Annotated in this window: 47 protein-coding genes and 1 pseudogene; 21 read left to right on the top strand and 27 right to left on the bottom strand. The window is 67.1% G+C overall.

Annotation, left to right across the window (positions count from 1 at the left end; genetic code table 11):
- Window positions 1-412, bottom strand: a 412-nt coding sequence (locus AC6EI8_RS04690) for an NAD-binding protein (RefSeq protein WP_498381399.1), incomplete at its 3' end; no start/stop codon positions are given.
- A 9-nt stretch (window positions 413-421) separates the two neighbouring features.
- On the opposite strand from AC6EI8_RS04690, the gene AC6EI8_RS04685 reads away from it, so the two are divergent.
- The 3 genes from AC6EI8_RS04685 to AC6EI8_RS04675 all read left to right on the top strand — a co-directional run bounded on the left by AC6EI8_RS04685 (window position 422) and on the right by AC6EI8_RS04675 (window position 3,723).
- Window positions 422-1,477, top strand: a complete 1,056-nt coding sequence (locus tag AC6EI8_RS04685; protein WP_149316725.1) for a CDP-6-deoxy-delta-3,4-glucoseen reductase — start codon at window positions 422-424, stop codon at window positions 1,475-1,477.
- Window positions 1,478-1,831: 354 nt separating this feature from the next.
- On the top strand, window positions 1,832-3,019 hold the full coding sequence (locus AC6EI8_RS04680; protein ID WP_149316724.1) for an acetylornithine transaminase: 1,188 nt from the start codon (window positions 1,832-1,834) through the stop codon (window positions 3,017-3,019).
- Window positions 3,020-3,297: 278 nt separating this feature from the next.
- On the top strand, window positions 3,298-3,723 hold the full coding sequence (locus tag AC6EI8_RS04675; RefSeq protein WP_498381398.1) for a nuclear transport factor 2 family protein: 426 nt from the start codon (window positions 3,298-3,300) through the stop codon (window positions 3,721-3,723).
- Window positions 3,724-3,809: 86 nt separating this feature from the next.
- Here the strand turns inward: AC6EI8_RS04675 and AC6EI8_RS04670 are convergent, their stop codons facing one another.
- The 7 genes from AC6EI8_RS04670 to AC6EI8_RS04640 form a co-directional block, all read right to left on the bottom strand.
- Window positions 3,810-4,526 (bottom strand): ABC transporter ATP-binding protein, encoded by a 717-nt coding sequence (locus AC6EI8_RS04670; RefSeq protein ID WP_149316722.1) that lies wholly within the window; start codon window positions 4,524-4,526, stop codon window positions 3,810-3,812.
- A 13-nt stretch (window positions 4,527-4,539) separates the two neighbouring features.
- On the bottom strand, window positions 4,540-5,316 hold the full coding sequence (locus AC6EI8_RS04665) for an ABC transporter ATP-binding protein (RefSeq protein WP_149316721.1): 777 nt from the start codon (window positions 5,314-5,316) through the stop codon (window positions 4,540-4,542).
- Window positions 5,317-5,330: 14 nt separating this feature from the next.
- Window positions 5,331-6,488 carry an ABC transporter permease subunit gene (locus tag AC6EI8_RS04660; RefSeq protein ID WP_498381397.1) on the bottom strand — a complete coding sequence of 386 codons (1,158 nt, stop codon included), beginning with the start codon at window positions 6,486-6,488 and terminating at the stop codon, window positions 5,331-5,333.
- 13 nt (window positions 6,489-6,501) lie between these two features.
- Window positions 6,502-7,437 carry a branched-chain amino acid ABC transporter permease gene (locus AC6EI8_RS04655; protein ID WP_149316719.1) on the bottom strand — a complete coding sequence of 312 codons (936 nt, stop codon included), beginning with the start codon at window positions 7,435-7,437 and terminating at the stop codon, window positions 6,502-6,504.
- A gap of 220 nt (window positions 7,438-7,657) precedes the next feature.
- Window positions 7,658-8,854, bottom strand: a complete 1,197-nt coding sequence (locus AC6EI8_RS04650; RefSeq protein WP_149316718.1) for a branched-chain amino acid ABC transporter substrate-binding protein — start codon at window positions 8,852-8,854, stop codon at window positions 7,658-7,660.
- Between the two features lie 599 nt (window positions 8,855-9,453).
- Entirely contained in the window at window positions 9,454-10,413 is a 960-nt protein-coding gene (gene ispH / locus AC6EI8_RS04645) for a 4-hydroxy-3-methylbut-2-enyl diphosphate reductase (RefSeq protein WP_149316717.1), read from the bottom strand.
- Window positions 10,414-10,461: 48 nt separating this feature from the next.
- Window positions 10,462-10,947, bottom strand: coding sequence for an FKBP-type peptidyl-prolyl cis-trans isomerase (locus AC6EI8_RS04640; protein ID WP_006575659.1), 486 nt, complete (start codon window positions 10,945-10,947; stop codon window positions 10,462-10,464).
- A gap of 110 nt (window positions 10,948-11,057) precedes the next feature.
- On the opposite strand from AC6EI8_RS04640, the gene radC reads away from it, so the two are divergent.
- The 4 genes from radC to nadB all read left to right on the top strand — a co-directional run bounded on the left by radC (window position 11,058) and on the right by nadB (window position 14,334).
- Entirely contained in the window at window positions 11,058-11,732 is a 675-nt protein-coding gene (radC, locus tag AC6EI8_RS04635) for a RadC family protein (protein ID WP_149316716.1), read from the top strand.
- Between the two features lie 178 nt (window positions 11,733-11,910).
- Complete coding sequence (rpmB, locus tag AC6EI8_RS04630; protein WP_006575661.1) at window positions 11,911-12,144, top strand: 50S ribosomal protein L28; 234 nt, start codon at window positions 11,911-11,913, stop codon at window positions 12,142-12,144.
- Between the two features lie 13 nt (window positions 12,145-12,157).
- A complete protein-coding gene (gene rpmG, locus AC6EI8_RS04625; RefSeq protein ID WP_006575662.1) occupies window positions 12,158-12,328 on the top strand; it encodes a 50S ribosomal protein L33 in 171 nt (56 codons plus the stop codon).
- Between the two features lie 407 nt (window positions 12,329-12,735).
- The gene (gene nadB / locus AC6EI8_RS04620; RefSeq protein WP_498381400.1) at window positions 12,736-14,334 is read left to right on the top strand and encodes an L-aspartate oxidase; all 1,599 of its coding nucleotides are present in this window, start codon (window positions 12,736-12,738) and stop codon (window positions 14,332-14,334) included.
- 118 nt (window positions 14,335-14,452) lie between these two features.
- Here nadB and nadC read toward each other — a convergent pair whose 3' ends face one another.
- The 6 genes from nadC to purN all read right to left on the bottom strand — a co-directional run bounded on the left by nadC (window position 14,453) and on the right by purN (window position 21,827).
- Window positions 14,453-15,337 (bottom strand): carboxylating nicotinate-nucleotide diphosphorylase, encoded by an 885-nt coding sequence (nadC, locus tag AC6EI8_RS04615; RefSeq protein ID WP_498381396.1) that lies wholly within the window; start codon window positions 15,335-15,337, stop codon window positions 14,453-14,455.
- Entirely contained in the window at window positions 15,334-16,482 is a 1,149-nt protein-coding gene (nadA, locus tag AC6EI8_RS04610) for a quinolinate synthase NadA (RefSeq protein WP_150083361.1), read from the bottom strand. The genes nadC and nadA overlap by 4 nt, the downstream gene beginning before the upstream one ends.
- 177 nt (window positions 16,483-16,659) lie before the next feature.
- Window positions 16,660-17,850 (bottom strand): DesA family fatty acid desaturase, encoded by a 1,191-nt coding sequence (locus AC6EI8_RS04605; protein ID WP_006575665.1) that lies wholly within the window; start codon window positions 17,848-17,850, stop codon window positions 16,660-16,662.
- A 353-nt stretch (window positions 17,851-18,203) separates the two neighbouring features.
- Window positions 18,204-19,577 carry a mechanosensitive ion channel family protein gene (locus AC6EI8_RS04600; RefSeq protein WP_498381395.1) on the bottom strand — a complete coding sequence of 458 codons (1,374 nt, stop codon included), beginning with the start codon at window positions 19,575-19,577 and terminating at the stop codon, window positions 18,204-18,206.
- A 109-nt stretch (window positions 19,578-19,686) separates the two neighbouring features.
- Entirely contained in the window at window positions 19,687-21,090 is a 1,404-nt protein-coding gene (locus tag AC6EI8_RS04595) for an RsmB/NOP family class I SAM-dependent RNA methyltransferase (RefSeq protein ID WP_149316712.1), read from the bottom strand.
- Window positions 21,087-21,827: a phosphoribosylglycinamide formyltransferase gene (purN, locus tag AC6EI8_RS04590; RefSeq protein WP_226107225.1), complete on the bottom strand. Its 741-nt coding sequence runs from the start codon at window positions 21,825-21,827 to the stop codon at window positions 21,087-21,089. The genes AC6EI8_RS04595 and purN overlap by 4 nt, the downstream gene beginning before the upstream one ends.
- Window positions 21,828-22,022: 195 nt before the next feature.
- Between purN and AC6EI8_RS04585 the strand changes: the two genes are divergently transcribed.
- Window positions 22,023-22,682, top strand: a complete 660-nt coding sequence (locus AC6EI8_RS04585; protein WP_149316710.1) for a response regulator — start codon at window positions 22,023-22,025, stop codon at window positions 22,680-22,682.
- Between the two features lie 149 nt (window positions 22,683-22,831).
- On the opposite strand, the gene AC6EI8_RS04580 is transcribed toward AC6EI8_RS04585, so the two are convergent.
- The gene (locus tag AC6EI8_RS04580) at window positions 22,832-24,679 is read right to left on the bottom strand and encodes a hybrid sensor histidine kinase/response regulator (protein WP_498381394.1); all 1,848 of its coding nucleotides are present in this window, start codon (window positions 24,677-24,679) and stop codon (window positions 22,832-22,834) included.
- A gap of 173 nt (window positions 24,680-24,852) precedes the next feature.
- Between AC6EI8_RS04580 and AC6EI8_RS04575 the strand changes: the two genes are divergently transcribed.
- The 5 genes from AC6EI8_RS04575 (at window position 24,853) to dut (ending at window position 31,369) form a co-directional block, all read left to right on the top strand.
- The gene (locus AC6EI8_RS04575) at window positions 24,853-25,869 is read left to right on the top strand and encodes a bifunctional riboflavin kinase/FAD synthetase (RefSeq protein ID WP_149316708.1); all 1,017 of its coding nucleotides are present in this window, start codon (window positions 24,853-24,855) and stop codon (window positions 25,867-25,869) included.
- A 117-nt stretch (window positions 25,870-25,986) separates the two neighbouring features.
- Complete coding sequence (gene ileS / locus AC6EI8_RS04570; RefSeq protein WP_498381393.1) at window positions 25,987-28,905, top strand: isoleucine--tRNA ligase; 2,919 nt, start codon at window positions 25,987-25,989, stop codon at window positions 28,903-28,905.
- Window positions 28,905-29,429 (top strand): signal peptidase II, encoded by a 525-nt coding sequence (gene lspA / locus AC6EI8_RS04565; protein WP_006578057.1) that lies wholly within the window; start codon window positions 28,905-28,907, stop codon window positions 29,427-29,429. Before ileS ends, lspA begins: the two co-directional genes overlap by 1 nt.
- A 92-nt stretch (window positions 29,430-29,521) precedes the next feature.
- Window positions 29,522-30,721: a bifunctional phosphopantothenoylcysteine decarboxylase/phosphopantothenate--cysteine ligase CoaBC gene (gene coaBC / locus AC6EI8_RS04560; protein WP_149316706.1), complete on the top strand. Its 1,200-nt coding sequence runs from the start codon at window positions 29,522-29,524 to the stop codon at window positions 30,719-30,721.
- A gap of 147 nt (window positions 30,722-30,868) precedes the next feature.
- On the top strand, window positions 30,869-31,369 hold the full coding sequence (gene dut, locus AC6EI8_RS04555; RefSeq protein ID WP_149316705.1) for a dUTP diphosphatase: 501 nt from the start codon (window positions 30,869-30,871) through the stop codon (window positions 31,367-31,369).
- 133 nt (window positions 31,370-31,502) lie between these two features.
- On the opposite strand, the gene AC6EI8_RS04550 is transcribed toward dut, so the two are convergent.
- From AC6EI8_RS04550 to clpS, 4 genes are all read right to left on the bottom strand, one after another.
- The gene (locus AC6EI8_RS04550) at window positions 31,503-32,357 is read right to left on the bottom strand and encodes a VOC family protein (RefSeq protein ID WP_150083368.1); all 855 of its coding nucleotides are present in this window, start codon (window positions 32,355-32,357) and stop codon (window positions 31,503-31,505) included.
- Between the two features lie 65 nt (window positions 32,358-32,422).
- A complete protein-coding gene (locus AC6EI8_RS04545) occupies window positions 32,423-33,415 on the bottom strand; it encodes a tripartite tricarboxylate transporter substrate-binding protein (protein WP_498381392.1) in 993 nt (330 codons plus the stop codon).
- Between the two features lie 177 nt (window positions 33,416-33,592).
- Complete coding sequence (gene clpA, locus AC6EI8_RS04540) at window positions 33,593-35,890, bottom strand: ATP-dependent Clp protease ATP-binding subunit ClpA (RefSeq protein WP_149316702.1); 2,298 nt, start codon at window positions 35,888-35,890, stop codon at window positions 33,593-33,595.
- Complete coding sequence (clpS, locus tag AC6EI8_RS04535; protein ID WP_006578051.1) at window positions 35,887-36,213, bottom strand: ATP-dependent Clp protease adapter ClpS; 327 nt, start codon at window positions 36,211-36,213, stop codon at window positions 35,887-35,889. Before clpS ends, clpA begins: the two co-directional genes overlap by 4 nt.
- A gap of 471 nt (window positions 36,214-36,684) precedes the next feature.
- On the opposite strand from clpS, the gene AC6EI8_RS04530 reads away from it, so the two are divergent.
- Complete coding sequence (locus AC6EI8_RS04530; protein ID WP_006578050.1) at window positions 36,685-36,891, top strand: cold-shock protein; 207 nt, start codon at window positions 36,685-36,687, stop codon at window positions 36,889-36,891.
- A 485-nt stretch (window positions 36,892-37,376) separates the two neighbouring features.
- Here the strand turns inward: AC6EI8_RS04530 and icd are convergent, their stop codons facing one another.
- Window positions 37,377-38,627, bottom strand: a complete 1,251-nt coding sequence (gene icd / locus AC6EI8_RS04525) for an NADP-dependent isocitrate dehydrogenase (RefSeq protein ID WP_149316701.1) — start codon at window positions 38,625-38,627, stop codon at window positions 37,377-37,379.
- A 265-nt stretch (window positions 38,628-38,892) separates the two neighbouring features.
- Between icd and AC6EI8_RS04520 the strand changes: the two are divergent.
- Window positions 38,893-39,507, top strand: a pseudogene (locus tag AC6EI8_RS04520) (pseudouridine synthase); the annotation flags it as partial.
- Window positions 39,508-39,782: 275 nt separating this feature from the next.
- Complete coding sequence (locus AC6EI8_RS04515) at window positions 39,783-40,319, top strand: DUF192 domain-containing protein (RefSeq protein WP_223819616.1); 537 nt, start codon at window positions 39,783-39,785, stop codon at window positions 40,317-40,319.
- A 90-nt stretch (window positions 40,320-40,409) separates the two neighbouring features.
- On the opposite strand, the gene AC6EI8_RS04510 is transcribed toward AC6EI8_RS04515, so the two are convergent.
- Window positions 40,410-40,895, bottom strand: a complete 486-nt coding sequence (locus tag AC6EI8_RS04510) for a YajQ family cyclic di-GMP-binding protein (RefSeq protein ID WP_149316699.1) — start codon at window positions 40,893-40,895, stop codon at window positions 40,410-40,412.
- Window positions 40,896-41,062: 167 nt separating this feature from the next.
- Here AC6EI8_RS04510 and murB point away from each other — a divergent pair, with 167 nt between their 5' ends.
- On the top strand, window positions 41,063-42,073 hold the full coding sequence (murB, locus tag AC6EI8_RS04505) for a UDP-N-acetylmuramate dehydrogenase (protein WP_498381391.1): 1,011 nt from the start codon (window positions 41,063-41,065) through the stop codon (window positions 42,071-42,073).
- 169 nt (window positions 42,074-42,242) lie between these two features.
- Here the strand turns inward: murB and AC6EI8_RS04500 are convergent, their stop codons facing one another.
- The 4 genes from AC6EI8_RS04500 to argF form a co-directional block, all read right to left on the bottom strand.
- The gene (locus AC6EI8_RS04500; RefSeq protein WP_150083371.1) at window positions 42,243-43,283 is read right to left on the bottom strand and encodes a patatin-like phospholipase family protein; all 1,041 of its coding nucleotides are present in this window, start codon (window positions 43,281-43,283) and stop codon (window positions 42,243-42,245) included.
- An 88-nt stretch (window positions 43,284-43,371) separates the two neighbouring features.
- Window positions 43,372-43,683, bottom strand: a complete 312-nt coding sequence (gene ppnP / locus AC6EI8_RS04495) for a pyrimidine/purine nucleoside phosphorylase (protein WP_149316696.1) — start codon at window positions 43,681-43,683, stop codon at window positions 43,372-43,374.
- Between the two features lie 169 nt (window positions 43,684-43,852).
- The gene (locus AC6EI8_RS04490; RefSeq protein WP_144829900.1) at window positions 43,853-45,082 is read right to left on the bottom strand and encodes an argininosuccinate synthase; all 1,230 of its coding nucleotides are present in this window, start codon (window positions 45,080-45,082) and stop codon (window positions 43,853-43,855) included.
- 176 nt (window positions 45,083-45,258) lie between these two features.
- Window positions 45,259-46,182: an ornithine carbamoyltransferase gene (gene argF, locus AC6EI8_RS04485; RefSeq protein WP_498381390.1), complete on the bottom strand. Its 924-nt coding sequence runs from the start codon at window positions 46,180-46,182 to the stop codon at window positions 45,259-45,261.
- A 393-nt stretch (window positions 46,183-46,575) separates the two neighbouring features.
- Here argF and AC6EI8_RS04480 point away from each other — a divergent pair, with 393 nt between their 5' ends.
- Window positions 46,576-46,875 carry a DUF3579 domain-containing protein gene (locus AC6EI8_RS04480; protein ID WP_006579060.1) on the top strand — a complete coding sequence of 100 codons (300 nt, stop codon included), beginning with the start codon at window positions 46,576-46,578 and terminating at the stop codon, window positions 46,873-46,875.
- A 188-nt stretch (window positions 46,876-47,063) separates the two neighbouring features.
- Here AC6EI8_RS04480 and rpsT read toward each other — a convergent pair whose 3' ends face one another.
- Window positions 47,064-47,330: a 30S ribosomal protein S20 gene (gene rpsT, locus AC6EI8_RS04475; protein ID WP_006579059.1), complete on the bottom strand. Its 267-nt coding sequence runs from the start codon at window positions 47,328-47,330 to the stop codon at window positions 47,064-47,066.
- A gap of 327 nt (window positions 47,331-47,657) precedes the next feature.
- Here rpsT and murJ point away from each other — a divergent pair, with 327 nt between their 5' ends.
- The gene (gene murJ, locus AC6EI8_RS04470; RefSeq protein WP_149316694.1) at window positions 47,658-49,208 is read left to right on the top strand and encodes a murein biosynthesis integral membrane protein MurJ; all 1,551 of its coding nucleotides are present in this window, start codon (window positions 47,658-47,660) and stop codon (window positions 49,206-49,208) included.
- A gap of 32 nt (window positions 49,209-49,240) precedes the next feature.
- Window positions 49,241-50,089 carry a SirB1 family protein gene (locus AC6EI8_RS04465; protein WP_023263957.1) on the top strand — a complete coding sequence of 283 codons (849 nt, stop codon included), beginning with the start codon at window positions 49,241-49,243 and terminating at the stop codon, window positions 50,087-50,089.
- Between the two features lie 105 nt (window positions 50,090-50,194).
- On the opposite strand, the gene AC6EI8_RS04460 is transcribed toward AC6EI8_RS04465, so the two are convergent.
- Window positions 50,195-50,842 carry a VTT domain-containing protein gene (locus tag AC6EI8_RS04460; RefSeq protein WP_187829116.1) on the bottom strand — a complete coding sequence of 216 codons (648 nt, stop codon included), beginning with the start codon at window positions 50,840-50,842 and terminating at the stop codon, window positions 50,195-50,197.
- A gap of 218 nt (window positions 50,843-51,060) precedes the next feature.
- Here AC6EI8_RS04460 and mutL point away from each other — a divergent pair.
- A partial coding sequence (gene mutL, locus AC6EI8_RS04455; RefSeq protein ID WP_498381389.1) for a DNA mismatch repair endonuclease MutL occupies window positions 51,061-52,243 on the top strand: 1,183 nt, incomplete at its 3' end.

Here is a 52,243-nt window from a genome sequence, read left to right as displayed (position 1 = left end):
CGTAGACCAGCGCCGGCGCGCCGCCGCGAGTGGCCACGCCGGTCCCCCGTCCGGGCCGCTCGGGTAGAATGCGGGGTTCCCGCGCGGGGCGGCGCCATGCGCTGCGCCGCAGCGCCCGCAACAGGGCAACGGTACGTGGATCGTCTTCGCCGCGCGCCGGCGGCGGCGCCAGGTGCAACACGCGATCGGCCAGGCCGCCCAGGCGCTTCAGTGTCGCCGGCTCGTCCAGATTGGCTACCAACGGCACCGCGCCGGCCGCCCGCAAGGCCGCCACGCGGCCGGGCTGCGAGGTCACGGCGAACACGCGCCAGCGCGGGGCAAGCATTTGCAGGCAACGCATGCCTACGTCCCCACAGCCCACGATCAGCAAGCGCGGGCGGGCCAGACGGGGTGGCGACAGATCTTTGCTCATCGAGAGATTATGGCTTATCAAGTAACCGTGCTGCCGAGCGGCCGCCAATTCGAGGCGGAAGCGAACGAAACCATCCTGTCGGCGGCGCTGCGTCAAGGCATTGGCCTGCCTTATGGCTGCAAGAACGGCGCCTGCGGTTCGTGCAAGGGCCGCGTCACCGCCGGCGACATCGTCCAGGGCGACCATGCCGCCTCCGCGCTGACCGCGCAGGAAAAGACCGAGGGCCGCGCGCTGTTCTGCTGCGCCAATGCGGCCTCGGACGTGACCATCGAATGCCGCGAGGTCCATGGCGCCGGCGATATCCCGATCAAGAAGGTGCCGTGCCGCGTGCAATCGCTGGAACGCGTGGCCGAGGACGTCATCGTGGCGAAGCTGCAGTTGCCGGCCACCGAGCGCCTGCAATACCTGGCCGGCCAGTACGTCGAATTCCTGCTGCGGGACGGCAAGCGCCGCAGCTATTCGATCGCCACGCCGCCGCACGAGGAAGGCCCGATCGAACTGCATTTCCGCCATATGCCGGGCGGCGCCTTCACCGACTATGTGTTCGGCGCGCGCGAGGGCCAGCCGGCAATGAAGGAGCGCGACATCCTGCGCTTCGAGGGTCCGCTGGGCAGCTTCTTCCTGCGCGAGGACTCGGACAAGCCGATCATCCTGCTGGCCTCGGGCACCGGCTTCGCGCCGATCAAGGCCATCGTCGAGCACGCCGCCTACACCGGCATCACGCGGCCGATGACGCTGTACTGGGGCGGCCGCCGTCCGCGCGATCTCTACATGCACGCGCTGTGCGAGCAGTGGGCGCGCGAGCTGCCGAACTTCCGCTACGTGCCGGTGGTCTCGGACGCGCTGGCCGAGGACGAGTGGGACGGCCGCACCGGCTTCGTCCACCAGGCCGTGATGGCGGACTACCCGGATCTGTCGGGCCACGAGGTCTATGCCTGCGGCGCCCCGGTGATGGTCGAATCGGCGCGGCGCGACTTCACCGCCCAGTGCGCGCTGCACGAGGATGCGTTCTTCGCCGACTCGTTCACCTCCGAGGCCGACCTGCACCCGGCCGGCGTGGCCTGAACCCGGGCTCGCGGCGCGGCCCGGCTGGCCCTGCTGGCCCGGATCGCGCCCTGCCCGGCCCGCGCCGCTTGCCGTGCCACGCCCGCACACGACCGCACCATCGTTTCGCGAGAACAACAATGACGATCCGGACCGCCACCGTCGTCTTTGACACTGGGGCGACTGCGTCTTATAGTTGGCCGCATGAACCACGCCAACATCCGACGCAGCTTCCGTACGTCGCATCCCGCCAGGGTGCCACGCGGCTGACCGTCGACAGCGTCTGTTCAGGTCATCAAGCCACGGGCAACCCCCGTGGCTTTTTTGTTTTGCCGCCCTTCCCTTTTCCTTGTTTGCCGATCTCTGGAGTCCGCCATGGCATTTGCTGAGTATCCCGTCCAATCGCTGATGTACATCACCAACCGGCCCGAGCTCGTCTTCACCGAGGGCAAGGGCTCGTGGCTGACGGACCATCAGGGCAAGCGCTATCTGGACTTCGTGCAGGGCTGGGCCGTCAACTGCCTGGGCCACTCGAACGAGGGCATGATCGCGGCGCTGAACGAGCAGGCCCGCAAGCTGATCAATCCGAGCCCGGCCTTCTACAACGAGCCGATGCTGCGGCTGGCCAAGACGCTGACCGACAACAGCTGCTTCGACAAGGTGTTCTTCGCCAACAGCGGCGCGGAGGCCAACGAGGGCGCGATCAAGCTGGCGCGCAAATGGGGGCGCAAGCACAAGAACGGCGCCTACGAGATCATCACGATGGACCACAGCTTCCATGGCCGCACGCTGGCGACCATGAGCGCGTCGGGCAAGGCCGGCTGGGACACGATCTTCGCGCCGCAGGTGCCGGGCTTTCCGAAGGCCCAGCTCAATGACCTGGCTTCGGTCGAGGCGCTGATCAACGACAAGACGGTCGGCATCATGCTCGAGCCGGTGCAGGGCGAGAGCGGCGTGGTGCCCGCCACGCGCGAATTCATGCAAGGCCTGCGCGCGCTGGCGGACAAGCACAAGCTGCTGTTCATCGTCGACGAGGTGCAGGCCGGCTGCGCCCGCTGCGGCACGCTGTTCGCCTACGAGCTGTCGAACGTCGAGCCGGACATCATGACGCTGGGCAAGGGCATCGGCGGCGGCGTGCCGCTGTCGGCCCTGCTGTGCAAGGCCGAGGTGGCGAGCTTCGAAGCCGGCGACCAGGGCGGCACCTACAACGGCAACCCGCTGATGTGCGCGGTGGGCAGCGCGGTGTTCGAGCAGCTGCTGGCGCCGGGCTTCCTGCAGCAGGTGCAGGAGAAGGGCGCGTATCTGCGCGAACAGCTGCTGGCGCTGTCGAACGAGTTCGGCCTGGCCGGCGAACGGGGCGAGGGCCTGCTGCGCGCGCTGATGCTCGGCAAGGACATCGGCCCGCAGCTGGTCGAGCAGGCGCGCGAGATGCAGCCGGAGGGCCTGCTGCTCAATTCGCCGCGGCCGAACCTGCTGCGCTTCATGCCGGCGCTGAACGTGACCCGCGAGGAAATCGACCAGATGATCGGCATGCTGCGGACGCTGCTGAAGTCGCTCGCCTGACCTTGGGGCGCCGGCCGTCTGCCGTCGTCCACGGCGCGATGGTCCGTGATGGTCGGCGATGATCGCCCGTGGTTCGGAAACGGGCCGCCCTGCTGCGATGGCACGGCGGCCTTTTTCTTTGGCACCTCTCCGTAGCCTCCCTTCGTTCACCGCCACCCGCCGCGCGTGGGGACGACGGTAATATTCGCTTGCCTATACTGATGCCATCCAGGACCGGGAGAACAACAATGGGCGGTCGCCTCCATCCCCACAGGCGCGGGCTGGCTACCACGCTTGCCGTGGCCGCCCTGGCGCTCGGCACCCTGGCTGCCACACCGGCCGCGGCCGACGAGGCCGCCGACCACGCCGCCATCCTCAAGGCCGAGCAGGACTGGCTGACCGCCACCGAGTCCGGCGATCGCGCGGCGCTGGAACGCCTGCTCCATCCGACCTTCGTCAACATCTCGCCGCTGGGTGGGATGCGCAACCGCGCCGAATCGCTGTCCGCCGGCCCCCCACCGCCGGGCTCCAGCCAGACGCTGACCGAACTGAAGGTACGCACGTTTCGCGACAGCGCGGTGGTCACAGGCGTCAACCGTTATCGGCCCAATGCGAAGGCCAAGCCGACGGACGTCGTCTTCACCGATGTGTTCGTACGCACGCCGCATGGGTGGCAGGTGGTGTCGTCGCACAATTCGATCCGGCCTGCGCCGGCGGAACGATAAAAAAAGCCCCGTCCATGCAGGCATGGCGGGGCTGGCGACTGCACAGCGGCCCTTCGGCCGCCGTTTTCTTTCCTATCGCGACAGGCTCATTCCCCCAGATACGCGGCGCGTACCTTCGGGTCGTCGAGCATGTCGGCGGCGTTGCCGCTCATCGTGATCAGGCCGGACTCCATCACATAGCCGCGGTTGGCGGCCTGCAGCGCGAGGCGGGCGTTCTGCTCGACCAGCAGCACGGTGACGCCCTGGCCGGAGATATCGCGCACGACCTCGAAGATCTTCTCGACCATGATCGGCGACAGGCCCATCGACGGTTCGTCCAGCAGCAGCAGGCGCGGCTGGCTCATCAGCGCGCGCGCCATGGCCAGCATCTGCTGCTCGCCGCCGGACATGGTGCCGGCCAGCTGGTTGGCGCGTTCCTTCAGCCGCGGGAAGATGCCGAACATGCGGTCGATGTCGTCCTTGATGCCGGCCTCGTCCTTGCGCGTGAAGGCGCCCATCAGCAGGTTCTCGGTGATGGTCATGCGCGCGAACACGCCGCGGCCTTCCGGCACCATCGCCAGGCCCTGCTTCAGCAGCTCGTAGCTCGGCACGCCCTTGATCGAGCGGCCCAGGTATTCGACCTCGCCGCCGGCCCAGGGCTGCAGGCCGGTGATCGCCTTCATCGTGGTGGTCTTGCCGGCGCCATTGGCGCCGATCAGCGTCACGAGTTCGCCGTCGCGGATTTCCAGGTCGATGCCCTTGACGGCCTGGATGCCGCCGTACGCGACCTTCAGGCCGGCGATCTTCAGTAGTGTGTCTTTCATTTGCGGCTCCCCGTCAGTGGGCCGAAGTGCCGAGGTAGGCCTCGATCACCGCCGGGTTGTTCTGGACATCGTACGGCAGGCCCTGCGCGATGACCTTGCCGTAGTCGAGCACGGTCATGCGGTCGCACAGGCCCATCACGAGCTTCACGTCGTGCTCGATCAGCAGGATGGTCCGGCCATCGCTGCGGATCTTGTCGAGCAGGCCGCGCAGCTCGACCTTCTCGGTCGCGTTCATGCCGGCAGCGGGCTCGTCGAGCGCCAGCAGCTTGGGCTCGGTCGCCAGCGCGCGGGCGATCTCGAGGCGGCGCTGGTGGCCGTACGACAGATTGCGCGAGGTGAAGTTGGCGTACTTGCCGATGCCGACGTACTCGAGCAGGTCATGCGCCATGTCCTCGACGCCCTCTTCTTCCTTGCGCACCGCCGGCGGACGGAAGATCGCGCCGATCACGCCGGCCTTGGTCCGCACGTGGCGGCCGACCATCACGTTCTCGAGCGCCGTCATGTCGCCGAACAGGCGGATGTTCTGGAAGGTGCGGGCGATGCCGGCCTTGGCCACTTCATGCACCGCGGTCGGCTGATAGGGCTTGCCGTCCAGCACGAACTCGCCGGAATCGGGGGTGTAGAGCCCGGTGATCACGTTGAAGAAGGTGGTCTTGCCGGCGCCGTTCGGGCCGATCAGGCCGTAGATCTCGCCGGACCGGATCTCCAGGCCCACATCCGACAGCGCCTGCAGGCCGCCGAAGCGCTTGTTCACTCCCTTGACGGACAGGAGGATGTTTTCGTTGCTCATCAGGTCCTCCCGCTTCACAGACGTCCAACGCTACCGGGGCGGCGAATCACCGGCCGGTCTTCCTTGCGCGGCGACGGCCACAGGCCCGCCGGGCGATACAGCATCACGCCGACCAGCGCCAGGCCGAACAGCAGCTGGCGCAGCACCTCGGCGTCGACGATCACATGGCCGAACAGCATGTTCTGCACCGGCTCGGCCACCACGCGCAGCAGCTCCTGAAAGCCGATCAGCAGGATGCCGCCCAGGATCACGCCCGGGATATGGCCCATGCCGCCAAGCACCACGATCGCCAGCACATAGATCGATTCCCACAGCGTGAACGATTCGGGCGAGACGAAGCCCTGGAAGGCGCCGAACACCGCGCCCGAGACACCGCCGAACGACGCGCCCATGGCGAAGGCCAGCAGCTTGATGTTGCGGGTGTTGATGCCCATCGCCTTGGCCGCGATCTCGTCCTCGCGGATCGCCACCCAGGCGCGGCCGATGCGCGAGTTCTGCAGCCGCAGCGAGACGAACACGATCGCCACGACCAGCAGGATCAGCAGGTAGTAGTACATGAACACCGGCGTGAATTTCAGGCCGAAGAACTCGTGCGTCTTGGAGAAGTTGAAGCCGAAGATCGTGATTGGATCGACCGCGGTGATGCCCTTGGGACCGTTGGTGATGTTGACCGGCCGGTCCAGGTTGTTCATGAAGATGCGGATGATCTCGCCGAAGCCGAGCGTGACGATCGCCAGATAGTCGCCGCGCAGCTTCAGCGTCGGCGCACCGAGCAGCACGCCGAAGATGCCCGCCACCAATGCCGCCAATGGCAGCACCCACCAGACGCTGACATGGAAGCCGTTGGGGAACAGCTGCGCGATGGTCTCGAACTGGTTGGCCAGATGCGGCGAGCCGAGCAGCGCCATCAGATAGGCGCCCACCGCATAGAAGGCGATGTAGCCCAGGTCCAGCAGGCCGGCGAAGCCGACCACGATGTTCAGGCCCAGCGCCAGCATGATGTACAGCAGCGCGAAGTCGAGCACGCGCACCCAGTAGTTGCCGCCCATGAACTGCACGGCGAACGGCGCGCACAGGCCGATCACCAGGAAGGCCGCCAGCGCGAACATGGTCTTGGCCGGCGTCTTGGTCAGCGGCGCGGCCTGCGCCGTCGTAGAAATCGGAGTGTTCATCGTTGCGATCCCCTTACGCCCGGTCGGCCACACGTTCGCCCATGATGCCGGACGGACGGAACACCAGCACGGTGATCAGCACGATGAAGGCAAACACGTCCTGGTAGTTCGAGCCGAACACGCCGTTGGTCAGGTCGCCGATATAGCCGGCGCCCAGCGCCTCGATCAGGCCCAGCAGCATGCCGCCGACCATCGCGCCGGCGAGGTTGCCGATGCCGCCGAGCACGGCCGCGGTAAACGCCTTCAGGCCGGGGATGAAGCCCATGTAGAAGTGCGCGTTGCCATAGTTCGTCGCCATCATCACGCCGGCCAGCGCAGCCAGGGTCGCGCCGATCATGAAGGTGGCCGAGATCACGAAGTTCGGGTTCACGCCCATCAGGCCCGCCACGCGCTGATTCTCGGCGGTGGCGCGCATCGCGCGGCCGAGCTTGGTGCGGTTGACCAGCGTCAGCAGCCCGGCCATCACCATCACGGCCATGCCGATGATGACCATCTCCTTGCCGGTGATCGTGGCCCCGGTGTTGCCGATATCGATCGGGCTCGAGGGCAGCAGCTGCGGGAAGGTCAGCGGATTGCGCGACCAGATCATCATCGCGATGGTCTGCAGCATGATGGAGACGCCGATCGCGGTGATCAGCGGAGCCAGCCGGGGCGCGTTGCGCAGCGGCCGGTAGGCAATCCGTTCGATCGAATAGGACAGCATCGCGCAGACCGGCATCGCGATCAGCGTGGCGATCACGAGCGTCAGCCATTCCGGCAGGCCGGGGGCGAATTGCTGGAGTGCGAGAATCGCCGACAGTGCGGTCAGCGCGCCGATCATCAGCACATCGCCGTGGGCGAAGTTGATGATCCCGAGAATGCCGTAGACCATGGTGTAGCCGAGTGCAATCAGCGCATAGATGCTGCCGAGCACCAGACCATTCACGATCTGCTGGATAAGGATATCCATGAATACTCCTGGCTTGCCGCCCGCACTTCCGGCATGGATGGATGCCGACCGGGCAGCGGGGTGTGAGTGGTTTGGTAAGTGGTTATGTGCTGGTAAGCGGGTAAAGCAACGGCCTGCCGCGTTCCACCCATGGTAAGGGCGCTGTCACAAAAGGCGAGGCTAAAAAGAACGGCACCGCAAAGTACTCACGGTGCCGTTCGGAGGACCGGGTAGGTCCGAATTACATCTTCACGACGTCAAGCACGGACTTCTTCTTGTCCTTGTAGTCGTACAGCGTGATGGTGCCTTCCTTCATGTCGCCCTTCTCGTCGAAGGCGATGTTGCCGATCACGCCCTGGTAGTTGGTCTTGGGCATCTCCGCCAGGATCGCCGCGGGCTCGGTCGAGCCGGCGCGCTTCATCGCATCGACGATCACCATCACGGCGTCGTAGGTGAACGGAGCGTAGATCTGCACCGGTGCGTTGAAACGTTCCTGGTAGCGCTTCTGGAACTCGGCGCCCTTCTCCATCTTGGACAACGCCAGGCCGGCCTCGGAGCAGATGATGTTGCTGACCGCATCGCCCGCCAGTTCCGCGACCTTGTCGGTACAGACGCCGTCGCCGCCGACGATCTTGGCCGGGATGCCGAGTTCCTTGGCCTGCTTGGCGAACGGGCCGCCGGTGGCGTCCATGCCGCCGTACATGATGACGTCCGGCTTCTTGCCCTTGATCTTGGTCAGGATGGCCTTGAAGTCGGTGGCCTTGTCGTTGGTGGCCTCGCGCGCCACGATGTTGACGCCGGCGGCCTTGGCGGTCTTCTCGAACTCGTCGGCCAGGCCCTTGCCGTAGGCGGTGGCGTCGTCGACGATCGCCACGCTCTTGGCGTTCAGGCTCTTGGCGGCGTAGTTGGCCAGGGCCGGGCCCTGCTGGGCATCGGTGGCCACCACGCGGAAGGTCGTCTTGAAGCCCTGCTTGGTGTAGTCGGGGTTGGTCGAGGACGGCGAGATCTGCACGATGCCCGCATCGCTATAGATCTTGGAGGCAGGAATCGACACGCCCGAGTTCAGGTGGCCGACCACGGCGACGACCTTCTCGTCGACCAGCTTCTGGGCCACCGAGGTGCCGGTCTTCGGATCGGCCGCGTCGTCTTCGCCGACCAGTTCCAGGCGGACCTTCTTGCCGCCCAGTTCCAGACCGGCCTTGTTGACCTCTTCGACGGCCAGGCGCGCGCCGTTCTCGTTGTCCTTGCCAAGGTGGGCGATCCCACCGGTCAGCGGCGCCGCATGGCCGATCTTTACCACCACCTCGCCGCCAGCCGGTGCCGCCGCGGCAGGTGCCGAGGCCGTCGCACCGGGCGCCGCCTCTTCCTTCTTGCCGCAGGCAGTAACCAGTGCCACTGCCGCTGCGATCGGCAGAATCTTGGCCAACGTGATTTGCATGAGTGATCTCCTAGGATTCACAAGATCAGGGTTACGCAACGCCTCCCGTCCGTTTCCCTGCACCGCCTTGGTTTAGTTTCAATTTGAAACGCGCGCATTGTATCCCCTTTTTTTGCGGATGCAATACGCGACGCAACAACCTGGGCCTTTTACCCTTCTATTGAGCTAGGTAATTTCCCCAATGCCGTCATTGGGGCAATTCCCATTCACAACAGGGGCTCTTTGAGATACCTAACAAGATCCGTGCCCGCCACGTCACCAGGCGGCCTTCCGGACGTTCCAGCGTGGCTGACAAGGCACCTATCTTTATAGATATTAATTAGGCATTTCATAAAAGAAATATGCACCAATTTAGAATGTCGGCAATCCGCGTTCGCACCAATCGAGGGAAAACCCGTATTTAGGGGAATTACCCTAAAGTCCTTCGCAAAAGACGCGCCTTGTGCCGAGTCAATATATCGTTGTGACGATTAAGTTTCTTTCGACGGAAGCCCGACACTCGGCATGGCACAGTGCGATGGCGCGAAAACGCGCCGGCCAAAACGACAACGCCCCGCTCGAGGCGGGGCGCTGCTAAAAACCGGGAAGGTCCGCGGGACTCAGGCGGCGGTCGCCTGCAGGCCCTTGGGCAGGGGGAACGACATGTTTTCCTCGATGCCCTCCAGCGGACGCACCTGCCGCGCGCCGAGCGCGCGCAGCCGGTCGACGATCGACTGGGCCAGCGCCTCCGGCGCCGAAGCGCCGGCGGTCAGCCCGATGCGGCGCTTGCCGGCGATCCATTCGGGACGGACCTGTTCCGGCGCATCGACCATATAGGCAGGCACGCCAAGCCGCTCGGCCAGTTCGCGCAGGCGGTTCGAGTTGGAGCTGTTGGGACTGCCGACCACGATCACCACGTCGACCTGCGGCGCCATGAACTTGACGGCGTCCTGGCGGTTCTGCGTCGCATAGCAGATGTCCTGCTTCTTCGGCTCGCGGATTTCCGGGAAGCGTGCCTTCAGCGCGGCGACGATCTCCTCGGTCTCGTCGACCGACAGCGTGGTCTGCGTGACATAGGCCAGCCGCGTGGGATCGGCGACCTGCAGGGTCTGCACGTCGGCGGGCGACTCGACCAGCAGCATGCCGCCGTCGGCCTGGCCCATCGTGCCCTCGACCTCGGGGTGGCCGCGATGGCCGATCATCACGATCTCGCAGCCTTCGGCGCGCATCTTGCCGACCTCGACATGCACCTTGGTCACCAGCGGACAGGTCGCGTCGAAGACGTTCAGGCCGCGCGCCTGCGCCTCGGCGCGGACGCTGCGCGACACGCCGTGGGCGCTGAAGATCACGGTCGCGCCGGCCGGCACCTCGTCGAGGTCCTGCACGAAGACGGCGCCCTTGCGGCGCAGATCGGCCACGACATAGGCGTTGTGCACGATTTCATGGCGCACGTAGATCGGCGCGCCAAAGCGCTGGAGCGCGCGCTCCACGATCTCGATCGCGCGATCGACCCCGGCGCAGAAGCCGCGCGGCTGGGCCAGCAGGATCTCGGCGTCGGGGGCGGGAGTCATTTCGGACATGCGGGGAGGTAGCTGCGCTCCGGCTGCCGAGGCGGCCGGAGCAGGTCGTCAGAGGATGCCGATCAGCTGGACGTCGAACAGGATGGTCTGTCCGGCCAGCGGATGATTGAAGTCGAACAGCGCCGAGGTCTCGCCGATTTCCTTGAGGACGCCGGCATATTTGCCGCCGCCGGGCGCGTTGAACTCGACCAGGTCACCCGGGCTGTAGTCCTCTTCGAACGAGCTGTTCTCGCGCAGCGTGGCCAGCGACACGCGCTGCAGCAGCTCGGGATTGCGCGGCCCGAAGGCGTGCTCCGGCGCCAGACGGTAGCTGGTGCGCTCGCCCTCGGCCATGCCGAGCAGCGCCTGTTCCAGCGTGGGCGCGAACTGGCCCTGCCCCAGCAGCAGCGTGGCGGGCTTGTCGTCGAAGGTGCTGACGACCTCGGTACCGTTCTCCAGCGAGATGCGGTAATGCAAGGTCAGGAAGGAATCGGCCTGCACGGTCTTGCGCGCGGTGGCGCCGCCGGAGTCCGACGCAAAAGTTTGCGAATTCATGAATGCTCAACCAGTCGAGAACCCGTATTGTAAGCGACTGGACCCGGCGCCGCCGATCGCGGCCACGGGTCCGCCCCGCCCTCCGACGCCGCTTCCCGAACGAGACCGCCATGCCCATCCCCGATTGGCCCGCCAGCGAACGTCCTCGCGAAAAGCTGCTGCAAGCCGGTGCCGCCTCGTTGTCCGACGCCGAACTGCTCGCGGTATTCCTGCGCGTCGGCGTGCCGGGCAAGAGCGCGGTCGATGTGGCGCGCGAGCTGATCGCGGCATTCGGCTCGCTGACCGGGCTGCTCGCCGCCAGCCAGACCGAACTGAGCCGGGTGCGCGGCGTCGGCACCGCCAAGTACGTGCAGCTGCAGGCGGTGGTCGAGTTGACGCGGCGGGCGTTGGCCGAGCAGCTGGCGATGGCGCCGGGCCTGGAGTCGCCGCAGGCCGTGCGGGACTACCTGCGGTTGTCGCTGGCGCAGCGGCCTTACGAGGTGTTCCTGTGCCTGTTCCTGGATGCGCGCAATCGGCTGCTGGCCGCCGAGGAGCTGTTCCGCGGCACGCTGACGCAAACCAGCGTCTACCCGCGCGAGGTGGCCAGGCAGGCGTTGGCGCATAATGCGGCCGCGGTGATCGTCGCCCACAACCACCCGTCGGGCAATCCGGCGCCGAGTCCCGCGGACCTGGCGATGACCAAGGCGCTGGCGCATTCGCTGGCACTGATCGACGTCCATGTGCTCGACCACTTCATCGTCGCCGGCAATACGACCTACTCGCTGGCCGAGCACCGGCAACTGTGACGCCAAAGGCACGGGCGCGTCGCCGTGGCGTCAACGCACAGAAGGCATTGATCGGCCGAGGGATTTCGGTCTATAATGCCCGTTTTGCTGAAGTCTTAACCGCTGCAGTCCGGGCCCGCGCGCCTTTTGTTGATCTGTTGCGAACATTGTCCACGAATAGAAGATTTAGGAGTGCTTCATGGCACGCGTCTGTCAAGTGACCGGGAAAGCGCCGATGGTCGGCAACAACGTTTCCCACGCAAACAACAAGACCAAGCGCCGTTTTCTGCCCAACCTGCAGAACCGTCGTTTCTTTGTTGAATCGGAAAACCGCTGGGTGAGCCTGCGCGTCTCGAACGCCGGTCTGCGCCTGATCGACAAGAAAGGCATCGACTCCGTGCTCGCCGACCTGCGCGCACGCGGCGAAGTCTAATTAGGAGTTCATCATGGCCAGCAAAGGCGGACGCGACAAGATCAAACTGGAATCCACCGCGGGTACCGGTCACTTCTACACCACCGACAAGAACAAGCGCACCATGCCGGAAAAGATGTCGATCAAGAAATTTGATCCGGTCGCGCGCAAGCACGTCGAGTACAAGGAAACCAAGATCAAGTAATTGATCCTGCGTTCCAGCGAAGAACCCCGCCATGGCGGGGTTTTTTGTTGCCTGCTCGTCGCCGCTGCCCCGCTCCCCCACTTCCCGACTTCCCGACTTCCCGACTTCCCGACTTCCCGACTTCCCGACTTCCCGACTTCCCGACTTCCCGACTTCCCCCGACTTCCCCGACTTCCCCGACTTCCCCGACTTCCCCGACTTCCCCGACTTCCCCCACTTCCCCGACTTCCCCGACTTCCCCGACTTCCCCGACTTCCCCGCTCCCCCACTGCCGGCTCTGCCCAACATGCCGTGGGAGCCGCAGCACGCCGCGCCACCAGCAGGGGCAAGGCGCGGCGGCTTGATCGGCGGTGTACACTTTCGAGCTTTCCCGCACCACCGGCGCCCTCGCCGCGCCACCACGCATCATGAACTTCGACGTCGCCATCGTCGGCAGCGGCCTGGCCGGCCTCACGGTCGCGCTGCAACTGGCCGACAGCCACCGGGTTGTCATCGTGAGCAAGCGCGACATGACGCAAGGCGCCAGCGACTGGGCCCAGGGCGGCATCGCGGCGGTGCTGGACTCCGGCGACAGCCACGACGAACACACGCAGGATACGCTGATCGCCGGTGCCGGCCTGTGCGATGAAGGCGCGACCCGCTTCATCGTCGAGCACGGGCGCGAAGCGATCCAGTGGCTGATCGACCGGGGCGTGCCGTTCACGCGCGACGAACAGGCCGAACTCGGCTATCACCTGACCCGCGAGGGCGGCCACAGCCATCGCCGCATCATCCACGCGGCCGACGCCACCGGCCATGCCGTGGTCACGACGCTGACCGAGCAGGTGCGCCGCCATCCCAATATCACGATCCTCGAAGACCATTTCGCGATCGACCTGATTACCTCGCGCAAGATGGGACTGGGCGGCAACCGTTGCCTCGGGCTGTACGTGCTCGACGACGCCAACGGCCAGGTGCATACGCTGACCGCCAGCCATACCGTGCTGGCCACCGGCGGCGCGGGCAAGGTCTATCTCTATACGACCAATCCGGACACGGCTACTGGCGACGGCATCGCGATGGCCTGGCGCGCGGGCTGCCGGGTCGCGAACATGGAATTCATCCAGTTCCATCCGACCTGCCTGTACCACCCGTATGCCAAGTCATTCCTGATTTCCGAGGCGGTGCGCGGGGAAGGCGGCCGGCTGGTGCTGCCCGACGGCACCCGCTTCATGCCGGAGCACGATGCGCGCGCCGAACTGGCGCCGCGCGACGTGGTGGCCCGCGCGATCGACTTCGAGATGAAAAAGCGCGGCCTGGACTGCGTGTACCTCGACATCACGCACCAGCCCGCGCCCTTCCTGCGCGAACACTTCCCCACCATCCACGCGCGCTGCCTGGAACTGGGCATCGACATCACGCGCCAGCCGATCCCGGTGGTGCCGGCCGCGCACTACACCTGCGGCGGCGTGGTCACCGACACGTCGGGACGCACCGATCTGGACAATCTGTACGCGGTCGGCGAGACGGCCTACACCGGCCTGCACGGCGCGAACCGGCTGGCATCGAACTCGCTGCTCGAATGCATGGTGATCGGCCGGGCGGCCGCCAACGACATCGCGTCGCAGGCCAAGGCCGGCAAACCCGATCTGGCGTTGCCGCCGTGGGACGAGAGCCGCGTGTCCGATGCCGACGAGGAGGTCGTGGTCTCGCACAACTGGGACGAGCTGCGCCGGATGATGTGGAACTACGTCGGCATCGTGCGCACCAGCAAGCGGCTGGAACGCGCGCAGCATCGGATCGCGCTGCTGCGCGAGGAAATCACCGAGTACTACGCGAACTTCCGCGTCACACGCGATCTGCTGGAACTGCGCAATCTGGTCGAAGTGGCGGCGATGATTGTCGACAGCGCCTATGCGCGCCACGAAAGTCGCGGCCTGCATTTCAGCCGCGACTACCCGGGGACGTTGCCGAAGGCGCTGCCGACCGTGCTGCAGCCGCCGAACGGACGCCGCCGCGGCAACTGAACGCGCGGCCGGAGGGCAACCGGAGCGCAATCGAAGCGCGACCGGTGGGCAACCGAAGCGCGACCCAAGACGGGGCCGGGGCAGCAGCCGGCTCGGGCTCGACGCAGTGCGAGCCCGCTCAGCCGATGATGCGCAACGAGTAGTCGGTCGCGCGCACGTCCTTGGTCAGCGCGCCTACCGAGATCCGGTCGACGCCGGTCTCGGCGAAACGCCGGATCGTATTCGCGTTGACGCCGCCGGACACTTCCAGCACCGCGCGGCCGCGATTGACGCGCACCGCTTCGCGCATCATCGGCTCGGTGAAGTTGTCGAGCAGGATCGAGACGGCACCGGCGGCCAGCGCCTCCTCCAGTTCGACCAGCGACTCGACCTCGACCTGCACCGGCACGCCGGCGTTCAGCGCGGCCGCGGCCTGCAGCGCCGCGGTGACGCCGCCCGCCGCGGCGATATGGTTTTCCTTGATCAGGATGCCGTCATAGAGCGCAAGCCGCTGGTTGTCGCCGCCGCCGACCTTGACCGCGTACTTCTGCGCCAGGCGCAGTCCCGGCAGCGTCTTGCGCGTGTCGAGCACGCGGGCGCGCGTACCGACGACCAGGTCGGCATAGCGCCGCGTCGCGGTGGCCACGCCCGACAGCAGTTGCAGGAAATTCAGCGATGGCCGCTCGGCGGTCAGCAGCGACCGGGCCGGGCCGTCGATCTCGCAGACCACGGAATCGGCCGCCATGAGAGTGCCTTCCCGTTGCAGCCAGCGGATTTGCAAACGCGGATCGACCGCATGCATGCAGGCATCGAACCATGGCTGCCCGCACAGCACCGCCTCCTCGCGCACGATCACACGGGCGTGCGCCTGCTTGTCGGCCGGCACCAGCTGGCCGGTCCAGTCGCCCGAGCCGACGTCCTCGGCGATCGCCGCGCGGACGTTCTCGCGCAGCGCCTCGACCAGCGCGGGTCCGTATTGGTCGAAGACCGGATTCACTGCGTCGTTGTTCGAGGACTCGCTCATGCCGGACCGATCCCCTGGAACAGCGCCTGCTCCTTGGCCAGGTCGGCGGCGGGCCGTACGTTGGCCTTCTGCCGCGCGGCAAAGTCGAGCATGCGGTCGATGCAGGTATAGGCGCGACGCCCGATGTCGGGATCGACATGGATCTCGTTGCGGCCGGTCTCCAGCACCTCGGCCAGATTGGTCAGCGCATTCATCGCCATCCACGGGCAATGCGCGCAGCTCTTGCAGGTCGCGCTGTTGCCGGCGGTCGGCGCCTCGATGAAATGCTTGCCCGGCGCGGCCATCCGCATCTTGTGCAGGATGCCGTTGTCGGTGGCGACGATGAATTCGTTGGCGTCGAGTTGCTGCGCGGCGGCGATCAGCTGCGAGGTCGAGCCGACCACGTCGGCCTGGGCCACCACGTTGGCCGGCGATTCCGGATGCACCAGGATCCTGGCCTTCGGATGTTCCTTGCGCAGCAGATCGAGCTCGATGCCCTTGAACTCGTCGTGCACCAGGCACGAGCCCTGCCACAGCAGCATGTCGGCGCCGGTCTGGCGCTGGATATAGCCACCCAGGTGCTTGTCGGGCGCCCACAGGATCTTCTCGCCGCGCGCGTGCAGATGTTCGACGATCTTCAGGCCGATGCTGGAGGTCACCATCCAGTCGGCGCGCGCCTTGACCGCGGCGCTGGTGTTCGCATAGACCACCACGGTACGGTCCGGATGCGCGTCGCAGAACGCGGCGAACTCGTCGGCCGGGCAGCCCAGGTCCAGCGAACAGGTCGCGTCCAGGTCGGGCATCAGGATGGTCTTTTCGGGACTGAGGATCTTGGCGGTCTCGCCCATGAAGCGCACGCCGGCCACCACCAGCGTCTGCGCCGGATGGTCGCGCCCGAAGCGGGCCATCTCCAGCGAATCGGACACGCAACCGCCGGTTTCCTCGGCAAGGTCCTGCAGGTCGGCGTCGACATAGTAGTGCGCGACCAGCACCGCATTGCGCGCCTTCAGCAGCGCGCGGATGCGATCCTTCAATGCCGAGCGCTCGTCCGGCGTCAGCGCGGGCGGCACCTTGGCCCAGGCGTGGGCGACGCAGCTCGCGCCACCGTCCGCCTGCATCTGCGTCGGTTTCTCGAACTCGACGGTCTTGATCGTTTGGGGGGTCATCTCCTGTACTCCTCGGGGCACCCGTGCTCGCCGCCGCACCGCCTCGCTTGGTCATTGTGGCCGGGACCGGCCTCTAGATGGGGCGGCGTCGCCAAAAGAAAAGCCCCGCCAGCGACAGCATGGCGGGGCTTCGGGCGCGCCTGGCATTGTAGCAGGCGTTGTCCTTCTTATCAGGCGTTACGCGTAGCGGCGCAGGCGCAGCGAGAACTCCTGCAGCGCCTGGATGCCGCTCGCTTCGGCGCGGTGGCACCAGGCCTGCAGCTGTTGCAGCAGCTGTTCGCGCGTCAGGTTCGAACGGCCCCAGATCGCGGCCAGTTCGCGGCGCATCTCGACGAAGGTCTGCAGTGCCTTGTTGTGCTCGACGATGCTGGCCAGTTGCTGGCGCTGGGGCTCGGCCAGCTTGGTCTCGTCGCGGTGGAACCACTTGCGCGCCAGCTTGAAGCGGCGATAGTCGGCAACGCGCTTGGCCTTCAGCTGGGCCAGTTCCTCGCGGTAAGCATTCTTGACGGCCTTGGCATAGCGCGCCATCACGTCATAGCGGTTGGCGATGATGGCTTCCAGCGTGTTGTGATCGACCGGACGGGCCTCGACCAGACGCGCCTTGGGCGGGGTCTTCTTGACCTTGGCCAGGCCGACCGCCTGCATCGCGCGGATGTAGCACCAGCCGATATCGAACTCGTACCACTTGATCGAGAACTTGGCCGAGGTCGGATAGGTATGGTGGTTGTTGTGCAGTTCCTCGCCGCCGATGATGATGCCCCACGGCGACACATTGGTCGACGCGTCCTCGCAATCGTAGTTGCGATAGCCCCACCAGTGGCCCAGGCCGTTGATGATGCCGGCGGCATGAATCGGGATCCACAGCATCTGCACGCCCCAGACCGACAGGCCGACCACGCCGAACAGCGCCAGGTCGATGATCAGCATCAGGCCGACGCCCTGCCAGGTGAAGCGCGAATACAGGTTGCGCTCGATCCAGTCGTTGGGCGTGCCGTGGCCGAACTTGGCCAGCGTTTCCTTGTTCTTGGCTTCGGCCCGGTACAGCTCGGCGCCTTCGAGCAGCACCTTGCGGATGCCGCGGGTCTGCGGGCTATGCGGATCGTCTTCGGTTTCGCACTTGGCGTGGTGCTTGCGGTGGATCGCGGTCCACTCCTTGGTGACCATGCCCGTGGTCAGCCACAGCCAGAAGCGGAAGAAGTGCGCGGCGATCGGGTGCAGATCGAGCGAGCGGTGCGCCATGCACCGGTGCAGGAAAATCGTGACACCGGCGATGGTGATGTGGGTCATGACCAGGGTGAAGATCACGATCTTCCACCAGGACCAGTCGAGAAGGCCGTTGGCGGCCCACTGAAGAATTGTGTCGAACAAACTGTTCTCCGTGCTTGATAGAGGCTGGCTGCGACGTGTCGGGGTGTCGCAGCAACGCGCAGAAAAATGACTGCAAATCCAGTGATTGCGTCTTATGGCGTCAGCCAAGGCGCCTTGCGCCTTCGCGGGACCCCGGCACGCGCCGCTGCAATCTGGCGGCTGGCCCTCGGGCACGGATCGGTAGTCCGGCCGGGGGAATCCCCGGGACGACCCGCGATTTTACCGGAACGCCAGCGTCCCGGCATCCGCTTTTACCCGTGCGTGTGCTTTTCGTTTGCCGTGTTGGACGCCGAAAACGATACTTCGTTCCTTCAATGGCGAGGGCGTCACATACGCGACCTGTCGCGCCTTTCTTATGCCGATTCCGCCGCATTGGCCGCGACCCGCGACACCGGCGTCGCGGTCAGCGTCCCGTCCGGGGGCAGCACACGCAACTCGCGCTGCGGATAGGGAATCGAAATGCCGCTGGCCCGGAATGCCTTCCAGATGGCGCGGTTCATTTCCGATTGCACGCCGAGCTTGCCGTTCTGCGGATCGGCGATGAAGCCCGCCACCTCGTACTCGACCCCGCTGTCGACAAACGCCACCAGGAAGGCCGACGGCGCCGGATCCGCCAGCAGGCGCGGAATGCCGCGCACGGCCTCGGTCAGCAGTGCCAGCACCATCTCGGGATCGGCGTCGTAGTCGGCCTGCACCCGGGTCGCCACCCGTACATTGGTATTCGAGAACGAATGGTTCTGCACCGACTGCGCGACCAGCTGCTCGTTCGGCACCAGCGTCTCGCCGTCGCCATTGCGCACGACGGTGTAGCGGGTGCGGATCTGCGCCACGATCCCGGTGTACTTGTCGACCGTGATCTGGTCGCCGAGCTTGACCGAGCGGTCCAGCAGGATGATGAAGCCCGACACGTAGTTGCTGGCGATCTTCTGCAGGCCCAGGCCCAGGCCGACGCCGAGCGCCCCGCCGAATACCGAGAGCACGGTCAGGTCGATGCCGACCAGCGACAGGCTGAACAGCAGCGAAACCAGCAGCAGCAGCGCCTTGGACAGCCGCGTCAGCACCACGCGCAGGCTGGTGTCGATGGTCGCCGAGCGCATCAGCCGCTCTTCCAGCCACGAACCGAACCACAGCGCGGCCAGCACCGTCAGCAGGATCCACACGCAGGCCATCAGCAGATCGGCCACGCTGATGCGCTGCTGCCCGAGGGCGAACTGGATCGAATCGAGCCACTGCACCGCCTCGGACAGCATGCCGAGCACGTACAGCGCCATGCCGACCCAGACCAGCGTGGTCAGCACCTTCTCCACCAGCGTCAGCATGCCGTGCAGCTGGCCGTTGCCGGACAGCACGCGGCGCAGCACGTAGAAGGCGAAATAGAGGAAGGTGATGCCGAACAGCGGCACCAGCGCCAGCCGCAGCATGCTGACCGGAATCAGCGGCGCCAGCGCGATGCGCGCCGCCAGCACCAGCAGCCAGCCGAACAGCGGAAACATCGCGCGCTCCAGGCTCGCGGCGGCAAAGCGCAGCGCGAAGCTCGAACCCGCGTAGCGCGCCTCGAGCCGCCCGGCGACATGGCGCGCCAGCGGCCAGGCCAGCAGCACGCAGCCGGCCAGCACGGCCAGTTGCCACAGGAAGCCGGGGTCGCCGGCATCCTGCATCAGGTCGCCCAGCATCTTGCCGAACACGGCATGGGATTGCGACAGATCGGTCAGGGAGTTGGAGGCCATCGATCGACGAGTTCAACCAGTGAAGAAAGCAACGACAGTGAAGAACAAAAAAATACCGGGCGGTGAGTGCCCGGTATCCGCGAAACGACAGGGGCCGGGGCCCCCATGCTCATTGGCGCGAGCGCTCCAGCACCGCCGCGAAGAATCCGTCGGTCTGGTGCAGATGGGGATAGAGCGCCAACGTCTGCGCGTCCTCGGGCAGGTCGGCGATCGCGATCTTCTGCTCGGCCAGCACCTGTGCCACCGGCACGAGCTGGAAGTCGGCATGGCGGCTCAGGAAGTCACGCACGATCGCCTCGTTCTCGGCCTCGAGCACGCTGCAGGTGGCATAGACCACGCGGCCGCCCGGCTTGACCAGGCGCGCCGCCGATTCGAGGATGGCCGCCTGCTTGGCGGTCAGCTCCAGCACCGTCTGCGGGCTCTGGCGCCATTTGAGGTCCGGATTGCGCCGCAGCGTGCCCAGGCCGCTGCAAGGCGCGTCGACCAGCACGCGGTCGATCTTGCCGGCCAGCCGCTTGACCTTGGCGTCCTGCTCCGAGTCGATCAGCACCGGATGGACGTTCGACAGGCCGCTGCGCGCCAGGCGCGGCTTCAGGTTGGCCAGGCGCTTGTCCGACACGTCGAAGGCGTAGAGCCGCCCGGTCGAGCGCATCAGCGCGCCGAGCGCCAGCGTCTTGCCGCCGGCGCCGGCGCAGAAGTCGACCACCATCTCGCCGCGCCGCGGGGCGACCAGATGGCACAGCAGCTGGCTGCCCTCGTCCTGCACCTCGACCAGTCCGTTGATGAACAGCGGCAGCTGGTTCAGCGCCGGCTTGCCCGCCAGGCGGATGCCGGTCGGGGCGATCGGCGTCGGCTCGGCCGCAAGTCCGGCCTCCTCCAGCTCCGCCAGCACGGCCTCGCGCGAGGTCTTGATCAGATTGGCGCGCAGATCCAGCGGCGCGGGCCGCAGCCAGGCATCGCCGAGCGCGGCGGTAAAGGCCTCGCCGTGCCGGGCGACCAGCTGCTCGTACAGCCACTCAGGCAGATTGGCGCGCACGCGCGGCGCCAGGCTGGCGCGTTCGATGGTCATCAGCCGGTCCAGCCACTGGGCCTCTTCCGGATACAGGAACGGCGTCAGCGCGTCGCGACCCAGCGTCGCCGCCAGGCCCAGCAGGGCCAGCCGGCGCGGCGCGGCGCCCGAGCCGGACTCGGCGAACTGGGCGAATTCCACGCGCCGGCGCAGCACGGCAAACACGGCCTCGGCGATGATGCCCCGCTCGCGGTGGCCGAGCTTGGGATTCTCGCGGAAGTAGTAGCTGACCACGGCGTCAGCGGGCCGCGCGAACAGCATCACCTTGCCGAGCAACCGGTCGATATGCTGGATATGCGTGGCGTGCAGGGCGCCGTGCGGACGCGCCTGGCCGTCGTTGGCGCTCTCGCGCGGCGAGGTGGCCTTGCGCAGCGGGCTTGTCTTGCGTTTGGTGCGGGAGGGCGGACGCGCGCCGCCGCGCGGTGCCTGGGCGGGACGGGTCATTGACGGGCTCCGGTGGTATCGATGGGGGTGGCGGAGTCCGAGGGGGAGTCCGAAGTGGGGTTCGAAGCGGAATTCGGGGCGGTGGCGGCATCGTCGGACGATGCGGCCAGCGCGATCAGCAATTGCGGTTCGGGCGGCTCGACATGGACCACGCTGTCCTTGACGCGCAGCCGCCCTTCGACGAACCAGCGCACCGCGCGGGGATAGATCTGATGCTCGCAGGGCAGCAGCCGCTGCGCCAGCGTGTCGGGGGTGTCACCAGGACCGACCTCGATCGCCGCCTGCAGCACGATGGGACCGTGGTCCAGCGCGGCGGTGACGAAATGCACGCTGGCGCCGTGCACCTTGACGCCGGCCTCCAGCGCCTGCTGGTGGGTATGCAGGCCGGGGAAACTGGGCAGCAGCGACGGATGGATATTCATCATGCGGCCGGCATAGTGCTCGACGAACTCCGGCGTCAGGATCCGCATGAAGCCGGCCAGCACCACCAGGTCCGGCACGTGGGCGTCGATCGCGTTCGCCAGCGCCTTGTCGAAGCTGGCCCGGTCGGGATAGTGGCGATGATCGACCACGCCGACCGGAATGCCTTGCGCCGCGGCGAACTTGAGGCCGGGCGCGTCGGGGCGGTTGGACAGCACGGCGGCGATCCGTGCCGGCCACGCCTGCTCGGCGCAGGCCCGGACGATCGCTTCCATGTTGGAACCGCGCCCCGAGATGAGGATGACGATATTTTTCATCGCGCAATTCTACCAAGCGGCGCCCCGCGACAGCGCCGTGGAAGCCTTCCGCCGCAAACTGACCGGCCCGCGCTTCCCCCGATTGCGGATTGTGACGTCCCGCTCGCTCTGCTAGAGTCGCCCTATCGCCCATCCGCCCGCTCGACGGGACGGGACCATACAACAAGGGCGAAGCTGTTTTAGACGGGAAATCGCATGTCGAATGTTGCACCGACCTTGCTGGTGGTCGACGACCACCCCATGGCGCTGTCCGGCACCACCCTGTTCCTGGCGCAGGTGATGCCCGATGTTGCGGTCCATGCCGCCGGGAGCGCCTCCGAGGCGCTGGACACCCTCCAACGCGGGCTCCGGCCCGATATCGTGCTGCTCGACATCTGGCTGAACGACGGCACCGGCTTCGATGCCATGCAGACGCTCAAGGCCATCGTGCCGGCCGCACGCTTCATCTTCATGTCGGCCGAGGCCACGCCCGAGATCGTCGAGCGGGCCCGCGCGCTGTCCGCCTTCGGCTTCGTCGGCAAGCATCTGGACGCGCCGGCCTTCGCCGCGGTGGTGCGCCGCGTGCTGGCCGGCGACACCGCCTTTCCGTCCGACGAGGCGCTGAACGGCCAGCCGCGCGCCTTCGGCCCGACGCACAGCATCCCGGTCACGCCGGCCGAACTCGGCCTGACGCCGCGCCAGGGGTCGGTGCTGGCGCTGGTGCTAGAAGGGCTGCCCAACAAGGTCATCGCGCGCGAGCTGGGCCTGACGGAGAACACCGTCAAGGAACACGTGTCGGCGATCCTGCAGCGGCTGGGCGTGCGCACGCGGATGCAGGTGATGTCCCGCATGGAGCGGTTCCGGCTGCGACAGTAGACGCGGCTCGGGGCAGCACGCGGCCAGCCGGCTCAGGCGAGTCAAAGCCTGTTGAAGCCCGTCAAAGTCCAGTTGCCAGCTCAATCTGGTTCAGGGCGGCTCGGGGCGGCCTGGGGCGGCTCAGGCAACCCAGGCGGCCGCCAACGCCTTCATGCCGTCCGCAGCCAGCGCCGCAGCAGCATCCGCAACGCCCCCGGGTCGACCGGCTTGGGCAGCACGAAATAGCCGGCCTCCTCGGCCTCGGCCAGCGCGGCCGACTTCAGGTCGCCGGTCAGCAGCGCGCTGCGCGCCTGCGGCTGGGTCTGCTGCCACCGCTCGAGCAGCGCCAGCCCGTTCTCCGTTCCCGGCAGCCGCAGGTCGCAGAAGATGATGTCGGGCCGCAGGCCGCCGGCGAACATCCGCTCGGCCTCGGCGCCATCGGCGGCGCACGACACCCGCACGCCCCAGGCCTCCATCAGCGCGATCCAGGCATTGCGCACGTGGCTGTCGTCGTCGACCACCAGCACCTCGCCGTGCAGCCGGTCCGGCATCGCGTGCTGGGCCACCGCGTCGCGGCGCATCGCGCGGATCGTGGCCACCGACTCGGCCGGCGCCGGATTGAGCGTGAACCAGAACATCGAGCCCTTGCCCGGCACCGAGCGTACGCCGTAGGTCCCGCGCATCAGCCGCACGCATTCCTTGAAGATCGCCAGCCCCAGACCGAGCCCGTGCGAGCGGTCGCGCTGTGGGTTGTGGACCTGGAAATACGGCCCGAAGATGTCCGGCAAGTGCTCGGCCGGGATGCCGGCGCCGGTGTCCCAGACCTCGATGCGCACCTGGCTGCCGCGCATGCGGGCGCCGACCAGCACCCGGCCCTGGCGCGTGTAGCGCAGCGCGTTCTGCACCAGATTGAACAGCGCCCGGCGCAGCAGCACCGGCTCGGCCATCGCGTGCAGCTCGCCGGCCACGCGCGGCGACAGCCGCAGCCCGGCCGCCCGTGCGTCCCCGGCGAACTGGTCGCAGACCTCGCGCACCAGCTGGCCGACATCGCAGGGCTCGAGCGTCGGCAAGACCTTGCGGCCTTCCAGCTTGGACAGGTCCAGCAGCGAGCGGAACAGCAGATCGATGGTCTGCGTGCCGGCCGCGACCTGCTCGACCAGCGGCCGCAGCGCCGGCGAATCGTTGCGCGCGCGCAGCGCCTCGACCAGCATCACCAGCGCATGCACCGGCTGGCGCAGGTCGTGGCTCGCCGCCGCCAGGAAGCGGGATTTCTCCTCGCTGGCATGCAGGGCGCGCTCCTTCTCCTGCTGGAACTGCCGCGCCAGCCGGCGGCTTTCGCCCTCCAGCCGGATCGCCCGCACCAGCGAGCCGTGCAGGTTCAGCGCATGGCGCGCCAGCATCAGCGCATAGATCACCAGCAGCAGCCGGATATAGCCGCCGTGGCCGGGAAACGCGTAGCCCGCCAGCAACAGATTGGGCACCAGGATCGGAATGCCGACATAGAGCAGGTTGACCGGGGCCGGCGCCTGCGAGCTCGCGCCGCCGGCCAGCGCGCCGAGCGTCAGCACCAGCAGCACGCCGGAAAACACCGGGGACGACGACACCAGGTGCAGCAGCGCCGCGCTGCCCCAGCTCAGGCCCACCAGCACCGCCACGCCGCGCATCGGGTCGCGCCACTTGCGGGTATGGGCCGAGCGGCTCAGCGTCGGGATATCGCGCAGGTAGCCCAGGTAGAACCAGGCGCAACCGGCCGCCTGCAGCAGCATCACCGCGCACCAGGCCAGCAGCGCGCCGCGGCTGGCCTCGTGCCAGAAGGCGGCGGCCGTCAGTCCGGGCAGCAGCAGGGCCGCCACGATGCCGCTGGGCATCACGCGATGCACCGCGGCCAGCAATTTGGCCTCGGTATCGGCGTCCAGCGGCGGCGCGGGCGGCGGAAGGATGCGCTTGAGCAGCGCGATCAGGTTGGCGGGCGGCACCGGGAAGCGGCGTGCGTGACGGCGAGAATGTGGACGCGACATATCATGCCGACTTTCGCCGCCGTCCGCCACCGGGCCTGGGGCCTCGACACAGCCGAGGGTGCCCGCGCCACGGCCGCCCGGCAGGCACCGGGCAGTGTTGTGCCGCAAGGCGGGGGGAAAGCGCCCATTCCCTTTATAATCCTGCCTTTATCCAACCGATTGTCGCCGTCCTCGTGAAAGTCTTCCGCGGCCTGCCCAATGCCGAGAGCCGGGCACCCTGCGCACTGACCATTGGCAATTTCGATGGCGTGCACCGGGGCCACCAGTCCCTGCTCGCGCGCGCGCGCGCGGCCGCCGACGCGCGCGGACTGCCGCTGTGCGTGATGACCTTCGAGCCGCACCCGCGCGAATTCTTCACGCCGGACCGCGCCCCGACCCGCATCGCGCTGCTGCGCGACAAGCTCGAAAGCCTGCGCCGCAACGGCGTCGACCGCGTGGTGGTCGAGCACTTCAACGCCCATTTCGCCGCCCAGTCCCCCGAAGCCTTCGTCGAGAACGTGCTGTGGCACGGGCTGCATGCGCGCTGGGTGCTGGTCGGCGACGACTTCCGCTTCGGCGCGAAGCGCGCCGGCGACTTCGCCTATCTGCAGCAGGCCGGCAAGCGCTACGGCTTCGACGTCGAGCAGATGGGTTCGGTCTCCGAGGGCGGCGTGCGGATTTCCAGTTCGGCGGTGCGCCAGGCGCTGGCCGAGGGCGACCTGGACCACGCGCGCCGGCTGCTGGGCCATGGCTATGCGATCAGCGGCCACGTCGTGCATGGCCGCAAGCTGGGCCGCGACCTCGGCTTTCCGACGCTGAACCTGCGCATTCCGCACAAGCGCCCGGCCGTCAACGGGATCTTCGTGGTACAGGTGCACGGCATCGCCGACACCCCGCTGCCCGGCGTGGCCAGCATCGGCGTGCGGCCCACGGTCGAGGACGCCGGGCGGGTGCTGCTGGAAGTCCATCTGTTCGATTTCGACCGCAGCGTCTACGGCAAGCTGGTGCGGGTCGAGTTCATCAAGAAGCTGCGCGACGAAGCGCGTTTCGACTCGCTGGAAGCGCTGACCGCGGCGATCGCCAAGGATTGCGCCGACGCGCGCGCCTTCTTCGGCATGACCGAGCCCGATGCGCAGGCCGCGGCGGACGCCGCCGGCGCTGCCGGCACGCCGGCGGAGCGCACCACCTCGGCCACGGACCGAATTAGCTAGCGGCCGGCTTTCGCCGCGCATGCGCGCGCAGCCGGGTCACCGCCGACCCAGCCCCAATTTTCGCGCCGGCCCGCACCGCCCGGGCCGGGCGCTCACCGAATCGCCCTGAGAATCGTCATGTCCGACACCAAGCAAGCCAAGGCCGGCGCCAAGCCGGAGAACAAGAGCGCCGAGAAGAGCAAATACCCGGTGAACCTGCTCGACACCCCGTTCCCGATGCGGGGGGACCTGCCCAAGCGCGAACCGCTGTGGGTCAAGCAGTGGCAGGAAAAGAAGATCTACCAGGCGATCCGCGCGGCGCGTCGCGGCGCGAAGAAGTTCGTGCTGCACGACGGCCCCCCGTATGCCAACGGCGACATCCACATCGGCCACGCCGTCAACAAGGTCCTGAAGGACATGATCATCAAGGCGCGCGGGCTGAGCGGGCTCGACGCCGTCTACGTGCCGGGCTGGGACTGCCACGGCATGCCGATCGAGATCCAGATCGAGAAGCAGTACGGCAAGGGCCTGCCGGTGCAGGAGGTCCAGGCCAAGGCGCGCGCCTACGCGACCGAGCAGATCGCGCGCCAGCGCAAGGACTTCGAACGGCTGGGCGTGCTGGGCGACTGGGACGATCCCTACCTGACGATGAACTTCAGCAACGAGGCCGACGAGATCCGGGCGCTCGGCAAGATCCTCGAGAAGGGCTACGTCTTCCGCGGCCTGAAGCCGGTCAACTGGTGCTTCGACTGCGGCTCGGCGCTGGCCGAGGCCGAGGTCGAGTACAAGGACAAGACCGACCTGTCGATCGATGTCGGCTTCCCGTTCGCCGAGACCGACAAGCTGGCGCGCGCCTTCCACGTGCCGCTGGAAACGCTGGGCGCGAAGCCCGGCTGGATCGTGATCTGGACCACCACGCCCTGGACGATCCCGTCGAACCAGGCGCTGAACCTGCATCCCGAAGTCGAATACGCGCTGGTCGACACACCGCGCGGCTTCCTGATCCTGGCCGCCGAGCGCGTCGAGGAACAGCTCAAGGTCTACGAGCTGGAAGGCAAGGTCGTGGCGACCTGCTCGGGCGCGGCGCTGACCGAGATCCGCTTCCACCATCCGCTGGCGAAGATGGACGCCGGCTACGACCGCCTGTCGCCGATCTACCTCGGCGACTACGTGACCACCGATACCGGCACCGGCATCGTGCACTCGGCGCCCGCCTACGGCATCGAGGACTTCCAGTCCTGCAAGGCGCACGGCATGCGCGACGAGGACATCCTGAGCCCGGTGATGGGCGACGGCGTCTATGCCAGCTGGCTGCCGCTGTTCGGCGGCCTGTCGATCTGGGACGCCAATCCGCGCATCGTCGAGACGCTGAAGGCCTCGGGCAGCCTGTTCAACTCGCACCGCTACGAGCACAGCTACATGCACTGCTGGCGGCACAAGACGCCGATCATCTACCGCGCGACCTCGCAGTGGTTCGCCGGCATGGATGTGGTGCCCGCCGACAACGGCCCGACGCTGCGCGAGACCGCGCTGGCCGGCATCGAGGCGACCGCCTTCTACCCGTCCTGGGGCAAGCAGCGCCTGCACAACATGATCGCCAACCGGCCGGACTGGACGCTGTCGCGCCAGCGCCAGTGGGGCGTGCCGATGGCGTTCTTCGTCCACAAGGAAACCGGCGCGCTGCATCCGCGCACGCCGCAGCTGCTCGAAGCCGTGGCCAAGCGCGTCGAGCAGCATGGCATCGAGGCCTGGCAGACGCTGGACGCGACCGCCTTCCTGACCGAACTGGGCGAGGCCGACGCCGCGATGTACGAGAAGAACCGCGACACGCTGGACGTGTGGTTCGACTCGGGCACCACGCACTGGACCGTGATCCGCGGCTCGCATCGGGAAGACCTGTACGATGCGGCCGCCGATACGCCGGACGGCCGCCTGGCCGACCTCTACCTGGAAGGCTCGGACCAGCACCGCGGCTGGTTCCACTCGTCGCTGCTGACCGCCTCGATGCTGTACGGCAAGCCGCCCTACAAGGCGCTGCTGACGCACGGCTTCACCGTCGACGGCGAGGGCCGAAAGATGTCGAAGTCGGTCGGCAACACCGTGTCGCCGCAGGACATCGCCAACAAGATGGGCGCGGAGATCATCCGCCTGTGGGTGGCCTCGACCGACTACTCGGGCGAGCTGTCGATCTCCGACGAGATCCTGAAGCGCGTGGTCGAGGGCTACCGCCGCATCCGCAATACGCTGCGCTTCCTGCTGGCCAACCTGACCGACTACGACCACGCGCGCGACGCGCTGCCGCCGTCGGAATGGCTGGAAATCGACCGCTACGCCGTCGCGCTGACCGCGCAGCTGCAGAAGGAAGTGCTGTCGCACTACGACGTCTACGAGTTCCACCCGGTGGTGGCCAAGCTGCAGACGTTCTGCTCGGAGGACCTGGGCGGCTTCTACCTGGACGTGCTGAAGGACCGGCTCTATACCACCGCGCCGGACTCGAAGGCGCGCCGCGCCGCGCAGAACGCGCTGTTCCACATCACGCAGGCGATGCTGCACTGGATGGCGCCGTTCCTGTCGTTCACCGCCGAGGAAGCGTGGCAGGTGTTCGCGCACGGCACCGCGCATGCCGACACGATCTTCACCAGCACCTACTACACGGTGCCGGAGGTCGACCAGGCCGACGATCTGCTGCAGAAGTGGCACGCGGTGCGCGCGGTGCGCGCGGAGGTGACGAAGCAGCTGGAGGCGGTGCGGGCCGAAGGCGGCATCGGCTCGTCGCTGCAGGCCGAGGTGTCGATCCAGGCCGGTGGTCCGGCGCTGGAGGCGCTGGCCAGCCTCGGCGACGATCTGCGCTTCGTGCTGCTGACCTCGGCCGCCACGGTGTCGCCGGCGCCCGAGGCGGGCGACCTGCTGGTGACCGTGCATCCGTCCAGCCATGCCAAGTGCGAGCGCTGCTGGCACTATCGCGAGGACGTCGGCCATGACGCCGCGCATCCGACCCTGTGCGGCCGCTGCACCAGCAATCTGTTCGGCGCCGGTGAACCGAGGAGCCACGCCTGATGGCCGCGACCACCCGTACCGCCCGCGGCCGGGCCGCGAGCAACAAGAGCCGCAGCGGCACGCCGCTGCTGTGGCTGGCCTTCGCCGCGCTGGTCGTGGTACTGGACCAGTTCTTCAAGATCGTGATCGTGCGCAGCTTCGACTATGGAGAATCGCGCCCGGTCACCGGCTTCTTCAACCTGGTGCTGGTCTACAACAAGGGCGCCGCGTTCAGCTTCCTGGCCGACGCCGGCGGCTGGCAGCGCTGGTTCTTCACCGGGCTGGGGCTGGCGGTCGGCGCGTTCATCGTCTGGCTGCTGTTCCGCCATGCCGGCCAGAGGCTGTTCAGCCTGGCGGTGTCGCTGGTGCTCGGCGGCGCGATCGGCAACGTGATCGACCGCATCGTCTATGGGCATGTGGTCGACTTTCTCGACTTCCACCTGCGTGGCTACCACTGGCCGGCGTTCAACGTCGCCGACTGCGCGATCACGGTCGGCGCGGTGCTGCTGATCGTCGACGAATTCCGGCGGGTGCGCCGGCACTGAGCCCGCGCCGAAGCGCGCCGTGCGATGAGCCGGCGCGTCGTTCGGCGCGCCGGTATCATCGACTCCCTCCCCCTCGCATCGAAGGCCACTCCATGGATCTGCGCGGCAAACATCTCGTACTCGGGCTGACCGGCGGCATCGCCTGCTACAAGTCGGCCGAGCTGGTCCGGCTGCTGACCAAGGCCGGCGCCACCGTCCAGGTCGTGATGACCGAGGCGGCGACGCAGTTCATCACGCCGGTCACGATGCAGGCGCTGTCCGGGCGCCCCGTGTTCACCTCGCAATGGGACGGCCGGATCGCCAACAACATGGCGCATATCGACCTGTCGCGCGAGGCCGATGCGATCGTGATCGCGCCGGCCTCGACCGATTTCCTCGCGCGGCTGGCCAACGGCCTGTGCGACGACCTGCTGTCGACGCTGTGCATCGCGCGCGATTGCCCGCTGCTGGTGGCGCCGGCGATGAACCGGCAGATGTGGATGGCGCCCGCGACCCAGCGCAACATCGCGCAGCTGCGCGCCGACGGCGTCGCGGTGCTCGGTCCGGGCAGCGGCGACCAGGCCTGCGGCGAGGTCGGCGACGGCCGCATGCTGGAGCCGGAGGAACTGCTCGACGATATCGTGGCCCACTTCCAGCCGAAGGTGCTGTCGGGCCGCCGCATGCTGATCACCGCCGGCCCGACCTTCGAGGCGATCGATCCGGTGCGCGGCATCACCAACCGCTCGTCGGGCAAGATGGGCTTCGCGCTCGCGCGCGCGGCGCGCGAGGCCGGCGCCGACGTGCTGGTGGTGGCGGGCCCGACCGGGCTGCCGACCCCGCGCGGCGTCGCCCGCATCGACGTGCAGAGCGCTCAGCAGATGCACGACGCGGTGCTGTCGCAACTGCGCGGCACCGACGTCTTCGTCGCGGTGGCCGCGGTGGCCGACTGGCGCCCGGCCGAGGTGTCGGAGCAGAAGCTGAAGAAGGCCAACGACACCGACACGCCGACGCTGCGCTTCGTGCAGAACCCGGACATCCTGGCCACCGTGGCGGCCCGGCCGGATGCGCCCTATTGCGTGGGCTTTGCCGCCGAAAGCGAAAACCTGGAGCAGTACGGCGAGCAGAAGCGCCGCCGCAAGGGCGTGCCGCTGCTGGTCGGCAATATCGGCCACCACACCTTCGGCCTGGACGAGAACGAGATCGTGCTGTTCGACGAGCGCGGCGCCACGCGTCTGCCGCGGGCGGACAAGCTGGCGCTGGCGCGGCAGCTGGTGGCGGCGATCGCCGAGCGGCTGCCGGTCGCGCGGCCTTGACCGGCATCGCGCATATCACCGCCCCCTGCTTGTCTCCCCTCTCCACCTGAGGCGGAGAAGGGGAACACGGTCTCCCTTCGAGCCCCTGATCCCGTATTCCCGTATTCCCGTATTCCCGTATTCCATATTCCCGATTCGCACATTCCCATGACCGCTTCCCCGAACCCGACCGTCGAAATCAAGATCCTGGACGCGCGCCTGCACGAGTGGGGCCTGCCCAGCTACCAGAGCGACATGGCCGCCGCGATCGACCTGCACGCATGCCTGGACGCGCCGCTGACGATCGAGCCGGGCACGCCCGCGCAACTGGTGCCGGCCGGCATCGCGGTGCATATGGGCAACCCGTATATGGCCGCGACGATCGCGCCGCGCTCGGGCCTGGGACACAAGAAGGGCCTGGTGCTGGGCAACTCGATCGGCGTGATCGACGCCGACTACCAGGGCCCGATCATGGTCAGCGTCTGGAACCGCAATGCGCCGGGCACCGAGCCGATCGTGATCCAGCCGGGCGAGCGCATCGCGCAGATGATGTTCGTGCCGGTGCTGCGCCCGGTCTTCACGACGGTGGAAGCGTTCTCGAGCGAATCGGCGCGCGGCGCCGGCGGCTTCGGCTCGACCGGCGTGCATCACGGCGGCGCGGCAGCCTGAGGGTCGCCGGCGCGGTCACCGAGGCGGTCACTGGCGCGGTCGCCAACGCAGCCACCCACGCAGTCACCAACGCAGTTGCCGCCGCAGTCGCCGGCGCGGTCCCCTGCGCAGTCACCGGCCCGGTGACCGGGCCTCAGCGCTGCTCGAACAGCAGCGCGACGCCGGCGGCCGCGTGGGCCGGGATCAGCGTCTCGGTCGCGCTCAGGTCGAGGCTGGGCACGCCGGCCTCGCGCCACAGCGCGCGCGCCTGTTCCAGCGACGCGGTGCGCAAGCGGATTGCCGCATAGCCCGGCACCGCCTGGCGGATATGGCCGGTGCCGGTCGCGGCGGCAAGGGCCTGCGGGGTCGACAACACGAGCGTCGCGTCGCCGACGGCCAGGCTGCAGACGTGCTCGCTCAGCTGGGTCAGCTCGGCGCCCATCAGTTCGGCATAGGCCCGCGCGGCGGCATCGACCAGCGACGGCGCCACCACCAGGAACATCGTCCCGATCGCCTGCGCACCGTTCGCGTGCGTCATCCATTCCGGCCGCCACAGCAGCTCGGGCGTGCGGTGCTCGCACAGGAAGAAGCGGGCGCCGGGCGCGTCGTCCATCGCGGTTACGCGGAAGGTGGCCGGGTGTTCCGATCCGTCGTCCAGGCGCACCGGACGCGAGAACTCGACCGGCTCGGCGGTATGCCAGCCGCCGCCGCGCAGGGTCGCGGCATCGGCCACCGCATCGTCGCTGCGGCACGACAGCGCGGCGCAGCCCCCGCCGTGCTGCTGGCTGTGCCAGTAGTACTGCAGCGCCTCGCTGGGGCCGTCGACATGCATCAGCTCGAGATAGTCGCGAGCCAGCATCACGCAATGGTTCTGCGAGCCCAGCGTATGGAAGCCCCGCGGCGTCAGCGTGAAGCCGAGCCGTTGCCAGGTCTGCGCGGCGGCATCCAGGTCGGGGCAGATCACGACGGCATGGTCGAACTGGCGCTGCGCTGCGATGGTCGCTGTCATTGCCGCTGTCCTTGCGTCACGGTGGGACGATTGCCCGGATCGATCAGGGATCGGTCTCGGGGCGATTATTCGAACTGAAGATTGGCATGGCGGGCAACCGCCTGCCACCTGTCGTGCTCGCGCCGGACCAGCTGGCCCAGCGCTTCGGGTGTACCAGCCACGGGTTCGAGGCCATGCGCGGCCAGCGCCGAGGCGACCCGCGGCGCGCGAATCGCGTTCGACAGGGCGCCATGCAGGCGACCGACCACGGCCGCCGGCAGTCCGGCCGGACCGAACACGCCGATCCAGCCATAGGCCTCGAAGCCCGCCAGGCCCTGCTCCGCGACGGTCGGCACCTGGGGCAGCTGTGCCAGCCGGCGCTCGCCGGTCACGGCCAGCGCCTTCAGCGTGCGCGTCTGCAGGTGGGCCTGCACGGCCGCGTAGCTCGCCAGCACCAGGTCCGCCTGGTCCGACAGCACCGCCTGCACCGCCGGCCCCGTGCCCTTGAATGCCACGTGCCGCCACGACGCCCCGCCCTCGCTCGCCAGCGCCTGCGCGGCCAGCTGACTCAGGCTGCCGGAGCCGGGCGACGCGACCCGGATCGCTTCGTCACGCTGCCGGGCCAGGCCGATCAGCGCACGAATATTGTCGACCGGCAGCGAAGGATGGACGGCGACCACCAGCGGATGACGGGCCAGCTGCGAGATCGGGGTGAAGTCGCGGAAGGTGTCGTACGGCAGCTGCTTGTAGGCGATCGGCTGCAGGGCGAGGCTGTCGAAGGCCATCAGCAGCGTGTGCCCATCGGGCCGGGCGCGCGCCACCGCGGCCGCGGCCTGCAGGCCGGCGGCGCCGGGACGGTGATCGACCACCACCGGCTGGCCGAGCGCCTGCTTCAGGCCCGGCTGCAGCTGGCGGGCCACCACGTCGCCGCTGCCGCCCGGCGGGATCGGCAGCACCATCGCCACGTGGCCGCCGTACGTGCTCGCGGACTCGCCCGGCAAAGCGTGGGCGGTCAACGGGATCGGGGACGTCGCGGCCAGCGGCAGCGACTTCAGCATCAGACGACGCAGGCGAAACATCGGTGGCTCGTTCAGCTTGCCGGCAGGCTCGGCGCCGCGTCAGGCGGCGGCCCGCACCGTGCTCGGCCAAATGAATAGGGGCGGCATCGCTGCCGCCCCGTACTATTTTGCCGAAGGATAGCATGGAACGCGGGTGACGGGCCTTGTCCGCCCCGCCACCCGCTTCCTTTCCTGCGATCAGGCCTCCGCGCGTTGCTCGCTTTCCGGCGCCTCCGGCGGCTCGGTATCGATCTCGGCGAACTCCAGCTTGATCTGGTCCTTCTCGTCCAGGTCGACCACGACCTTGCCGCCCGACGCCAGCTGGCCGAACAGCAGTTCGTCGGCCAGGGCCTTGCGGATCATGTCCTGGATCAGCCGTTGCATCGGACGCGCGCCCATCAGCGGATCGAAGCCCTTGCGCGCCAGGAACTTGCGCAGCTTCTCGGTGAAGCTGGCCTCGACCTTCTTCTCGTGCAGTTGCTCTTCCAGCTGCATCAGGAACTTGTCGACCACGCGCAGGATGATTTCCTCGTCCAGCGAGCGGAAGCTGATGATCGCGTCGAGCCGGTTGCGGAACTCGGGCGTGAACATCCGCTTGATGTCCGCCATCTCGTCGCCCTGCTCGCGCGACGACGTGAAGCCGATCGTCGCCCGGTTCATGGTCTCGGCGCCGGCGTTGGTCGTCATGATGATGATCACGTTGCGGAAGTCCGCGCGCCGGCCGTTGTTGTCGGTCAGCGAACCGTGGTCCATCACCTGCAGCAGGATGTTGAAGATATCCGGATGCGCCTTTTCGATCTCGTCCAGCAGCAGCACGCAGTGCGGCTTCTTCGTCACTGCCTCGGTCAGCAGACCGCCCTGGTCGAAGCCCACGTACCCCGGGGGCGCGCCGATCAGGCGGCTCACCGCATGGCGCTCCATGTATTCGGACATGTCGAAGCGGATCAGCTCGATGCCCATGATGAAGGCCAGCTGCTTCGCCACTTCGGTCTTGCCGACACCGGTCGGGCCGGAAAACAGGAACGAGCCGATCGGCTTGTCGGTCTTGCCCAGGCCCGCGCGCGACATCTTGATCGCGGAGGCCAGCGCCTCGATCGCCGGATCCTGACCGAACACCACCGACTTCAGATCGCGGTCCAGCGTCTGCAGCTTGCTGCGGTCGTCCTGGTTGACGCTCTGCGGCGGGATGCGGGCGATGCGCGAGACGATGTCCTCGATCTCGCCCTTGCCGATGGTCTTCTTCTGCTTGGACTTCGGCAGGATCCGCTGCGCTGCGCCAGCCTCATCGATCACATCGATCGCCTTGTCGGGCAGATGACGGTCGGTGATGAAGCGCGCCGACAGCTCGGCCGCCGCGGTCAGCGCCGCCGAGGCGTACTTGACGCCGTGGTGCTCCTCGAAACGCGACTTCAGGCCGCGCAGGATCTGCACGGTCTGGTCGACCGAGGGTTCGACCACGTCGATCTTCTGGAAGCGCCGCGAAAGCGCCGCATCTTTCTCGAAGATGCCGCGATATTCAGTGAACGTCGTGGCGCCGATGCACTTGAGCTGGCCCGACGACAGCGCCGGCTTCAGCAGGTTGCTGGCGTCCAGCGTGCCGCCCGAGGCGGCGCCCGCGCCGATCAGCGTGTGGATCTCGTCGATGAACAGGATCGCGTTGGGGTTGTCCTTCAGCGATTTCAGCACGCCCTTGAGGCGCTGCTCGAAGTCGCCGCGGTACTTGGTGCCGGCCAGCAGCGCGCCCATGTCCAGCGAGTAGACGACCGCCTTCTCGAGGATGTCGGGCACCTCGTTCTTGGTGATCCGCCAGGCCAGGCCTTCGGCGATCGCGGTCTTGCCGACGCCGGCCTCGCCGACCAGCAGCGGATTGTTCTTGCGCCGCCGGCACAGGACCTGCACCACGCGCTCGACTTCGCTCTCGCGGCCGATCAGCGGATCGATCTTGCCGGCCTTGGCCAGCGCGTTCATGTTCTGGGTGTACTGCTCCAGCGGGCTTTCCTTGCCGTCGCCGCCCTCGCCCTCGGCCGCGCCGTCGCCATGCTTGGCGGGCTCGGACTGATCCTTGCGGATGCCGTGGCTGATGAAGTTGACGACGTCCAGGCGCGTCACGCCCTGCTGTTGCAGGTAGTAGACGGCGTGCGAGTCCTTCTCGCCGAAGATGGCCACCAGCACGTTGGCGCCGGTGACTTCCTTCTTGCCGTTGGAGGTCGACTGGACATGCATGATCGCGCGCTGAATCACGCGCTGAAAGCCGAGCGTCGGCTGCGTGTCCACCTCGTCGGTACCAGGCACGACGGGGGTGTTGTCGACGATGAAATTCTTCAGGCTGGTGCGCAGGTCCTCGATATTGGCCGCGCAGGCGCGCAGAACTTCCGCTGCAGTCGGGTTGTCCAGCAACGCCAACAGCAGGTGCTCCACGGTGATGAATTCGTGGCGTGCCTGCCTGGCCTCGACGAAGGCCATATGCAGGCTGACTTCCAGTTCTTGCGCAATCATGCTTCCTCCATCACGCACTGCAGTGGATGCCCTGCCTGCCGCGCGTGCGTTGACACCAGCTCGACCTTCGTCGCGGCGATATCCCTGGTATAGATACCGCAGACTCCCTTGCCTTCCCGATGGACGGTCAGCATGATTTGCGTCGCCGTTTCTCGGTCCCTGCTGAAATACTGTTGCAGGATCATGACGACAAACTCCATCGGAGTGTAGTCGTCGTTCAGCAGGACGACCTTGTACATGGCCGGCGGTTTGAGCGCCTGCTCTTTCCGCTCCAGTACGGTGCCTGCATCGCGTTGTGGGACATTCGCCAGCCGTGTAGCCATGGCTTTATTCTAACCCCTCCGCTCAAGTCTGCAATTTGGGCAAAAGCTGTCGGTTTCAAGGGCCAGCTACCATTTCCGGACCAATCCTCGCCCCTCCAACCGCGCCGCCCGGCGCAGCGGGGAACGGCGTGCCCGAGGGCGTGCCCCAGGGCGTGCCAATACGCGCTGCGCGAGCCGTCACAGTAGCACGGTTGCCCGCCGTCCCATTCCTGCCACATTGGCATCAGGGTCGGGAATGTGCCGGGTTGACAGTCTGATTGTTTGCCAGAAGAATCGTTCGGACATTCAGGTCCGGTCCCGCGAGCCAAAGCAACAGACCGGACCTCGAGTGCTCCGTGAGCAGGGAGGCCTACGGAGCTGGCAGCGGCGCCTCGACAGAGGCGCTGCAGTGTTTGGTGCAACGGTGCGTTGCGCCGGCGGCTGGCCTGAGCGCCCCCCTGTTTGAAATCTGTTTTTTCGTTGGGGGAGTTTATGGCAAGCGGTACGGTCAAATGGTTCAATGATGCCAAGGGCTTCGGGTTTATCACCCCGGACGACGGTAACGAAGAACTGTTTGCGCACTTTTCGGCTATCCAGATGAATGGCTTCAAAACCCTGAAAGAGGGCCAGCGCGTTTCGTTCGAAATCGTGCAAGGTCCGAAGGGCAAGCAAGCCACGAACATCCAGAGCGCCGCCTGAGCGCGACATCGCGACCGCACCGGCCGACAGAGCGCGCGGCGGTCGCTACAGGCTTCGGCGGCAGGCGTCCGGCGGGGGCAATCGGATCATCGATTGCCGAGGCGCAGGTCGTTGAATCCTGGGGAAAGGGCCCGGCAATGCCGGGCCTTTTCCATTCCGGCAGCCCCGCATCGGCCGCCCACATCGACCGCCGGCATCGGTGACCCATATCGGCCGCCCACATCGACCACCTCCCTGGGGCCATAGATCCTGGCCACCCACCTTGGCCGCCGAACTTGGCCACCCACCTTGGCGACCCACCTTGGCTGCCAACCTTGGCCGCCGACCTTGGCCGCCCACGTTGGTCGTCCACCTTGGTCGCCTACATCGGCCCGCTTTAAACCCGGCTCAAAAAACAAACCCCCGCTACCTGACGGCAACGGGGGTTCGCGCCAACACCGCGCACCGCGCAGCCAGAGGCAGCGCGACGCGCGCGAAGCGGGCGATTACATATTGTCGATCATCACCTGACCGAAGCCCGAGCACGAGACCTGGGTCGCGCCTTCGAGCAGGCGGGCGAAGTCGTACGTGACCTTCTTCGACAGGATCGACTTCTCCATCGACGAGATGATCAGGTCCGCCGCCTCGGTCCAGCCCATATGGCGCAGCATCATTTCGGCCGACAGGATTTCCGAACCCGGATTCACGTAGTCCTTGCCGGCGTACTTCGGCGCGGTACCGTGGGTCGCTTCGAACATCGCCACCGAATCCGACAGGTTGGCGCCCGGCGCGATGCCGATGCCGCCGACCTGCGCGGCCAGAGCGTCGGAGATGTAGTCGCCGTTCAGGTTCAGCGTGGCGATCACCGAGTACTCGGCGGGACGCAGCAGGATCTGCTGCAGGAACGCGTCAGCGATCGCGTCCTTGACGATGATGTCCTTGCCGGTCTTCGGATTCTTGAACTTGCACCACGGGCCGCCATCGATCAGCTCGGCACCGAATTCCTTCTGCGCCAGCTCGTAGCCCCAATCGCGGAAGCCGCCTTCGGTGAACTTCATGATGTTGCCCTTGTGGACCAGGGTCACCGAGGGCTTGTCGTTGTCGATCGCGTACTGGATGGCCTTGCGAACCAGGCGCTGGGTGCCCTGCTTCGACACGGGCTTGACGCCGATACCCGAGGTTTCCGGGAAGCGGATCTTCTTGACGCCCATTTCGTTCTGCAGGAAGGCGATGACCTTCTTGGCCTGCTCGCTTTCGGCTTCCCACTCGATACCGGCGTAGATGTCTTCCGAGTTCTCACGGAAGATCACCATGTCGGTCTTCTCGGGCTCGCGCACCGGCGAGGGGACGCCCTTGAAATAGCGCACCGGGCGCAGGCAGACATACAGGTCCAGCTGCTGGCGCAGCGCGACGTTCAGCGAGCGGATACCGCCGCCGACCGGCGTGGTCAGCGGGCCCTTGATCGAGACCACGTATTCACGCAGCACGTCCAGGGTTTCGTCGGGCAGCCACACATCCGGGCCATAGACCTTGGTCGACTTCTCGCCGGCGTAGATCTCCATCCAGGAGATCTTGCGCTTGCCGGCGTAGGCCTTGGCCACGGCCGCGTCCACCACCTTGATCATCACCGGGGTGATATCGAAGCCGGTACCGTCGCCTTCGATATAAGGGATGATCGGGTTGTCCGGAACATTCAGCGAGAGATCCTGGTTGACCGTGATCTTCTCACCGGCCGGGACCTTGATGTGTTGGTACATGACGTCTCCAGTACGGAACGGGGGTTTTCGAACGGCCGGCGGGTTCGTGACCAGACGGCGAAATGCGGGCCTAGCGGGAGGCATTGTAACGGCCCTCGCGACACCGGCATTGCTGCATCGCGAGACTGCGTCCTATCTGAGTCTTATATAAGACACAAGACCGGTTTCGTATTATGCAGCAATTTTTCATCATCCGCCATCCCGGACAGCCGCTTGCGTCATGCCCGCTGCGGCATACTGGCGCCTTTCCCGCACCGGTTTTCCCATGACATTGATCGCCCTGAACAAGCCGTTCGGCACCATGAGCCAGTTCTCGCCCCATCCGAGCCGGCAGACGCTCGCCGACTGGATCGCGATGCCGGACGTCTATCCCGCCGGCCGGCTCGACGCCGACAGCGAGGGGCTGCTGCTGCTGACCGATGACGGCGTGCTGCAGGCGCGCATCGCCGACCCGCGCCAGAAGCTGGCCAAGACCTATCTGGCGCAGGTCGAAGGCGTGCCGGACGAGGCCGCGCTGGCCCGGCTGCGCGCCGGCCTCGACCTTGGCGACTTCCAAACCCTGCCGGCGCAGGCCACGTTGATCGACGAGCCGGATTTCCTGTGGCCGCGCACGCCGCCGATCCGCTTTCGCGCCGCGATCCCGACGCAGTGGCTGGAGATCGTGATCCACGAGGGCAAGAACCGGCAGGTGCGCCGCATGACCGCGGCGGTCGGCTACCCGACGCTGCGGCTGGTCCGGGTCGGCATCGGCGCGCTGGACCTGCGCCAGCTGGGTCTCGCCCCGGGGCAATGGCAGGAGGTCGCGCCGCAGAGCCTGGGCATGAGCGGGCCTGCCCGTGGCGCCACGCCCGTCCGGCCTCGGCCAAGTTCCGGTGGCGCCAACTCGGGCCGCACGAAGTCGGGCCGCACGAGCCCCGGCCCTACCAATCCGGGCCGCACCGGCACGAGCCCTGAAAACGCCGGCCCCGCCAAGGCCCGCCGTACCGACGCGGGTCGTACCAACACCGGCCGCACCAACGCCGGCCGTACCGACTCGGACCGGACTGCCGGCCCCAGCCGCCGCCGGCGGCCGGGCTAGCCGCGCTGCGCTATGCTTGCGGCTGCGTTCCGCTGCGGTTCCGCCGCGTCGCGCCGCGTTTTCCTGACTCCGCCGACATGACCCTCGCCCTTTCCGCCATGCCTGTCCGCTGTCCGTCGTCCGCCGCGCCGCTCGATTGCGCCCTCCTGTCTTCGCCCCGCCGCCGCCTGGCACGCCGGCTCGCCGCCCTCGCCTGTGGCGCGGCGCTGCTGGCACCGCTCGCGCACGGGCAAACGCAAACGCAGCAGCGGCTGCCGGTGGTGTCGCTGAGCGCGGGCATGTACGTGATCCGCGCCGAGGTCGCCGCCGATCAGCAATCCCGCCAGCAAGGGCTGATGTACCGCAAGTCGATGCCCGCCAACGCCGGCATGCTGTTCGTGTTCGAGCAGAAGGCTGGTCACTGCTTCTGGATGAAGAACACCGAGCTGCCGCTGTCGATCGCCTTCCTGGCCGACGACGGCACCATCGTCAACATCGAGGACATGCGGCCGCACAGCGAGGACAACCACTGCCCGAAGGCGGCGATCCGCTATGCGCTGGAGATGAACCAGGGCTGGTTCGCGCAGAAGGGCATCAAGGCCGGCGCGAAGATCGGCGGCCTGCCCCCGCAATAAGACGGCCCCGTAAAGAGCAGGCCGGAAGGAAGACGCGGCCTTCAGAGGCCGCGTCGGCATCGCAGGGCCCATCAGGCCCCGATCCGGACTTCAGTCCCGGAAGTTGTTGAAGTCCAGCGGTGCCTCGGACACGTCCTTGCGCAGCATCGCAATCACGTTTTGCAGATCGTCGCGCTTCGCGCCCGACACGCGCACCGCATCGCCCTGGATGCTGGCCTGCACCTTGATCTTGCTGTCCTTGATCATGCGCACGATCTTCTTGGCCAGATCGCCGGTGACGCCCTTCTTGATCGTGATGACCTGCTTGACCTTGTCGCCGCTGATCTTCTCGGTCTTGCCATAGTCGAGGAAGCGCACGTCGACATTGCGCTTGGCCATCTTGCTGAGCAGCACGTCCTTGACCTGGCCGAGCTTGAAGTCGTCATCGGCAAACGCGGTCAGTTCGCCTTCCTTCTGCTCGACACGGGAATCGGAACCCTTGAAGTCGAAGCGCGTCGAGATTTCCTTGTTGGCCTGCTCGACCGCATTCTTGACCTCGACCATATTCGCTTCGCACACCACGTCAAACGACGGCATCGCCTACTCCTTCTGTATTTCCGGTACCTCGGACCTCGGTACCCTGTTCGATCCCTGAACCTGGCCGGCCCTCGCCGGCGGTTCCGTATAATCCAGCCAACCCTGCAGTCCAGGCCGTTCCGCTCCATCCCCCTGTTCGGGCATCCTCGTCCGGCAACTTTTTCCGCATGGCAGATTTCCACGAATTTTATCCGCTGCGCCAGCACAACACATTGAGTTTCGACGTACGCGCGCGCTTTGCGATGGCGGTGCGCAGCGAAAGCGACCTCGTCGAGGCGCTCGCCGACCCCCGCGCCGCGCAGCGGCCGGTGGTCGTGCTGGGCGGCGGCAGCAACGTGGTGCTGACCGGCGATCTCGATGCGGTCGTGCTGCTGATGCAGATTCCGGGCTACACCGTCGCCAGCGACGACGACGCCTGGCTGGTGACGGTGGGTGCCGGCGAGAACTGGCACGCAACCGTCAATCGGACCATCGCCGACGGCATGCCGGGGCTCGAGAACCTGGCGCTGATCCCCGGCAGCGTGGGCGCCGCGCCGATCCAGAACATCGGCGCCTACGGCGTCGAGCTGCGCGAGCGCTTTGACAGCCTGCGCGCCTGGGACCGGCAAACCCGCGGCTTCGTCACGCTGAGCCTGAGCGATTGCGCCTTCGGTTATCGGGACAGCCTGTTCAAGCAGGCCGGCCGGGATCGCTACGTGATCACCGCGGTCACGCTGCGCCTGCCGCGCCGCTGGCAGCCGGCGCTGGGCTATGCCGAACTCGCCCGCGAGCTGCACGATCATCCGGCACCCGATGCGGCCGAGATCCGCGACGCGGTCATCGCGATCCGCCAGCGCAAGCTGCCCGACCCCGCGGTGCTGGGCAATGCCGGCAGCTTCTTCAAGAATCCGGTGGTCAGCGCCGCCCAGCGCGACGCGCTGGTGGCCGCGCATCCGGACCTGGTCAGCCATCTGCAGCCGGACGGCAGCTACAAGCTTGCCGCGGGCTGGCTGATCGATCGCTGCGGATTCAAGGGCCTGCGCGAAGGCCCGGTCGGCGTGCACGAGCGGCAGGCGCTGGTGCTCGTGCACCATGGCGGCGGCGACGGCCGTGCGCTGCTGGCGCTGGCGGCGCGCATCGCCGATACGGTGCGGGAGCGCTTTGGCGTCGGGATCGAGCCCGAGCCGGTGGTGCTGTAGTCCGGACGGTAGTTCCGGCGGTAGCTTCGGCGGTACTGCGAGCGCCCTTTCCCCCCTCCCCCGGCCCGTCTCCCGCTCGCGGGAGAGGGGAGCATGCCCACAGCGGCTCGATGGTTCCCCGCCGATGTTGGCCGCCGAGGTTGCCCGCCGGTGCTTGCGCGCTGACCGGTTACAACGGCAGATCCTGCAGGAACTCCTTGCGGATATCGACGGTGCCGCGCTTGCCGACGGCATCGTAATGCTGCTCGAGCCAGGCCTGCGCGGCGGTGCGTCCGCGCTCGCGCAGCATCAGCAGGAAATTCCAGTCGGTCACCAGCTTGGTCGACGACGACAGGTCCGCCAGCGCCTCGTCGGCGCGGATCGAATGCAGCAGGATGTATTTGAGCTTGTCGCGGTATTCGGGCTTGAGCCACTCCTCGTCGAGCAGCTTCTGCACAAAGGCGATCGCGCGCATCTCGCGCAGCAGCGACGCGTTGAAGGTGATCTCGTTGAGCCGCTCCATCACTTCCTGCGGCTGCGTGGGCACGTCGGGGCGCGAGATCGGATTGATATGGACGACCAGGATGTCGCGCGTCGCGGTCTGGTAGAAGAACGGGAACAGCACCGGATTGCCCATGTAGCCGCCGTCCCAGTAGTACCGCTCGCCGATCTCGATGGCCGGATACAGGTACGGCAAACAGGCCGAGGCCAGCACCGCGTCGACGGTGAGATCGGCGGTCTGGAACACCCGCACGTTGCCGCTGTTGACGTCCGTGGCGGCGATGAACAGCTTCGTTTCCGGGCAGGCTCGCACGCGCTCGAAGTCGACCTGATCCTCGAGCAGCGAGCGCAACGGGTTGAACGTGCTGCCCTGCGCGGTCGCGCTCCACCAGCCGGACCACATCCGCATCCAGTCCTGCAGCGGCCAGCTGTTGCCGGGCTGGCCGGACAGCCAGTCGACCGTCTGCTGGCCCAGCGTCGAGAACGGCGAGCCGGCGCGCGACACGCCGAACCAGAAGTCGTGCAGCTTCTCTCGCGCGCGCTCAGGCCCGCCTTCGAGCAGGCCGTCGATCATCACCACCGCGTTCATGGAGCCGGCGCTGGTGCCGCTGATGCCGTCGAAACGCAGGCGGCCATCCTCCAGCAGCGCGTCGAGCACGCCCCAACCGAAGGCGCCGTGCGCGCCGCCGCCCTGCAGGGCGAGATTGATCGGCTTGTGTCGATTGGCCATGCGGAACTCCGTGAAGCGGGGCGATCAAGGGGGACGATCAGGAGAGACGGCCGCGCCATGCGCGCGGCCGCGGACGCGCGGCGAGCGATCAGCCGAAGTGGCAGACGTAGTCGAGCGTCTGCTGCACCTCGATATCGAAGCTGCTGTCGCCCGGGACGTTGAACTGCTGGCCCGCGCCGTAGGTTTGCCATTCGTCGGAGCCCGCCAGCCGCACGCGGCAGACGCCGGCGTTGATCTCCATGATTTCCGGCGCGCCGGTCTTGAAGGTCAGCGAGGCGGGGAAGATCACGCCCAGCGTCTTGCGGGTGCCGTCCGGAAACAGCACGGTGTGGCTGACACATTTGCCGTCGAAATACAGATTGGCTTGCTTGACGACGGAAACATTGTCGAACTGGCTCATGGTGACTCTCCTGATGAACGATGGATGTTGGGGGGCGGACCCACATGGACCTACGTGGGCCTGAAAGGACCTGCGCGGACATATGCCAACCTGCGCGGACATGAAAAGAGGGGCCGCCTGGGCCCCTCTCCTTCCTTACCGATGCGCGTGGCAGCCGCTCACTGACGGCTTACTTGCCGCGCTGGCGGCGCGCATTCTCGGCGATGCGCATGCGCAGCGCGTTCAGCTTGATGAAGCCGCCGGCGTCGGCCTGGTTGTAGGCGCCGAAGTCGTCGTCGAAGGTGGCGATGGTCTTGTCGAACAGCGTGTCCTTCGAATCGCGGGCCAGCACGATGACGTTGCCCTTGTACAGCTTGACGCGCACCCAGCCGTTGACGTTTTGCTGCGTATGGTCGATCAGCACCTGCAGCGCGCGGCGCTCCGGGCTCCACCAGTAGCCGTTGTAGATCAGGCTGGCGTAGCGCGGCATCAGGTCGTCCTTCAGGTGGGCGACTTCGCGGTCCAGCGTGATCGATTCGATCGCGCGGTGGGCGCGCAGCAGGATCGTGCCTCCCGGCGTTTCATAGCAGCCGCGGCTCTTCATGCCGACGTAGCGGTTCTCGACCAGGTCCAGACGGCCGATGCCATGCTTGCCGCCCAGGCGGTTCAGTTCGGTCAGCACTTCGGCCGGCGACATGCGCTTGCCGTTCAGCGCGACGATGTCGCCCTGCTCGAACTCGATGTCGAGGAACTCGGGCGCGTCCGGCGCCTGCTCCGGCGACACCGTCCAGCGCCACATGTCTTCCTCGGCCTCGGCCTTCGGGTCTTCCAGATGGCGGCCTTCGAACGAGATGTGCAGCAGGTTGGCGTCCATCGAGTACGGCGCGCCGCCCTTCTTGTGCTTCATGTCGATTTCGATGCCGGCCTTCTCGGCGTAGGCCAGCAGCTTCTCGCGCGACAGCAGGTCCCACTCGCGCCACGGGGCGATGACCTTGACGCCCGGCTCCAGGCCGTAATAGCCGAGCTCGAAGCGGACCTGGTCGTTGCCCTTGCCGGTGGCGCCGTGCGACACGGCGTCGGCGCCGGTGCTGCGCAGGATCTCGATCTGGCGCTTGGCGATCAGCGGACGGGCGATCGACGTGCCCAGCAGGTATTCGCCTTCGTAGACCGCATTGGCGCGGAACATCGGGAAGACGAAGTCGCGCACGAATTCTTCGCGCAGGTCGTCGATAAAGATGTTTTCGGGCTTGATGCCGAACTTGAGCGCCTTCTGGCGAGCCGGCTCCAGTTCCTCACCCTGGCCGATGTCGGCCGTGAAGGTGACCACCTCGCATTGGTAGGTGTCTTGCAGCCACTTCAGGATCACCGAAGTGTCCAGCCCGCCGGAGTAGGCGAGCACGACTTTCTTGATATCGCTCATGTTCGACTCGATGCGCAAAAGAGGCGCGGACCGGCAGGTAAGACAGTCCGCACATCGGATATGGAAAAACGGAAAGCCGCTATTTTGACATGACCGCCCGGGCTTGGGCGCCACATCGCCGGACGGCGCGGCTCGGACGCCAGGCGATCGACCGGATCATCGATCCGACGCGTCGCTCAATAGCGCCCGCACAGCAGGTACTCCATCAGCGCCTTCTGCACGTGCAGCCGGTTCTCGGCCTCGTCCCAGACCACGCTCTTGGGGCCGTCGATCACGGCGGCCTCGACTTCCTCGCCGCGGTGCGCCGGCAGGCAGTGCATGAACAGCGCGTCGGAATTGGCGCGGTCCATCATCGCGGTGGTCACCATCCAGTCCTGGAAGGCGCGCTTGCGGACCTCGTTCTCGGCCTCGAAGCCCATGCTGGTCCAGACGTCGGTGGTCACCAGATCGGCGCCCTGGCAGGCGGCCAGCGGGTTGTCGAAGACCTTGACCAGGCTCGCGGCGCTGGCGGGCACCATCGCCGGATCGAGCTGGTATCCCGGCGGCGCCGAGAAATGAAAGGTGAAGCCCAGCCGTTCGGCGGCCTGGATCCAGGTATAGGCCATGTTGTTGGCATCGCCGATCCACGCCACCACCTTGCCGCGGATGCTGCCGCGGTGCTCGATATAGGTGAAGACGTCGGCCAGCACCTGGCACGGATGGTATTCGTTGGTCAGCCCGTTGATCACCGGCACGCGCGAATGGGCGGCGAAACGGTCGATGATCTCCTGGCCGAAGGTGCGGATCATGATGATGTCCACCATGCGGGAGATCACCTGCGCGGCGTCCTCGATCGGCTCGCCGCGGCCCAGCTGCGAGTCGCGCGTGTTCAGGAACACCGCGTGGCCGCCCAGCTGGTGGATGCCGGCCTCGAACGACAGTCGCGTGCGGGTCGAGTTCTTCTCGAAGATCATCGCCAGCGTACGGTCGTGCAGCGGATGCCAGGTCTCGTAGTTCTTGAACTTGGTCTTCAGAATCCGGGCGCGGTCGAGCAGGTACTCGTACTCCTTCGCATCGAGGTCGCTGAATTGGAGGTAGTGCTTGATCGGCGTAGGGCTCATAAAACAAAGAAGGCGGCTCGATGGGGACACGCGAGGCCATGAACGGTCATGGAACCACGCTGTCGCGGAGCCGCCTTTCGCGTCGCTTGCGCAATGTGAGTTCAGGAATCATAAGGGATTATTCCTGCTTTGGCGAGCCTGGGCGGGCGCACGGCCGGGCCGCCGGGGAGCCCTCCCCGGCTTATGCGGCAGTCTTATATAAGATATAATACTCGCTGATTCACGCGGGGCCCGGCATACCCTTGCCGCCGCCCGCCGCCGGCATCAAAAGTGCCCCCGCCACGACCGACGCCCCGCCTTCCGGCCAGATTCGCGCGAACCCATCGCCGCTCGCCGCGTCAAACGGGCGCCCGTTGCGGGTTTCCCGTCGAGTCACCAGCCTCACCGCAGTCCATGAATTCCACCGTTCGCCAGTACTTCATCCAGGGCATCACCAAGGAAGGCAAGACCTTCCGTCCGAGCGATTGGGCTGAACGGCTGTGCGGCGTGATGGCGCAATTCCGCCCGCCCGGCGATACCGGCGATCCCCGCCTGACCTACTCCCCTTACGTGCGCCCGGTGATGTCCGGCGGCGTCAAATGTGTGGTGGTCGATGCGCGGCTGCGCGAGATCGAGCCCAAGGCGCTGGACTTCGTGCTGAACTTCGCGCGCGACAACCACCTGCAGCTGGTCGAGGCCTGCTCGCTGGATTGAGTGCATCGACGAATAAGCGCGGGAGCGCGCCGAGGGCGAAGGGCAAGGACGAAGCGCAATGCCGCAAATCGGAAGCGCAACGCCGAAGCGCAATGCCGAAGCGCCAAGCGGAATGCAAAAAGCCCGTCATCGGACGGGCTTTTTTACTGCGCCGACCGCGCGCCAGGCGCGGCCGGTGAACGCGGCAATCAGGCGGCCATGGCCTTGATCGCAGCCGACAGACGCGACTTGTGGCGCGCTGCCTTGTTCTTGTGAACGATCTTCTTGTCGGCGATGCTGTCGATCACGGCTTGCGAGTTCTTGAAGATCTCGGCAGCAGCGGCCTTGTCGCCGGCGTCGATCGCCTTGCGGACTGCCTTGACGGCCGTGCGCAGACGCGAGCGCAGGCTGGAATTGTGCGCGTTCTGGGCGACGGCTTGACGCGCGCGCTTGCGAGCTTGTGCGGAATTTGCCATTTCGTAAATATCCTGAATTCAGATGCGTGCGTGGATTGCACAAGAGCGACCCGGGATGCACTGACACACGAATCCGGAACGCAACTATCTTCTCGAATCGGCGATTATACACACAAGATCGAAGCCGCCGCAAGGAAGATCCCGCCCGTCGGCGAAGGCGGCGGGCCGCGCACACCAATCCGTATAATTGGCGCCACAATTGGCGGGCCCAGGCTCGCCCGGTGTGGTGGCATTGCAACTTTCGGCGCTCCGCGGCCGTCTGACTGCGATCCGCCGCCCGGCGACGCGTCCCGGCGGCGCCACAACCGTTTCCTCTCCTCCCCGACCTTGAACCTGCTCAAATCGCTCGCCACCATCAGCGGCCTGACGATGCTGTCGCGCATCACCGGCCTGATCCGCGAGATCCTGATCGCCCGCGCGTTCGGCGCCTCCGACATGACCGACGCGTTCAATGTCGCCTTCCGCATCCCGAACATGCTGCGCCGGATCTTCGGCGAGGGCGCCTTCCAGCAGGCCTTCGTGCCGATCCTCGGCGAATACCACGGCAAGCGCGGCGACGAGCCGACCCGGCTGCTGGTCGATGCGGTCGCCACCGTGATGGCGTGGGCGCTGGCCGCGGTGTCGCTGGTCGGCGTGCTGGCCGCCCCGGTGATCATGACGATCGTCGCGACCGGCTTTCGCGGCGACAACCAGACCTACGACGCGGCCGTCTTCATGACCCGCGTGATGTTCCCCTACATAGGCCTGATCTCGATGGTCGCGCTGGCCTCGGGCGTGCTGAACACCTGGCGCAACTTCGCGGTGCCCGCCTTCACGCCGGTGCTGCTGAACCTGTCGCTGATCGGCGCCGCGCTGTTCGTCGCGCCCCATCTGCAGCAGCCGATCTACGCGCAGGCCTGGGGCGTGCTGGTCGGCGGCCTGCTGCAGCTGGCGATCCAGGTGCCCGCGCTCAAGCGCATCGGCATGCTGCCGCGCATCGGCGTGAACCTGCGCGCCGCCTGGCGCGACCCCGGCGTGCGCCGCATCCTGCGGCAGATGGGCCCGGCGCTGCTGGGCGTGTCCGTGGCGCAGATCAGCCTGATCATCAATACCAATATCGCCTCGCGCCTGGCCACCGGCAGCGTGTCCTTCCTGACCTATGCCGACCGCCTGATGGAGTTTCCGACCGCGCTGCTCGGCGTGGCGATCGGCACGATCCTGCTGCCGAGCCTGTCGAAGGCCAGCGCGCGCGAGGACAGCGTCGAATATTCCGCGCTGCTCGACTGGGGCCTGCGGCTGACCTTCCTGCTGGCGATCCCGAGCGCGATCGGCCTCTATGTCTTTGGCCGGCCGCTGACCGCGGTGCTGTTCCACTACGGCAAGTTCGACGCCCATGCGGTCGAGATGACCAGGCTCGCGGTGATGGCCTACGGCGTCGGCCTGGTCGGCCAGATCCTGGTCAAGATCCTCGCGCCCGGCTTCTACGCGCGGCAGGACATCCGCACGCCGGTCAAGATCGCGATCGCGATGCTGGTGATGACGCAGCTCGCCAACCTCGCCTTCGTGCCCTGGCTCGGGCACGCAGGGCTGGCGCTGTCGATCAGCGTCAGCGCGACGCTCAATGCCGTGCTGCTGTTCATCGGCCTGCGCCGCGTCGGCGTCTACCGGCCCGCGCCGGGCTGGTGGCTGTTCCTCGCACAGCTGTCGGCCGCGGCGACGCTGCTGGCGGGCGTGCTGCTGTGGTTCGCGCGCACCTTCGACTGGGTCGCCCTGGGTACCACCCCGCTGCTGCGGATCGCGCTGATGGCCTCGTGCCTGGTGCTTGCGGCGGTCGTCTACTTCGGTACACTGTGGCTCACGGGCCTGCGCTATGCTGCCTTCAAGCGCAAAGCAGCCTGAAGACATGGCGCCGGCCGCAACCAGGAACCGCTATGACCTCGACCAAAGTCCTGGACTATTTTGCCGCGCTGGTGGCGGACGACAGCGGTATCCCGCTGACCGAAACGGCCCTGTCGATCGCACAGGATGCCTACCCTGACCTGGATCTGCAGGCCGAACTGGCCGCCATCGACGTATTGGCCCTGCGGCTGAAACGGCGGATCGCCGACGGCACCCCGGCCATCCAGCGCCTGCGCCTGCTGAACCATTTCTTCTATCGCGACCTGGGCTTCGGGCCCAACGCGAACGACTACTACGACCCCGACAATTCGTATCTGAACGTGGTGCTGCGGCAGCGGCGCGGCATTCCGATCTCGCTGGCAGTGCTGTACATGGAGCTGGGCCAGCAGATCGGCCTGCCGCTCAAGGGCGTTTCCTTCCCCAACCACTTCCTGCTGCGGATGTCGATTCCGGCGGGCGAGGTCGTGCTCGATCCGCTGACCGGCGAGACGCTGTCCAAGGAACAGCTGCAGGACATGCTGGACCCGTACCTGGAGCGCGAGGGCATCGCCGATCCGAACGCGGTGCCGCTCGGCCTGTTCCTGCAGACCGCCAGCCATCGCGAGATCATCGCGCGGATGCTGCGCAATCTGAAGGCGATCTATCTGCAGGAGTCGCGCTGGCAGCGGCTGCTGGCGGTGCAGAACCGGCTGGTGATCCTGCTGCCCGATTCGATCGAGGAAGTGCGCGACCGGGGCCTGGCCTACGCGAATCTGGAATGCTTCCGGCCCGCGCTGGAAGATCTGGAGGCCTATGTCAGCGCCCGGCCCGATGCGGCCGATTCGACCCAGATCCGCGACCGCATGCCGGCGCTGCGGATGATGAGCCGGTCGCTGAACTGAGCGGGCGAACGCAACCGGGCAAGGAAGAAGGGAGAGACAGAGAAAGAGACAGGCCGGCATCGCGAAGATGCCGGCCTCGCAGCAAGCCGCGTCCTACGACACGTCTTACGACACGCGGCGGCGCTTGTCGCCGCGCCGCAGCAGCCGCCACAGGCCGCCCAGGATCAGCGGCACGATCGCCGCGCTGATGCCGGCCAGCACGATCAGGTTCAGGTACTGCTTGATGAAGGGCAGGTTGCCGAAGAAATAGCCGGCGAACACCAGGCCGAACACCCAGATGACCGCGCCGAGCACATTGAAGAACTGGAAGCGCGCGAACGTCATCTGCGACACCCCCGCGACGAAGGGCGCAAACGTACGCACGATCGGCACGAAGCGCGCGATCACCAGCGTCTTGCCGCCGTGGCGCTCGTAGAAGTCGTGCGTCTTGCGCAGCGCCTGCTGGTCGAGGAAGCGCCATTGATGGTCGAACACCTTCGGGCCGATCCAGCTGCCGATCCAGTAGTTGACGGTATTGCCGCCGATCGCGGCGGCGAGCAGCAGCCCGATCAGCACCCACTCGTTCATCGCCCCGGTGGCGCAGAACGCGCCGGCGATAAAGAGCAGCGAATCCCCGGGCAGGAAGGGCACCACGACCAGGCCGGTCTCGGCAAAGACGATCGCGAACAGAATGGCATAGACCCAGGCGCCATATTGCTGAATCACGGTGCCGAGATACTTGTCGACGTGCAGCAGCATGTCGATGAACTGCAATACGATTTCCAAGACGTTCCCCATCTTTGTCCAGCCCGACATCATACAAGACGAACGTGGCCGCACCGGTGGCGTAAACCCCCCATCTGCGGCAGGGGTGCGAGCTTCCGCACGCAATGGGGCACATCGCTCCCGCGCCATCCCCGCCCCGTCCCCGACGCGTCGCGGGCCCGTTCCGCTCCCATGCCGCAACGAGGCCGGCACGTATAATCGCTGCCATGTCCGCGCCACCCTCCTCTCCTGCCTCCGCCGCCGCATTTCCCGCATCGGGCACCACCCCGGGTGCCGACCCGCGTGCAGACCGCCCGCAGCGCCGCCTGGCCCCCTCACGCCCGATCCGCCCGCTGCCCGATCAGCTGGTCAGCCAGATCGCGGCCGGCGAGGTGGTCGAGCGCCCGGCCTCGGTGGTCAAGGAGCTGCTGGAGAACGCGCTGGACGCCGGCGCGACGCAGTTGTCGGTGCGGCTCGAGGAAGGCGGCGTACGCCGCATCGTGATCACCGACAACGGCTGCGGCATCCCGGCCGAGGAGCTCTCGGTCGCGCTGATGCGCCATGCCACCAGCAAGATCGCCTCGCTCGATGAGCTCGAATCGGTGCTGACGCTGGGCTTTCGGGGCGAGGCGCTGGCCTCGATCGCCTCGGTCTCGCAGCTGGTGCTGACCAGCCGCACGGCGAACTGTCCCCACGCCAGCCAGATCCATGCGGACACCGGCGCGCTGCAGCCCGCCTCGGGCGGGGTCGGCACCACCGTCGACGTGCAGCACCTGTATTTCAATACGCCGGCCCGCCGCAAATTCCTGAAGAGCGAACAGACCGAGCTCGGCCATTGCCTCGAGGTGATCCGGCGCATCGCACTGGCCCGGCCCGACGTCACGCTGTCGGTCCATCACAACGGCAAGCCGATGGAGCACTGGAATGCGGGCGATGTCGCCACGCGTACCGCGCAGGTGCTCGGCAGCGAATTCGCCCGGGCGCGGCTGCCGCTGGAAGAACAGGCCGGCGAGCTCGCGCTGTACGGCTTCGCCGGATTGCCGACCGCCTCGCGCGGCCGTCCCGACCAGCAGTTCTTCTTCGTCAATGGCCGCTTCGTCCGCGACAAGCTGCTGACGCACGCGGTGCGCAGCGCCTATCAGGACGTGCTGCACGGCGACCGTTTCCCTTCGTACGTGCTGTGCCTCGACCTGCCGCCCGAGCTGGTCGACGTCAACGTGCACCCGTCCAAGATCGAGGTGCGCTTCCGCGAGTCGCGCGCGGTCCATCAGTTCGTCTACCACGCGGTGCAGCGCTGCCTGGCGCGCCAGGCGGGCGAAAACGGCGACAGCCTGCATACCGGCGACGACGGCATCGGTCATGGCGGCCAGGCCCCGGCGCTGCGCGTCGCCGCCACCAGCCCCGCGCAGC

This window comes from Cupriavidus sp. R6-3 (genome assembly GCF_059772245.1).
Note: the sequence above shows the minus strand (reverse complement) of the source record. Positions and strands in the feature narration are given on the sequence as shown.

Bases quoted from the DNA above. Each gene is read 5' to 3' on its own strand.
- AC6EI8_RS04685 (WP_149316725.1), top strand. From the start codon at position 422: ATGGCTTATCAAGTAACCGTGCTGCCGAGCGGCCGCCAATTCGAGGCG.
- AC6EI8_RS04680 (WP_149316724.1), top strand. From the start codon at position 1,832: ATGGCATTTGCTGAGTATCCCGTCCAATCGCTGATGTACATCACCAAC.
- AC6EI8_RS04670 (WP_149316722.1), bottom strand. From the start codon at position 4,526: ATGAAAGACACACTACTGAAGATCGCCGGCCTGAAGGTCGCGTACGGC.
- AC6EI8_RS04665 (WP_149316721.1), bottom strand. From the start codon at position 5,316: ATGAGCAACGAAAACATCCTCCTGTCCGTCAAGGGAGTGAACAAGCGC.
- AC6EI8_RS04660 (WP_498381397.1), bottom strand. From the start codon at position 6,488: ATGAACACTCCGATTTCTACGACGGCGCAGGCCGCGCCGCTGACCAAG.
- AC6EI8_RS04655 (WP_149316719.1), bottom strand. From the start codon at position 7,437: ATGGATATCCTTATCCAGCAGATCGTGAATGGTCTGGTGCTCGGCAGC.
- AC6EI8_RS04650 (WP_149316718.1), bottom strand. From the start codon at position 8,854: ATGCAAATCACGTTGGCCAAGATTCTGCCGATCGCAGCGGCAGTGGCA.
- ispH (WP_149316717.1), bottom strand. From the start codon at position 10,413: ATGTCCGAAATGACTCCCGCCCCCGACGCCGAGATCCTGCTGGCCCAG.
- AC6EI8_RS04640 (WP_006575659.1), bottom strand. From the start codon at position 10,947: ATGAATTCGCAAACTTTTGCGTCGGACTCCGGCGGCGCCACCGCGCGC.
- radC (WP_149316716.1), top strand. From the start codon at position 11,058: ATGCCCATCCCCGATTGGCCCGCCAGCGAACGTCCTCGCGAAAAGCTG.
- rpmB (WP_006575661.1), top strand. From the start codon at position 11,911: ATGGCACGCGTCTGTCAAGTGACCGGGAAAGCGCCGATGGTCGGCAAC.
- rpmG (WP_006575662.1), top strand. From the start codon at position 12,158: ATGGCCAGCAAAGGCGGACGCGACAAGATCAAACTGGAATCCACCGCG.
- nadB (WP_498381400.1), top strand. From the start codon at position 12,736: ATGAACTTCGACGTCGCCATCGTCGGCAGCGGCCTGGCCGGCCTCACG.
- nadC (WP_498381396.1), bottom strand. From the start codon at position 15,337: ATGAGCGAGTCCTCGAACAACGACGCAGTGAATCCGGTCTTCGACCAA.
- nadA (WP_150083361.1), bottom strand. From the start codon at position 16,482: ATGACCCCCCAAACGATCAAGACCGTCGAGTTCGAGAAACCGACGCAG.
- AC6EI8_RS04600 (WP_498381395.1), bottom strand. From the start codon at position 19,577: ATGGCCTCCAACTCCCTGACCGATCTGTCGCAATCCCATGCCGTGTTC.
- AC6EI8_RS04595 (WP_149316712.1), bottom strand. From the start codon at position 21,090: ATGACCCGTCCCGCCCAGGCACCGCGCGGCGGCGCGCGTCCGCCCTCC.
- purN (WP_226107225.1), bottom strand. From the start codon at position 21,827: ATGAAAAATATCGTCATCCTCATCTCGGGGCGCGGTTCCAACATGGAA.
- AC6EI8_RS04585 (WP_149316710.1), top strand. From the start codon at position 22,023: ATGTCGAATGTTGCACCGACCTTGCTGGTGGTCGACGACCACCCCATG.
- AC6EI8_RS04580 (WP_498381394.1), bottom strand. From the start codon at position 24,679: ATGTCGCGTCCACATTCTCGCCGTCACGCACGCCGCTTCCCGGTGCCG.
- ileS (WP_498381393.1), top strand. From the start codon at position 25,987: ATGTCCGACACCAAGCAAGCCAAGGCCGGCGCCAAGCCGGAGAACAAG.
- lspA (WP_006578057.1), top strand. From the start codon at position 28,905: ATGGCCGCGACCACCCGTACCGCCCGCGGCCGGGCCGCGAGCAACAAG.
- coaBC (WP_149316706.1), top strand. From the start codon at position 29,522: ATGGATCTGCGCGGCAAACATCTCGTACTCGGGCTGACCGGCGGCATC.
- dut (WP_149316705.1), top strand. From the start codon at position 30,869: ATGACCGCTTCCCCGAACCCGACCGTCGAAATCAAGATCCTGGACGCG.
- AC6EI8_RS04550 (WP_150083368.1), bottom strand. From the start codon at position 32,357: ATGACAGCGACCATCGCAGCGCAGCGCCAGTTCGACCATGCCGTCGTG.
- AC6EI8_RS04545 (WP_498381392.1), bottom strand. From the start codon at position 33,415: ATGTTTCGCCTGCGTCGTCTGATGCTGAAGTCGCTGCCGCTGGCCGCG.
- clpA (WP_149316702.1), bottom strand. From the start codon at position 35,890: ATGATTGCGCAAGAACTGGAAGTCAGCCTGCATATGGCCTTCGTCGAG.
- clpS (WP_006578051.1), bottom strand. From the start codon at position 36,213: ATGGCTACACGGCTGGCGAATGTCCCACAACGCGATGCAGGCACCGTA.
- AC6EI8_RS04530 (WP_006578050.1), top strand. From the start codon at position 36,685: ATGGCAAGCGGTACGGTCAAATGGTTCAATGATGCCAAGGGCTTCGGG.
- icd (WP_149316701.1), bottom strand. From the start codon at position 38,627: ATGTACCAACACATCAAGGTCCCGGCCGGTGAGAAGATCACGGTCAAC.
- AC6EI8_RS04515 (WP_223819616.1), top strand. From the start codon at position 39,783: ATGACCCTCGCCCTTTCCGCCATGCCTGTCCGCTGTCCGTCGTCCGCC.
- AC6EI8_RS04510 (WP_149316699.1), bottom strand. From the start codon at position 40,895: ATGCCGTCGTTTGACGTGGTGTGCGAAGCGAATATGGTCGAGGTCAAG.
- murB (WP_498381391.1), top strand. From the start codon at position 41,063: ATGGCAGATTTCCACGAATTTTATCCGCTGCGCCAGCACAACACATTG.
- AC6EI8_RS04500 (WP_150083371.1), bottom strand. From the start codon at position 43,283: ATGGCCAATCGACACAAGCCGATCAATCTCGCCCTGCAGGGCGGCGGC.
- ppnP (WP_149316696.1), bottom strand. From the start codon at position 43,683: ATGAGCCAGTTCGACAATGTTTCCGTCGTCAAGCAAGCCAATCTGTAT.
- AC6EI8_RS04490 (WP_144829900.1), bottom strand. From the start codon at position 45,082: ATGAGCGATATCAAGAAAGTCGTGCTCGCCTACTCCGGCGGGCTGGAC.
- argF (WP_498381390.1), bottom strand. From the start codon at position 46,182: ATGAGCCCTACGCCGATCAAGCACTACCTCCAATTCAGCGACCTCGAT.
- AC6EI8_RS04480 (WP_006579060.1), top strand. From the start codon at position 46,576: ATGAATTCCACCGTTCGCCAGTACTTCATCCAGGGCATCACCAAGGAA.
- rpsT (WP_006579059.1), bottom strand. From the start codon at position 47,330: ATGGCAAATTCCGCACAAGCTCGCAAGCGCGCGCGTCAAGCCGTCGCC.
- AC6EI8_RS04465 (WP_023263957.1), top strand. From the start codon at position 49,241: ATGACCTCGACCAAAGTCCTGGACTATTTTGCCGCGCTGGTGGCGGAC.